This is a genomic window from Streptomyces sp. NPDC006140 (assembly GCF_040628815.1).
Classification (GTDB): Bacteria; Actinomycetota; Actinomycetes; order Streptomycetales; family Streptomycetaceae; genus Streptomyces.
Genome location: NZ_JBEXTS010000015.1, coordinates 1 through 56,550 on the forward strand (window position 1 = coordinate 1; position 56,550 = coordinate 56,550).

Annotated in this window: 51 protein-coding genes and 1 tRNA gene (1 of these 52 only partly in view); 34 read left to right on the plus strand and 18 right to left on the minus strand. The window is 73.0% G+C overall.

Annotated features, from left to right (window positions below; genetic code table 11):
- Positions 1–480 (minus strand): DUF3662 domain-containing protein (locus ABZ386_RS32155; protein WP_358967075.1); only part of this gene is annotated, 480 nt, incomplete at its 3' end.
- A 472-nt stretch (positions 481–952) separates the two neighbouring features.
- Here ABZ386_RS32155 and ABZ386_RS32160 point away from each other — a divergent pair.
- A tRNA-Leu gene (locus ABZ386_RS32160) sits at positions 953–1,036 on the plus strand.
- A 124-nt stretch (positions 1,037–1,160) separates the two neighbouring features.
- Here the strand turns inward: ABZ386_RS32160 and ABZ386_RS32165 are convergent.
- Complete coding sequence (locus ABZ386_RS32165) at positions 1,161–3,608, minus strand: ABC transporter permease (RefSeq protein WP_358967078.1); 2,448 nt, start codon at positions 3,606–3,608, stop codon at positions 1,161–1,163.
- Positions 3,602–4,327 carry an ABC transporter ATP-binding protein gene (locus tag ABZ386_RS32170; protein ID WP_114254156.1) on the minus strand — a complete coding sequence of 242 codons (726 nt, stop codon included), beginning with the start codon at positions 4,325–4,327 and terminating at the stop codon, positions 3,602–3,604. The genes ABZ386_RS32165 and ABZ386_RS32170 overlap by 7 nt, the downstream gene beginning before the upstream one ends.
- A gap of 201 nt (positions 4,328–4,528) precedes the next feature.
- Here ABZ386_RS32170 and ABZ386_RS32175 point away from each other — a divergent pair, with 201 nt between their 5' ends.
- The 4 genes from ABZ386_RS32175 to ABZ386_RS32190 all read left to right on the plus strand — a co-directional run bounded on the left by ABZ386_RS32175 (position 4,529) and on the right by ABZ386_RS32190 (position 8,743).
- Positions 4,529–5,800: a sensor domain-containing protein gene (locus tag ABZ386_RS32175; RefSeq protein ID WP_351340375.1), complete on the plus strand. Its 1,272-nt coding sequence runs from the start codon at positions 4,529–4,531 to the stop codon at positions 5,798–5,800.
- On the plus strand, positions 5,790–6,449 hold the full coding sequence (locus tag ABZ386_RS32180) for a response regulator transcription factor (RefSeq protein WP_355720618.1): 660 nt from the start codon (positions 5,790–5,792) through the stop codon (positions 6,447–6,449). The genes ABZ386_RS32175 and ABZ386_RS32180 overlap by 11 nt, the downstream gene beginning before the upstream one ends.
- Before the next feature lie 86 nt (positions 6,450–6,535).
- The gene (locus ABZ386_RS32185) at positions 6,536–7,291 is read left to right on the plus strand and encodes a ScbR family autoregulator-binding transcription factor (RefSeq protein WP_358967081.1); all 756 of its coding nucleotides are present in this window, start codon (positions 6,536–6,538) and stop codon (positions 7,289–7,291) included.
- Positions 7,292–7,444: 153 nt separating this feature from the next.
- Entirely contained in the window at positions 7,445–8,743 is a 1,299-nt protein-coding gene (locus ABZ386_RS32190; RefSeq protein ID WP_358967083.1) for a cytochrome P450, read from the plus strand.
- Here the strand turns inward: ABZ386_RS32190 and ABZ386_RS32195 are convergent.
- Both ABZ386_RS32195 and ABZ386_RS32200 read right to left on the minus strand, forming a co-directional pair.
- A complete protein-coding gene (locus ABZ386_RS32195) occupies positions 8,736–9,659 on the minus strand; it encodes an NAD-dependent epimerase/dehydratase family protein (protein WP_358967085.1) in 924 nt (307 codons plus the stop codon). The two genes, ABZ386_RS32190 and ABZ386_RS32195, sit on opposite strands and share 8 nt — an antisense overlap.
- On the minus strand, positions 9,656–10,612 hold the full coding sequence (locus tag ABZ386_RS32200) for a ScbA/BarX family gamma-butyrolactone biosynthesis protein (RefSeq protein WP_358967240.1): 957 nt from the start codon (positions 10,610–10,612) through the stop codon (positions 9,656–9,658). The genes ABZ386_RS32195 and ABZ386_RS32200 overlap by 4 nt, the downstream gene beginning before the upstream one ends.
- A 286-nt stretch (positions 10,613–10,898) precedes the next feature.
- On the opposite strand from ABZ386_RS32200, the gene ABZ386_RS32205 reads away from it, so the two are divergent.
- From ABZ386_RS32205 to ABZ386_RS32220, 4 genes are all read left to right on the plus strand, one after another.
- Entirely contained in the window at positions 10,899–11,648 is a 750-nt protein-coding gene (locus ABZ386_RS32205; RefSeq protein ID WP_356503974.1) for a ScbR family autoregulator-binding transcription factor, read from the plus strand.
- A gap of 165 nt (positions 11,649–11,813) precedes the next feature.
- Positions 11,814–13,235 (plus strand): DUF2252 domain-containing protein, encoded by a 1,422-nt coding sequence (locus tag ABZ386_RS32210; RefSeq protein WP_358967088.1) that lies wholly within the window; start codon positions 11,814–11,816, stop codon positions 13,233–13,235.
- Positions 13,236–13,525: 290 nt separating this feature from the next.
- Entirely contained in the window at positions 13,526–14,341 is an 816-nt protein-coding gene (locus tag ABZ386_RS32215) for a hypothetical protein (RefSeq protein ID WP_351340355.1), read from the plus strand.
- Positions 14,342–14,405: 64 nt separating this feature from the next.
- Positions 14,406–14,735, plus strand: coding sequence for a rhodanese-like domain-containing protein (locus ABZ386_RS32220; RefSeq protein ID WP_031118155.1), 330 nt, complete (start codon positions 14,406–14,408; stop codon positions 14,733–14,735).
- A gap of 45 nt (positions 14,736–14,780) precedes the next feature.
- Here ABZ386_RS32220 and ABZ386_RS32225 read toward each other — a convergent pair whose 3' ends face one another.
- On the minus strand, positions 14,781–15,914 hold the full coding sequence (locus ABZ386_RS32225) for an acyl-CoA dehydrogenase family protein (protein ID WP_356668842.1): 1,134 nt from the start codon (positions 15,912–15,914) through the stop codon (positions 14,781–14,783).
- Between the two features lie 380 nt (positions 15,915–16,294).
- On the opposite strand from ABZ386_RS32225, the gene ABZ386_RS32230 reads away from it, so the two are divergent.
- From ABZ386_RS32230 to ABZ386_RS32240, 3 genes are read left to right on the plus strand one after another with little or no spacing between them, the layout of a single operon-like run.
- Positions 16,295–17,158, plus strand: coding sequence for a DUF5819 family protein (locus ABZ386_RS32230; RefSeq protein ID WP_358967091.1), 864 nt, complete (start codon positions 16,295–16,297; stop codon positions 17,156–17,158).
- Positions 17,155–18,369, plus strand: coding sequence for an HTTM domain-containing protein (locus ABZ386_RS32235; protein ID WP_358967094.1), 1,215 nt, complete (start codon positions 17,155–17,157; stop codon positions 18,367–18,369). Before ABZ386_RS32230 ends, ABZ386_RS32235 begins: the two co-directional genes overlap by 4 nt.
- Complete coding sequence (locus tag ABZ386_RS32240) at positions 18,366–19,109, plus strand: TrmH family RNA methyltransferase (protein ID WP_356503968.1); 744 nt, start codon at positions 18,366–18,368, stop codon at positions 19,107–19,109. The genes ABZ386_RS32235 and ABZ386_RS32240 overlap by 4 nt, the downstream gene beginning before the upstream one ends.
- 10 nt (positions 19,110–19,119) lie before the next feature.
- Here the strand turns inward: ABZ386_RS32240 and paaN are convergent, their stop codons facing one another.
- On the minus strand, positions 19,120–20,811 hold the full coding sequence (gene paaN / locus ABZ386_RS32245; RefSeq protein WP_358967097.1) for a phenylacetic acid degradation protein PaaN: 1,692 nt from the start codon (positions 20,809–20,811) through the stop codon (positions 19,120–19,122).
- Positions 20,812–20,971: 160 nt separating this feature from the next.
- On the opposite strand from paaN, the gene ABZ386_RS32250 reads away from it, so the two are divergent.
- From ABZ386_RS32250 to ABZ386_RS32260, 3 genes are all read left to right on the plus strand, one after another.
- Positions 20,972–22,489 carry a 3-hydroxyacyl-CoA dehydrogenase gene (locus tag ABZ386_RS32250; RefSeq protein WP_358967100.1) on the plus strand — a complete coding sequence of 506 codons (1,518 nt, stop codon included), beginning with the start codon at positions 20,972–20,974 and terminating at the stop codon, positions 22,487–22,489.
- Positions 22,486–23,076, plus strand: coding sequence for a TetR/AcrR family transcriptional regulator (locus ABZ386_RS32255; protein ID WP_351340336.1), 591 nt, complete (start codon positions 22,486–22,488; stop codon positions 23,074–23,076). Before ABZ386_RS32250 ends, ABZ386_RS32255 begins: the two co-directional genes overlap by 4 nt.
- An 89-nt stretch (positions 23,077–23,165) precedes the next feature.
- On the plus strand, positions 23,166–23,474 hold the full coding sequence (locus ABZ386_RS32260; protein WP_351340334.1) for a hypothetical protein: 309 nt from the start codon (positions 23,166–23,168) through the stop codon (positions 23,472–23,474).
- A 21-nt stretch (positions 23,475–23,495) separates the two neighbouring features.
- On the opposite strand, the gene ABZ386_RS32265 is transcribed toward ABZ386_RS32260, so the two are convergent.
- Entirely contained in the window at positions 23,496–23,981 is a 486-nt protein-coding gene (locus ABZ386_RS32265; protein WP_351340822.1) for an Lrp/AsnC family transcriptional regulator, read from the minus strand.
- A 187-nt stretch (positions 23,982–24,168) separates the two neighbouring features.
- Between ABZ386_RS32265 and pdhA (ABZ386_RS32270) the strand changes: the two genes are divergently transcribed.
- From pdhA (ABZ386_RS32270) to ABZ386_RS32295, 6 genes are all read left to right on the plus strand, one after another.
- Positions 24,169–25,320, plus strand: coding sequence for a pyruvate dehydrogenase (acetyl-transferring) E1 component subunit alpha (gene pdhA / locus ABZ386_RS32270; RefSeq protein WP_355718534.1), 1,152 nt, complete (start codon positions 24,169–24,171; stop codon positions 25,318–25,320).
- Positions 25,317–26,321 carry an alpha-ketoacid dehydrogenase subunit beta gene (locus tag ABZ386_RS32275; protein WP_351340325.1) on the plus strand — a complete coding sequence of 335 codons (1,005 nt, stop codon included), beginning with the start codon at positions 25,317–25,319 and terminating at the stop codon, positions 26,319–26,321. Before pdhA (ABZ386_RS32270) ends, ABZ386_RS32275 begins: the two co-directional genes overlap by 4 nt.
- On the plus strand, positions 26,321–27,706 hold the full coding sequence (locus ABZ386_RS32280; RefSeq protein WP_358967103.1) for a dihydrolipoamide acetyltransferase family protein: 1,386 nt from the start codon (positions 26,321–26,323) through the stop codon (positions 27,704–27,706). The genes ABZ386_RS32275 and ABZ386_RS32280 overlap by 1 nt, the downstream gene beginning before the upstream one ends.
- Positions 27,707–27,885: 179 nt before the next feature.
- On the plus strand, positions 27,886–28,854 hold the full coding sequence (locus ABZ386_RS32285) for an NTP transferase domain-containing protein (RefSeq protein WP_356503990.1): 969 nt from the start codon (positions 27,886–27,888) through the stop codon (positions 28,852–28,854).
- Positions 28,851–30,221 carry a molybdopterin molybdotransferase MoeA gene (locus ABZ386_RS32290; RefSeq protein ID WP_358967106.1) on the plus strand — a complete coding sequence of 457 codons (1,371 nt, stop codon included), beginning with the start codon at positions 28,851–28,853 and terminating at the stop codon, positions 30,219–30,221. Before ABZ386_RS32285 ends, ABZ386_RS32290 begins: the two co-directional genes overlap by 4 nt.
- Positions 30,218–31,315 (plus strand): potassium channel family protein, encoded by a 1,098-nt coding sequence (locus tag ABZ386_RS32295; RefSeq protein WP_114254177.1) that lies wholly within the window; start codon positions 30,218–30,220, stop codon positions 31,313–31,315. The genes ABZ386_RS32290 and ABZ386_RS32295 overlap by 4 nt, the downstream gene beginning before the upstream one ends.
- Before the next feature lie 114 nt (positions 31,316–31,429).
- Here ABZ386_RS32295 and ABZ386_RS32300 read toward each other — a convergent pair whose 3' ends face one another.
- Positions 31,430–32,278 (minus strand): ABC transporter permease, encoded by an 849-nt coding sequence (locus ABZ386_RS32300; RefSeq protein ID WP_351340317.1) that lies wholly within the window; start codon positions 32,276–32,278, stop codon positions 31,430–31,432.
- Positions 32,275–33,294: an ATP-binding cassette domain-containing protein gene (locus ABZ386_RS32305; RefSeq protein WP_356616004.1), complete on the minus strand. Its 1,020-nt coding sequence runs from the start codon at positions 33,292–33,294 to the stop codon at positions 32,275–32,277. Before ABZ386_RS32305 ends, ABZ386_RS32300 begins: the two co-directional genes overlap by 4 nt.
- A gap of 170 nt (positions 33,295–33,464) precedes the next feature.
- On the opposite strand from ABZ386_RS32305, the gene ABZ386_RS32310 reads away from it, so the two are divergent.
- A complete protein-coding gene (locus ABZ386_RS32310; protein WP_351340311.1) occupies positions 33,465–34,454 on the plus strand; it encodes an NAD(P)H-quinone oxidoreductase in 990 nt (329 codons plus the stop codon).
- Positions 34,455–34,484: 30 nt separating this feature from the next.
- Here the strand turns inward: ABZ386_RS32310 and ABZ386_RS32315 are convergent, their stop codons facing one another.
- Entirely contained in the window at positions 34,485–35,063 is a 579-nt protein-coding gene (locus ABZ386_RS32315; RefSeq protein WP_356671446.1) for a hypothetical protein, read from the minus strand.
- Positions 35,064–35,344: 281 nt separating this feature from the next.
- On the opposite strand from ABZ386_RS32315, the gene ABZ386_RS32320 reads away from it, so the two are divergent.
- On the plus strand, positions 35,345–35,887 hold the full coding sequence (locus tag ABZ386_RS32320) for a bacterial proteasome activator family protein (protein ID WP_031118134.1): 543 nt from the start codon (positions 35,345–35,347) through the stop codon (positions 35,885–35,887).
- A 65-nt stretch (positions 35,888–35,952) separates the two neighbouring features.
- Here the strand turns inward: ABZ386_RS32320 and ABZ386_RS32325 are convergent, their stop codons facing one another.
- Complete coding sequence (locus ABZ386_RS32325; RefSeq protein ID WP_358967109.1) at positions 35,953–37,614, minus strand: protein kinase; 1,662 nt, start codon at positions 37,612–37,614, stop codon at positions 35,953–35,955.
- Between the two features lie 346 nt (positions 37,615–37,960).
- Between ABZ386_RS32325 and ABZ386_RS32330 the strand changes: the two genes are divergently transcribed.
- From ABZ386_RS32330 to ABZ386_RS32355, 6 genes are all read left to right on the plus strand, one after another.
- A complete protein-coding gene (locus ABZ386_RS32330) occupies positions 37,961–39,556 on the plus strand; it encodes a protein kinase (RefSeq protein ID WP_356503950.1) in 1,596 nt (531 codons plus the stop codon).
- A gap of 423 nt (positions 39,557–39,979) precedes the next feature.
- Positions 39,980–41,182: a pyruvate dehydrogenase (acetyl-transferring) E1 component subunit alpha gene (pdhA, locus tag ABZ386_RS32335; protein ID WP_114254184.1), complete on the plus strand. Its 1,203-nt coding sequence runs from the start codon at positions 39,980–39,982 to the stop codon at positions 41,180–41,182.
- 1 nt (position 41,183) lies between these two features.
- A complete protein-coding gene (locus ABZ386_RS32340) occupies positions 41,184–42,161 on the plus strand; it encodes an alpha-ketoacid dehydrogenase subunit beta (protein WP_351340299.1) in 978 nt (325 codons plus the stop codon).
- A gap of 19 nt (positions 42,162–42,180) precedes the next feature.
- A complete protein-coding gene (locus ABZ386_RS32345) occupies positions 42,181–43,599 on the plus strand; it encodes a dihydrolipoamide acetyltransferase family protein (RefSeq protein ID WP_358967242.1) in 1,419 nt (472 codons plus the stop codon).
- A 231-nt stretch (positions 43,600–43,830) separates the two neighbouring features.
- A complete protein-coding gene (locus ABZ386_RS32350) occupies positions 43,831–46,065 on the plus strand; it encodes a glycoside hydrolase domain-containing protein (protein ID WP_358967112.1) in 2,235 nt (744 codons plus the stop codon).
- Between the two features lie 20 nt (positions 46,066–46,085).
- Positions 46,086–46,901, plus strand: coding sequence for a twin-arginine translocation signal domain-containing protein (locus tag ABZ386_RS32355; protein ID WP_351340290.1), 816 nt, complete (start codon positions 46,086–46,088; stop codon positions 46,899–46,901).
- Between the two features lie 94 nt (positions 46,902–46,995).
- On the opposite strand, the gene ABZ386_RS32360 is transcribed toward ABZ386_RS32355, so the two are convergent.
- Positions 46,996–47,895 (minus strand): serine hydrolase, encoded by a 900-nt coding sequence (locus ABZ386_RS32360; RefSeq protein ID WP_351340288.1) that lies wholly within the window; start codon positions 47,893–47,895, stop codon positions 46,996–46,998.
- A gap of 208 nt (positions 47,896–48,103) precedes the next feature.
- Here ABZ386_RS32360 and ABZ386_RS32365 point away from each other — a divergent pair, with 208 nt between their 5' ends.
- Both ABZ386_RS32365 and ABZ386_RS32370 read left to right on the plus strand, forming a co-directional pair.
- Positions 48,104–48,754 carry a GntR family transcriptional regulator gene (locus ABZ386_RS32365; protein ID WP_351340285.1) on the plus strand — a complete coding sequence of 217 codons (651 nt, stop codon included), beginning with the start codon at positions 48,104–48,106 and terminating at the stop codon, positions 48,752–48,754.
- Positions 48,751–50,046, plus strand: a complete 1,296-nt coding sequence (locus tag ABZ386_RS32370; protein WP_351340283.1) for an MFS transporter — start codon at positions 48,751–48,753, stop codon at positions 50,044–50,046. The genes ABZ386_RS32365 and ABZ386_RS32370 overlap by 4 nt, the downstream gene beginning before the upstream one ends.
- Before the next feature lie 9 nt (positions 50,047–50,055).
- Here ABZ386_RS32370 and ABZ386_RS32375 read toward each other — a convergent pair whose 3' ends face one another.
- Together ABZ386_RS32375 and ABZ386_RS32380 are read right to left on the minus strand one after the other, a co-directional pair.
- Complete coding sequence (locus ABZ386_RS32375; protein WP_356615994.1) at positions 50,056–50,799, minus strand: class I SAM-dependent methyltransferase; 744 nt, start codon at positions 50,797–50,799, stop codon at positions 50,056–50,058.
- A 58-nt stretch (positions 50,800–50,857) separates the two neighbouring features.
- Positions 50,858–51,682 carry a maleylpyruvate isomerase family mycothiol-dependent enzyme gene (locus tag ABZ386_RS32380; RefSeq protein ID WP_358967115.1) on the minus strand — a complete coding sequence of 275 codons (825 nt, stop codon included), beginning with the start codon at positions 51,680–51,682 and terminating at the stop codon, positions 50,858–50,860.
- A gap of 193 nt (positions 51,683–51,875) precedes the next feature.
- Here ABZ386_RS32380 and ABZ386_RS32385 point away from each other — a divergent pair, with 193 nt between their 5' ends.
- Positions 51,876–52,676, plus strand: coding sequence for a carbon-nitrogen family hydrolase (locus ABZ386_RS32385; protein ID WP_351340276.1), 801 nt, complete (start codon positions 51,876–51,878; stop codon positions 52,674–52,676).
- Positions 52,677–52,689: 13 nt separating this feature from the next.
- Here ABZ386_RS32385 and ABZ386_RS32390 read toward each other — a convergent pair whose 3' ends face one another.
- Both ABZ386_RS32390 and ABZ386_RS32395 read right to left on the minus strand, forming a co-directional pair.
- Positions 52,690–53,181, minus strand: coding sequence for an LURP-one-related family protein (locus ABZ386_RS32390; RefSeq protein ID WP_351340274.1), 492 nt, complete (start codon positions 53,179–53,181; stop codon positions 52,690–52,692).
- On the minus strand, positions 53,178–54,176 hold the full coding sequence (locus ABZ386_RS32395; protein WP_358967118.1) for a helix-turn-helix domain-containing protein: 999 nt from the start codon (positions 54,174–54,176) through the stop codon (positions 53,178–53,180). The genes ABZ386_RS32390 and ABZ386_RS32395 overlap by 4 nt, the downstream gene beginning before the upstream one ends.
- A 52-nt stretch (positions 54,177–54,228) precedes the next feature.
- Between ABZ386_RS32395 and ABZ386_RS32400 the strand changes: the two genes are divergently transcribed.
- Positions 54,229–54,621 carry a cupin domain-containing protein gene (locus ABZ386_RS32400; RefSeq protein ID WP_358967121.1) on the plus strand — a complete coding sequence of 131 codons (393 nt, stop codon included), beginning with the start codon at positions 54,229–54,231 and terminating at the stop codon, positions 54,619–54,621.
- A gap of 29 nt (positions 54,622–54,650) precedes the next feature.
- Positions 54,651–56,468, plus strand: coding sequence for an NHL domain-containing thioredoxin family protein (locus tag ABZ386_RS32405; protein WP_358967124.1), 1,818 nt, complete (start codon positions 54,651–54,653; stop codon positions 56,466–56,468).
- 12 nt (positions 56,469–56,480) lie between these two features.
- Here ABZ386_RS32405 and ABZ386_RS32410 read toward each other — a convergent pair whose 3' ends face one another.
- Positions 56,481–56,550, minus strand: the 3' end of a protein-coding gene (locus tag ABZ386_RS32410; RefSeq protein ID WP_114254201.1) for a DUF6458 family protein. Its footprint extends 179 nt past the window's final position; only the last 70 of its 249 coding nucleotides appear in the window; its start codon lies off the right edge, out of view; it ends in the stop codon at positions 56,481–56,483.

The following is a 56,550-nucleotide window of genomic DNA, read 5'->3' on the forward strand; positions in this document are numbered from 1 at the left end:
CGGGGCGCCGGCGGGCGCGGCGGCCGGCGGGTAGCCGTAGCCGCCGGGGCGTCCGGCCGGCGGGGCGGCGGGCGCGGCGGCGCCTCCCGGGCCGGCCTGGCTGCTGGAGGAGGCGAGCGTACGGCTGCGCACCCGGTACAGGCCGGTGTCGAGGTCCTCGGCCTTCTCCAGGTGCACCTTGATCGGGCCCATGAAGGTGTAGCGCTGCTGCTTGGCGTAGTCGCGCACCATGCCGGCGAGCTCGTCGCCGAGCTGGCCGGAGTACGGGCTGAGCCGCTCGAAGTCCGGCGTGCTCAGTTCCACGATGAAGTCGTTGGGGACGACCGTCCGGTCGCGGTTCCAGATGGTGGCGTTGTTGTCGCACTCGCGCTGGAGCGCGCCGGCGATCTCCACGGGCTGGACCTCGGACTTGAACACCTTGGCGAAGGTGCCGTTGACCAGACCTTCGAGACGCTGCTCGAACTTCTTCAGGACTCCCATGGGGCACCTCCTCCGTCGCTGCCGTCCTGTGTACTGCCCTGCGGGCCGCTTGCCTGGTACTGCTTACTGATCGTATCCACGCGCCGGTCGATCGGCTGGTTCCCCCTGTCAGCCCGGCCGACGGGTGTCGACGCATGACGAAGTTCCCTGTGGAGCTCCCCTTCGAACTCCGGCGGGAGTACTGCCGCGCGCAACCGCTTCAGGTACCCCTGCCAAGGATCGTAGAGGCGGCCGGAGACCAGTGTCCCGCACCGGACTGTGGACCCCGCCCCCTCCCGGGGAGACAGGGGGTACCGGTACGAGGTTGATACGTGAAGCGGCACGCGTTGATACGTGGCAGGGGCACCGAAGGTTCGGCGGGGGTTCTGCCTGCGGAACAACGGATGTGAACCCACCCCGTCCAGCGTGCTAATGTTCTGGGTGTCGGAAGGCGCCAGGCCCCAAGGGGCAGGGAGCCCAGGACACACCCAATGCGCGGGTGGCGGAATAGGCAGACGCGCTGGATTCAGGTTCCAGTGCCCGCAAGGGCGTGGGGGTTCAACTCCCCCCTCGCGCACCGTCGGAACGGGCGGCATCGATCAGATGCCGCCCGTTCTTCGTGTCTGCGGATGTGATGGTTGTCTCGGTGTTTCGCCGTGTGAGGAAGCTCTCAGGGCTGTCCCTGCGGACTCACTGCGGACTCACTCCCGAAGGCCCGCCAGGTTCGCCGGGCGGCGGCGCAGGGCGAGGGCGGTCGGCACGATCGCCGAGCCCACGGCGAGCAGGGCGCAGGCCGTCGCGGTCGTGCCGAGGGCCTGCCACGGGAAGGCGGGGGCGGGCCGGACCGACAGCAGCGCGAGGGCGCCGGTCAGACCGGCCAGGTTGACGGCGGCGACCAGGAGACCGAGGAGCGCGCCGGCCGCGACGACCGTCAGGGCCTCGGCACCGGCCAGCCGCAGCACCTGCCAGCGGGTGGCCCCGGCCAGCCGCAGCACGGCCAGGTCGCGGGCCCGGTCGGAGGCCCCCATGACCATGGTGTTGGCCACCGAGATGCCCGTGTAGAGAAGGGCGATGCCGAGGACCAGCAACAGGCCGAGGCGGGTCGTGCGGTTGGTCTCGGGGTGGGTGGCCCGGAGCCATGCCTCGCGGGTGAGGACCCGGCCGGGACCCGCGGCCCGGTCGAGGGCGGTGGCCACGGCTGCCGGGTCCGCGCCGTCCTTCAGGGCCACGTCGATCCGGTCGATCGCGGCGCCCGGGGCGTTGCGGGGGGTGACGTAGACGCCGTTGTCCCCCGTGCCGGTGGTCAGCACCGCGGCGATGCGCAGGGTGCGGGGCGTCCCGTCGCCGAGCCAGACGCGTACCCGCTCGCCCACCCGGTGCCGCTGCCACTCCCCGTTGACGATGATCGAGTCGTCGTCCAGGTCGCTGGCCCTGCCCGCGGTGAGCGGGAGGCGGGTGGTGGCCGCCAGGGCGGCGGGGGTCGCGGCGCGGCCCTCGGAGCGGACCAGGGCCACGCCGTCCTCCAGGACGTGGACGGCCGTCGAGGACGTGGGTGAGATGTCCGTGCCCGGTACGGCGCGGAGTCTGCGCAGGGTGGTGTCGTCGAAGCCCGTTCCGGGCGGCGGGGTGAGGACGAAGGTGGCGGTGGTGCGGTCGCCCGCCTCGGTGGCCTTCGCGCGGTTCAGGGTCGCGGTGGTGCCGAGCAGCGAACCCGCCAGGGCGACGGTGACCAGGACGGGGGCCGCGAGCGCGGCGGTACGGCGTACCCCGGTGGCCGTGTTCGCGCGGACCAGCATGCCGACGGTCGTGGGCAGGCAGGTCAGCAGCCGGGTCAGGGGGCGCAGTACGAGGGGTGCGAGCAGGGCGGCCGCGGTGATCAGCAGCATGGGGCGGCTGATGTAGGTCTTGCGGTGGAGGAGGTCGCCGGGGTCGCCGGTCAGGGCGAGGACCAGGGTCACGGCGGCGGTGAGCAGGAGGGCCGTGCCGCACAGCAGTCGGCCCGGGGTGATCCGCCCGCTGTCCTCGCGCAGGGCCTCGGTGGGGGCGGTGCGGCCGGCCCGCCAGGACGCCGCGGTCGCTCCGGCCAGGGCGACGAGCAGGCCGGTCCAGAAGGCCGCGTGGTACGGCCAGGTGTGGTCGCCGATGGTGAACCAGGCCGGGGCGAGGCCCTCGTCGGCGACCCGGGCGGCCAGGCGGGGTGCGAGGTGGGAGCCGAGTGCGCAGCCCGCGGCCGAGGCGAGGGCGCCGACGGTGAGGGCCTCGGCGAGGACGGTGCGGCGGATCTGGCCGGGGGTGGCACCGGTGGTGCGCAGCAGGGCGAACTCCCGGCGCCGCTGGGCGACCGCGAAGGCGAAGGTCGAGGCGACGACGAAGACCGACACGAAGGCGGTGACGCCGCCGGCGGTGCCGAACAGGGCGTTCATCGCGGTGAGCGCCTCGCTGTCCCGGTCGGGGTCGGCGTCGGCGAGGCGGCGCGCGTCACCGGTGAGGACCCGGGCGCTGCCGCCGACCGCCCGCCGTACGGCCGCCGGATCGGCCGTGACGACCAACTGGTGGACGGCGGGCGTCAGTTGGGCGGCGCGGGTGTCGGTGAAGAACACGGCGTTCTCGAAACCGCGCAAGGGGTCCACGGCGTTCTCGAAACCGCGCGGGGTCAAGGTGCCGACGACGCGTACCGTGCCCCGGTCCGTGCGGAGCCGTCGGCCGAGGTGTGACGGGTCGCCGGTGAGGGCGACCTCGTCGGCCGTGCGGGGCGCCCGGCCGGCCGTGAGGTCGTAGGGGGCGAACGCGGCGGTGGACCAGGGGTGGCCCACCAGGCCGGCGGGGCCGCCCTGCACGGGGAACGACCGGTCCTCGACGACCGGGCCCAGCTTCCGCAGCGCGGCGACGGTCGCCGTGGGGAGGGGGCGCGGGTGGGTGAGCCGGGCCGTGCGGTCGCCGATCGGGGTCGGAACGCGCAGGGTGTCCTGGCTCTTGACGACGACCGGCGCGGCGGCGAAGCGTTCGGGGCGGCGCTCCGGGGCGGTCGCGGACGAGGCCAGGGCCAGGCCCGTCACGGTGAGCAGGGCCACGCCCAGCGAGAGGGCGACGAAGCTGCCGGTGAAGCCGGCCCAGCGGGTGCGCAGGGTGCGCAGGGCGACGGTCAGCACGGCACGGCCTCCAGGCGGGTCATGCGCGCGGCGATGGTGTCGGCGCCGGCGCCGGTCAACTCCCCGTTGACCCGGCCGTCGACGAGGAAGAGCACGCGGTCGGCGTACGCGGCGGCGACCGGGTCGTGCGTGACCATGACGACCGTCTGGCCCTCGCGGTCGACCATGCCGCGCAGCAGGCCGAGCACCTCGCGGCCGGTGCGGGTGTCCAGGGCTCCGGTCGGCTCGTCGCCGAACAGCACGTCGGGGCGGGTGATCAACGCGCGGGCCAGGGCGACGCGTTGCTGCTGGCCGCCGGACAACTGCCCGGGCCGGTGCCGGGCCCGCTCGGCGAGGCCCACCTGGGCGAGCGCCTGGCGCACCCGGGCCTTCGCCACGCGGCGGCCGGCCAGGCGCAGGGGCAGGGCCACGTTCTGCTCGGCGGTCAGCGAGGGCAGCAGGTTGAACGCCTGGAAGACGAACCCGACGCGCTCGCGGCGCAGCAGCGTCAGGCGCCGCTCGCTCAGGCCGGTCAGTTCGGTGCCGCCCACGGTGACCGACCCGGAGGTGGGCCGGTCCAGGCCGGCGGCACACTGGAGCAGGGTGGACTTGCCGGAGCCGGAGGGGCCCATGACGGCGGTGAAGGTCCCCGTGCGGAACGCGAGGGAGACGTCGTCGAGTGCGGTCACGGGGCCGTAGGTCCTGGTGACCGAGTCCAGCCGGACGGCGTCGTGTGTCATGGGATCCCCCTGGGGTGTCGGTGTGGCTTCCACCTGGTGTGGATGTGGCTTCACCTGGTGTCGGTGTGGCTTCCACGAAACCGGGTGGGGGTGGGTCGGCGCAGTGCGGCGGGGCCTAGATCTGGGGTAGGGCCAGGCCTACCCCTGGGCCTCCCTCTGGGCCCATGGCCAGGGCTGCGGGGGACTCTTACGGTGATCCCCATGCACCCTCGGAACGTGTGGCAGGCCCTGCGCCGCCCCGGCTATCTGCTGTCGGCGTGGCCTTGGCGGTCGGCCGGCTACCTGCTCACCGGCGCGGTCACCGGCGTCGTCGTGCTCGTCGGGATCGTGGTGTCGGTGGCGGCCGGCGGGGTGCTCGCGCTCGCGCTGGTGGGGCTGCCGCTGCTGCTCGGGACGGCCCTGGCGGGCATCCCCGTGGCGGCGGTGGAGCGGCTCCGGCTGCGGCTGGTCGACAGGGAGCCGGCGTCCGATGCGCACGAGCCGCCCGGGGAGCCGGGGCTGCGGCCCTGGCTGGCGACGCGGCTGCGGGAGCGCGCCACCTGGCGGGAGCTGGGCCACGCGCTGCTGTTCGCGGGGCTGCTGTGGCCGGTCGACGCCCTCGCGTTCGCCGTCTTCCTGCTGGGACCGCTCACCGTGGTGGCGACTCCGCTGCTGCTGGCCGCGAACGGCGAGGCGAAGGTGCTCAAGGTGTGGCTCGTCAGCACCTGGCCGGCCGCCGCCGGCTGCGCCGTGCTGGGGCTGGTCCTGCTGGCCCTGGGCGCCTACCTGCTGGGCGTCGTGGCGGGGGCCCGGGCGGGGCTGGCCCGGCTGCTGGTCGCCCCGCGCGAGGCCGACCTGGGGGCCAGGGTGGTCGAACTGAGCCGGTCCCGGCTGCGGTTGGTGGACGCCTTCGAGGCGGAGCGGCGGCGGATCGAGCGCGATCTGCACGACGGGGCGCAGCAGCGTCTCGTCGCCCTGACGATGACGCTCGGCCTGGCCCGGCTGGACGCCCCGCCCGGCCCGCTCGCCGACCAGCTCGCCAAGGCGCACGAGGAGGCGGGCGCGGCCCTCGCGGAGCTGCGCGAGCTGATCCAGGGCATCCATCCCAAGGTCCTCGCCGACTACGGCCTCGAAGCGGCCGTGGCCGACGCCGCCGACCGGTCGGCCGTGCCCGTCGACATCGACCTGGAGCTGCCCGGGCGGCTCTCCGAAGCGGTCGAGGCGGCGGCGTACTTCGTGGTGTGCGAGGCGCTCGCCAACGTGGGCAAGCACAGCGGGGCGAGCCGGGCCGAGGTGAGCGGCGGTCACCGCGAGGGGCGGCTGTTCCTCCAGATCCGCGACGACGGGCGCGGCGGTGCCCGGGCCGGGGCGGGCAGCGGGCTGACCGGACTCGCCGACCGGGTGTCGGTGCTCGATGGCAGACTCTCCCTGTCCAGCCCGCCCGGCGGGCCGACCCTGCTGTGTGTGGAGATCCCTTGTGAGCCTGCGAGTTGACCGGCCGCTGCGCGTCGTCCTGGCCGAGGACAGCGTGCTGCTGCGGGACGGGCTCGTCGGGCTGCTCGAACGCTGCGGGCACGAGGTCGTCGCGGCCGTGGGGGACGCCGAGGCGCTGGTGGCCGCCGTCGGGGAACACGGGCCCGACGTGGTGGTGACGGACGTGCGGATGCCGCCCGGCTTCCAGGACGAGGGCCTGCACGCGGCCGTGCGGCTGCGCGGGGAGCGGCCCGCGCTGCCCGTCCTGGTCCTCAGCCAGTACGTGCAGCGCCGGTACGCCGCCGAACTGCTGGACTCCGGCGACGGCACGGGCGTCGGCTACCTGCTCAAGGACCGCGTCGGCCAGGTCGAGGAGTTCGTGGCGGCGCTCGGCGAGGTCGCGGACGGCGGCACGGTCGTCGACCCCGAGGTGGTACGGCAGTTGCTGCGCCGCCGCCGCGACCCGCTGGAGCGGCTCACCCCGCGCGAGCGGGAGGTGCTGGCGCTGATCGCGCAGGGCAGGTCGAACGGGGCGATCGCCCGGGAACTGGTCGTCTCCGAGGCGGCCGTGGGCAAGCACGTCTCCGGCATCCTCACCAAGCTGGACCTGCCGCCGGCGGACGACACCCACCGCCGGGTCCTCGCCGTGCTCGCGTATCTGCGGGCGTAGCCCGGGCGGGGCGGCGGGCGCGTTGTGCAAAAACCAGCGAGTTGGTTTCATTGCGTCGCCATCAGAGCCCTGCAGGGGAGCCACGGGTGACCAAACAGGACCGGGCCGTCCGGACCCGCCTCGCGCTGATCCGGTCGGCGGCCGAACAGTTCGAGGCACGGGGGTACGTCCGGGCCAGTCTCGCGGAGATCAGCGCGGGGGCCGGCGTCAGCTCCGGCGCGCTGCACTTCCACTTCGCGAACAAGGCCGCCGTGGCGGAGGCCGTCGAGGACGCCGCCGCCCTGGCCCTGCGCCGGATCGGGCGCCGGGGCCGCGGCGCGGACGGGTGCGCCCTGCAGCGCCTGGTCGACGTCACCCACCAGGTCGCCCGGCTGCTGTGCGCCGACGTCGTGGTGCGGGCCGGGTTACGCCTCAACGCCGAGGCGGTCGCCGGGCGGGTGCGCGACCTGCGCCGGGAGTGGCGGGAGTGCGTGCACGAGCTGCTGGCCGAGGCGGAGCGGCGGGGCGAACTCGCCGCCGGTGTGCCGCTGCACCGCACCAGCGGCGTCGTCCTCGCCGCGACGACCGGCATCGAGGTGCTGGGCCGGGAGGACCAAGGGTGGCTCGCGCGGCCCTCGTTGACCGACCTGTGGCAGCTGCTCCTGCCGTGCGTGGCGGCGCCGCACCTGGCCGGAGCGCTGGACCCGGCGGGCAGCGATCCGGAGGGCAGCGAACCGGAGGGCAGCGATCCGGAGGGCCGTGACCCGGCGGGCGGCGACCCGGCGGGTGTGGACGTCGAGGCGGGGCCGGCTGCGGACGGGGACCTGGAGGAGACCGGTACGGCGGGGCTCGCGTTGCGGTAGCGGCGCTGCTCCGGCCCGCCTTCCGGTGCCGACAGCCCCCTTTGTTGGCTGGCAGTGTGTGAAGCAATGGCCAAAACAAACCGGATGCCAAGTTTTCTCCTCGCCCGGATCGCACCATGGTCTCCCAGCCTCTGGACCAAGGAGCGATGAGTCATGGCACAGCAGGCCTGCCCCTTCCTGGCGGTCGACCCGTCCGGCCAGGACCTCTACGACGAGATATCCCGGATCCGTGCCCAGGGCCCGGCCGTGGAGGTGGAACTCCCCGGCGGCGTCAGGGCGTGGTGGATCAACGGCCTGGAGCTGAACAAGCGGCTCCTGGCCGGTCCCGAGACGAGCAAGGACGCCTACCAGCACTGGCCGGCCTGGATCAACGGGGACATCTCCCGCACCTGGCCGCTCGCCATCTGGGTCTCCGTGCGCAACATGGTCACCGCCTACGGCACCGACCACAGCCGGCTGCGCAAACCGATGGCCGCGGCCTTCACCAAGCGCCGCGTCGACGCCCTCCTGCCGCGCGTCCAGGAGATCGTCGACCGCGCCCTGGACGGCCTGGAACAGGTCCCGGAGGGCGAAGTCGTCGAACTTCGGGCGGCGTTCGCGGCGCCGGTGCCGCACGAGGTGGTGTGCGAACTCTTCGGCGTACCGCACGGCGAGGACGGTCCGCGGGCCGCGCTCTACCGCATCATCAACGGCTTCTTCGACACGGCGATCTCCCTGGAGGACGCCCAGGCCAACGCCGTCGAGCTCTACGCCACGCTGACCGCGTTCCTCCAGGACAAGCGCGCGCACCCGGCCGACGACCTGACGACCGCGCTCATCGCCGCCCGCGACGCAGGCCACCTCAGTGAACAGGAGTTGATGGACAATCTGATCCTGCTGCTCACGGCGGGCTTCGAGACGACCGTCAACCTCATAGACAACACCGTGCACAGCCTGCTCGCCCACCCGGAGCAGCTCGAACTCGTCCGCTCCGGGCAGGTGTCCTGGGAGGACGCCATCGAGGAGTCGCTGCGCTACGAGGCGCCGGGCGCCATGTCGGGCCTGCGCTACGCCGTCGAGGACATCGAGATCGAGCCGGGCCTCACGATCCCGAAGGGCGACCCGGTGGTCGTGTCCTTCGCCGGTGCCGGACGCGACCCCGAGCGGCACGGCCCGGACGCCGACCGGTTCGACGTCACCCGCGCCGGCAGGAGCGACCACATCTCCTTCGGCCACGGCGTCCACCACTGCCTGGGCCGGCCCCTGGCCATGGCCGAGGCGACGGCGGCCCTGACGTCCCTGTTCGACCGTTTCCCGCGGCTGGCCCTGGCCGATCCGTCCCGTCCGCCGAGGCGGCTCCGGTCGATCATCTCCACGGGGCACGAGTCGTTGCCCGTGCTGCTGCACGGCCGGGACACGGGCCCGGGCCCGGAGGAGGCGGAGGCGGAGTCGGAGGCGCAGGCGATCAGGTAGCCGGCAGCTCGCGCAGGAACGAGCGGTACCAGGGGGCCGCGCGCCTGAATCCGGCGGCGAAGCCCTCACCGGGGGAGCAGTCGAGGTCCTTCCAGAAGGCGTCGTCCACGAACCAGTGGTCGACGGTGAGCATGCCGAGGTGATGGAGGGCGAGCGGCGACCCGGCGGCCCGGTCCAGGGCGGTGGCCACGTCCACCGCCGCACCGCCGCCGGGCTCCCCCAGGTGCTCGCGCACGGCCCCGAGCAGCTCCGGAACCGTCACCGGCTCGGGGTGGCCGACGTGGTGCGCGCCGCCGGCGTGCGCCGGGGACAGCGCCGCGGCCACGGCCGCGCGGCCCAGGGTGTCGACGTCGATCATCGACTGGAGCGCCGTGCAGCCGGTCACGGTCGCCGACAACTCCCGCAGCAGCCGGACCAGTCCGGGGACGACCCACCGGTCGCCCTCGCCGTACACCAGGTGCGGCCGCAGCACCAGGCCGCCCGCGCCGAGGACGTGCTGTTCGGCGGCGGCCCGGGTGCGGCTGGTGGCCGACGCGGGCGCGATCGGCACTTCGTCGGGGCGTACGCCGCGGAAGGGTCCCCGGCCGTAGACGGCGGCCGTGCTCACGTACACGATCCGGCGCACCCCGGCGCGCACGGCCTCCTCGACCAGGGCCCTGGTGCCCCGGTCGTTGACGGCCTCGACGGTCTCGGCGTCGCCGCCGATCCTGGTGGCGCAGTGCACCAGGACGTCGGTGTCCGCGCAGGCGCCGCGCAGGGAGGCCGGGTCGGACAGGTCGCCGTGGACGGTGTCGCTCCCGGTCCCCGCGCGCCGGGACAGCGTCCGCACCCGGACGCCGGGACGGCTACGGGCCGCGGCGACCGCGCGGCTGCCGACGAATCCGCTCGCGCCGGTGATCAGAAAGGTGACCGTCACGACGGGGACCGTACCTCCGCCGTCCGCGCGGAGGTCAGCGTGGCGGTGAAGACGGTCTCGCCGTCCTGCCGTCCCGACACGCGTACGGTCACTTCCTCCGGGTCCTCGTCGAGCAGCTCCGTCTCCAGCAGGCACGGGCTGTGCAGTTCGGCGTACCGGGCGAAGTCGGCCGTCATCGTGCGGGGCAGGAAGGGGCGTTGACCGGACGCGGCGGCCGCGGCCTGGCGGGCCGCCTCGAACAGGACCATGCCGGGGACGTGGTCGTTGGGCCGGGGGAAGAGGACCGGGTGGCCGGTGTCCACGCGCAGCAGCCAGACGCCGGGGCGGTCGGCGGGGGCGAGGACGACGTCCTCGGCGCGGGAGCGGCCGGCGAGTTCCGGCGCGATGCCCGGCAGCAGCGGAACAGGGGTGCCCACTTCGGCCAACTGCCGTCCGCGCAGGCGGCGGTAGGCGAGCGGGGAGGTGCAGCCGGTGCTGCCCGTGCCCCGCGCGACGAAGCGCCCGGCGCGGCGGAACTCCATCGTGGTCCGCATGCTCGCCAGGCCGCGGCCGCGGCGGCGGATCTCGGAGCACACGACGTCGATCTCGACCGGTTCGGCCGCGTCCGACAGCAGCAGCGCGGACGGGTCGGTGGAGACCGTCAGGTCCCACATGACGAAGTGGGTGTCGGCCGGGGCGCCGAACTCGGCGTGCGCGAGCACCATCGAGGCCTGCCGCAACGTTTCGCCCACGACCATCGGGTCCTGGTGGCGGTCGTCCACGGGGCCGAAGAAGGGGTGGGCGGCCGGCCAGTGCGCGGTGAAACGGAAGCGGGTGTCGGAGATTCTGCTCCACCGGGTGGGGAAGACGTCCGTGTCGGTGGTGCGGTGGGCGAGTTCCTTGGTGACGGTGGTGGTGATGTCTGTGGTTATGCCTGTGGTGGCGGATGCAGATGCCGGTGCGGGTGCTGTGATGACCGGCGTGTGGGGTGTGGGGTGTTGTGGCGCGTTCTCGACGGCCGCAACGGTTCTGTTTGCCGGACGGCCCTCTCGTCCGGTCTGATCGTCCGTGAGTGCGCTTAAAGGTCCTGTCTGCGGCATGAGAATCCCCAGGATCGGCTGCCTGGCTGCGGTCGGCGTCTGACTAAGATACGGACGAGCCGGTTTTTTTCAAAGGGTGGGCCAGGCTGCCGGGACAGGCTCTCGCGCCCTCGCTGCACAGCGACTTCACAGGGATCGACGGAGATCAGGGAGGCACCCGATGGCGCGACAGGAGCGCGCGATCCGCACCCGGCGGACCATCCTGGAGGCGGCGGCGGCCGTCTTCGACGAACGCGGCTACACCTCGGCGACCATCGGGGAGATCCTGGACCGGGCCGGCGTCACCAAGGGCGCGCTGTACTTCCACTTCGGCTCCAAGGAGGAGCTCGCGGTCGGGGTGTTCGAGGAACAGCTCGCGATCACGCTCCCGCCGCAGTCCAGCAAGCTCCAGGAACTCGTCGACTCCGGCCTGGTACTGGCCCGGCGGCTGCGGTCCGAGCCGCTGGTGCGGGCCAGTGTGGGGCTCGCCCTCGACCAGGGGGCCATGGACCTCGACCGTACGGCGGCCTTCCGCATGTGGTTCGACCAGAACGTGCAGCGGCTCGCGGAGGCGAAGGCGCGGGGCGAACTGCTGCCGCATGTCGACGTGGCGGAGACGGCGGAGCTGCTGGTGGGCAGCTTCTCGGGGGTGCAGCTGCTCTCCCAGCTGCGCTGCCAGCGGCAGGATCTGGAGCGCCGTGTCGTCGTGATGTTCGAACACTTCCTGCCGAGCATCACGGTTCCCGCGGTCCTGGCCCGCCTCGACATCTCGGTGGACCGGGCCGAGCGGGTGCTCGCCCAGGGGCGCATCGAGCCGGGACGGGCGGACGAGGGTCGGGCAGAGCCGGGACGGGTGGGGCAGGGTCGGGCAGAGCCGGGACGGGCGGAGCAGGGGCCGGTCGTGCCGGCGCAGGCTTCGTCGGGGGCGTGAGGGCCGGCCTCCTCGCGGGCCGGGGCTTCCGGGGCGAAGCGGCCCTTGCGCTGACACCGGTTGTCCACAGGTGTGGAGTTGTCCACAGGGTCTGACGCGTTTCGGCCGCCGGTTGTACGGTCGGCACGAGTTGATGTTCGTGCGCGTGCGGGGGAGGCGGTCGGTATGACCAGGGCTGAGGACGAGACCGGGAACGGGACGGGGCGTCGGCTGCCCCGGGTGCGGGGCTTCGCCGAGTGGCCGGTCGAGGGCTCGCCCAAGGAGGAGGGCAAGGCCCTGCGCAGGCGCATCCCGCGCCACGCGCACGCCACGCTCGACCTGGACGCGTCCCGGCCCGACGCGGTGAGCGCCGTCGAGGAGTCGGGCCGCGGCCGACTGCCCGAGCTCACGCCGATCCGGGTCGGCCGCATGGCCGCCACCCCCTTCGCGTTCCTGCGCGGCGCCGCGGGACTCATGGCCTACGACCTGGCGCGCACGCCCATGACCCGGATCCGGGCCCAGATCTGCGGCGACGCCCATGCGGCCAATTTCGGCCTGTACGGCGACGCGCGCGGCGGCCTCGTCATCGATCTGAACGACTTCGACGAGACGGTGCACGGCCCCTGGGAATGGGACCTCAAGCGCCTCGCGGCCTCCCTGGTGCTCGCGGGCCGGGAGGCGGGAGCCGACGAGGACCGGTGCCGCAAGGCGGCGTACGACGCGGTGGGCGCCTACCGCCGCACCATGCGGCTGCTGGCCAAACTGCCGGTGCTGGACGCGTGGAACGCCATCGCGGACGAGGAACTCGTCTCCCACACGGACGCCCATGACCTGCTCGGCACGCTGGAGCGGGTCTCCGAGAAGGCCCGCCACAACACCAGCGGGCGCTTCGCGGCCAAGTCGACCGAGGCCGTCGAGGGCGGCGGGCGCCGCTTCGTCGACGCCCCGCCGGTGCTGCGGCGCGTCCCGGACGAGGAGGCCGCGGCGGTCGCGGCGTCCCTGGAGGAGTACGTCGGCACGCTGCCCGAGGACCGCCTCCCCCTCCTCGCCCGGCACGCGGTGCACGACGTGGCGTTCCGCGTCGTCGGCACCGGCAGCGTCGGCACCCGGTCCTACGTCGTGCTGCTCCTGGACCACCGGGGTGAGCCGCTGGTGCTCCAGGTCAAGGAGGCGCGGGCGTCGGCGCTGGTGCCGCATCTGGTGACCGTCGGTTTCGAGGCGCCGGAGGCCGGCCACGAGGGGCGGCGGGTCGTGCTCGGCCAGAAGCGGATGCAGGTCGTCAGCGACATGCTGCTGGGCTGGACGACGGTCGACGGGCGCCCCTTCCAGGTCCGCCAGTTCCGCAACCGCAAGGGCAGCGTCGATCCGGCCGCCCTGGCCGCCGACCAGATAGACGACTACGGCCGGATGACCGGCGCCCTCCTGGCCCGGGCCCACTCCCACAGCGCCGACCCCCGCCTCGTCGCGGGGTACTGCGGCAAGAGCGAGGAACTGGACGAGGCGATGGCGACGTTCGCCGTGGCCTACGCGGACCGCACCGAGGCGGACCACGCGGAACTGGTGGCGGGCGTACGGGCGGGGAAGCTCGCGGCGGAACTGGGGGTGTAGCGGGGCGGGACGCGCGTCCGGCCCAGCCGGGGGTGGTGGTGCCGCTCGGGCCGGGATGGCGGGCGGGTCGGCACCGTGTGCGGGTCGGCGCGGGATGGTTTGCGGGTAGGCACGGTTGGTGGGTCGGCGCGGGATGGTGTGCGGGTCGGCACCGTTGGTGGGCCGGCGCGGTGGGTCGGGTGGCGCTCGGCTGTGCCGGTCCGGGTGCGTCCCGTCGCGGGGCGGAGGGGGCTGGGCTCACCGGAGGGCAGGGGCACGGGGACGGTCCGCCCGTGGCCTACGCTGGTCGGGTGACGACCCCCGAAGCTGAGCAGGACGGTGGCGACGCCGCCCGCCCCGAGGCACGGCTGGAGCGGGCCGTGCGGGCCGCCGAGCAGGCGCTGATCGAGTACGAGATCGCCGTGGAGACCTTCCGCGTCGAGGTCGAGAACTTCTCCCGGCTGCACGAGCAGAAGCTCGGCCCGCTGTACGCCCGGCTCGAGGAGCTGGACGCCCGGATCCTGGAGGCCAGGGCCGCCCGCAGCGGCGACCCCGAGGACCGGCGCCGGGCGGAGGAGGCCAGGTCCCGGCTCGCGCCGATCCCCGGCGTCGAGGAGCTGCTGCACGGCTGGATGGACGACAGCGGCCTGTTCCCCGAGGCCGTGGCGATGCTCACGGACCAGGCGGTCCGGCCCCCGCAGCGGGTCCGCCCCAGCGAAGAGGCCCGCAAGCTCTACCGCGACCTGGCCCGCAAGGCCCACCCGGACCTGGCCCAGGAGGAGAGGGAGCGCGAGCGGCGCGAGGAGTTCATCACCCGCGTCAACGCCGCCTACGCCCGGGGCGACGAGGCGGAGCTGCGCGAACTCGCCGAGGAGTGGGCCAAGGGGCCCGAGCTGAAGCGGGGCCCGAGCCGCGCCGAGGAGCTGTACGCCCGCCTCGAGTGGCTCGCCCAGCGCAAGGAGCTGCTCGCCCTGCTCGCCCGTGAGCTGGAGGAGAGCGCGATAGGCCACATGCTCCAGCTGGCCCCGGACGACCCGGACCGTCTCCTGGACGAGATCGGGCAGGGGCTGCTCAGCCAGCTCGCCGACCGCGAGAGGGAGCTGGCCGCGCTGCTCGGTGAGGGCTGAGCCGCGTCCCGGCCGTCCCACCGGGCGTTCCGGTAGCGTCGGACACATGAGTTTTGGAGCTGGTGTGCCCACGGTCGCGGTCGCGGACCTCAAGGACGGCGACTTCCTGCTGGACGTCCGCGAGGACGACGAGTGGAAGGCCGGTCACGCCGAAGGCGCGCTGCACATCCCCATCAGCGAGTTCGTCGCCCGGTTCGGCGAGCTGACCGAGGCCGCCCCGCAGGACGGCCGGGTGCATGTGATCTGCCGCTCCGGCGGCCGGTCCGCGCAGGTCACGATGTACCTGGCCCAGCAGGGCATCGACGCGGTGAACGTCGACGGCGGCATGCAGGTGTGGGAGGCGGCGGGCCGTCCCGTCGTGACGGACGACGGGCAGCCCGGGTTCGTCCTCTAGCGCCGGGCGCCCGGCGCCTGGTTACCGGCGCTCGCGCCCGGGCGGTCAGGTCAGGGGATGGGCGGCCAGCAGGTCGCCCAGGGTCTCCTCGTGGGCCGCCGCCGGGCCGAGCGACAGTTCCAGGTGCTTGGCCCAGGCGTGATAGCGGTGCAGCGGGTAGTCGACGTCGGCGCCGAACCCGCCGTGCAGATGCTGCGCGGTCTGCACGACCCGGCGTACGCCCTCCGCCGCCCAGATCTTGGCGACGGCGACGTCCCCGGCGGCGGGCAGCGCGCCCGGTGCCCCCGAGGCGATCCGCCACGCCGCCTGCCACAGCGTGGCCTCCATCGCGCGCAGGTCGATGTACCGGTCGGCGGCCTGCACGGCGACGGCCTGGAACGTCGCGAGGGGGAAGCCGAACTGCTCCCGCTTGCTGGTGTACTCCCCGGTCATCCGCAGCACGCGCTCCCCGAGCCCGAGCGCCAGCGCGCACGTCCCGGTGGCCAGCAGGTCCCGCAGCCACTCCCAGGCCCCGTCGGCGTCGATCACGTCCCGGGCGGCGAGGCGCGCCGACTCCAGCCGCAGCTCGGCGAGCCGTTCGCCGCTGGTGGAGAACTGCTCGGCGAGGACGACGCCCTGGTGCCCGCGCGGAACCAGGGCCAGCACGCTCCGGCCGGTCCCGGTGTGCGCGGGGACGACCGTGACGTCGGCGTCGTACGCCCACGGCACCGCCGTCTGCACACCGTCCAGCACCCAGTCCCTGTCCTCCCGCCGCGCCGTCACGGCCAGCTCGGCCGGGTCGTGGCCGGTGCGGCCGTGCGCGGCGACGGTCAGCACGGTCTCGCCCCGGCCGGCCCGGGCGAGGAGGGCCGCCTTCGCCTCGTCACCGCCGTAGGCCTGTACGGCCGCCGCTGCCGCGCTGCTCTCCAGCAGCGGCACCCTGGCCAGCACCCGGGCCGACTCCCGCAGCACCAGGCAGAGCGCGACGGCGTCCAGGCCGGCCCCGCCGTACTCGGTGTCGAGCAGCAGGCTCAGCAGGTCCGCGTCGGCGAGCCGGGCCCACAGGGCGTGGTCGTACGTCTCGGCGACGGCGCCCCGGGTGAGGGCCGGGCTCGGCACGGCGTCGGGGGCGACCCCGGCGAACACGCCCTGCGCCGCCTCGGCCGCCGCCTGCTGCTCCTCGGTGAAGGTGAAGTCCACGGTGCCTGTCCTCCCGGCGGTCCCGATGAGCTGACGGGGCGTCAAGATAGAACAGGTTCTAGAAGAAGGGAATGGGTGTACGGGCGGGCGCCGTAGGGTGTCACTCCTGCGGGCCATCCGCCGGGTCCCCTGTGGATAACCTGCGGGGGTCCCCTGTGGACCAGAGGGATCGCGCTCCCGGGCGGTCGCGGGCGCCGTACGGTCGGCTCTCGCGGTGTGGCGAGGGCCATGGTCCGGACCGGCGTAAGGGGCTGTGCCCGGGTGGGCGGCCTGAGTACCGTGCCGGTGCCGACGCGCGCGGCGCTGACGCGGGCGGTACGACGCCCCGCGGCCGGGCGGGCGGAACGACGGACCGTGATCGGGAACGGGGCGGAAGCGGAATGGACGCGTACGACAAGGGCTCGGACGCCCGGCACGGGCCGGGCGCGCCCACCGAGCCGGGCGCGCCCACCGAGCCGGTTCCGCCTGCTGAGCCGGTTCCGCCCGCTGAGCCCGGCCCAGCTTTGGAGCGTCCTCCCGCCGAGTCCGGCCGACCCCTGGAGCCTCCGCCCACCGAGCCCGGCCCACCCCTGGAACCGGGCCCCCGCACCGGCGTCGCCGCGCTTTCCCTCCGCTACCAGGTCGTCGTCGCCATGGCGCTGGCGGTCGTCGCGGTCGGGGTCTGTGTGCATCTGGGGATGATGTTCCTGCACGTCGCGCCGCCGAACACGGTCACCAGGGAACACGGCAGGGCCGTGGACGACTGGGTCTATCCGGAGTTCGAGCAGAACTGGAAGCTCTTCGCGCCGAACCCGCTGCAGCAGAACATCTCGGTCCAGGTCCGTGCCCAGGTCCGCGGGCCGGACGGCATGACGCTGACGACCGGCTGGTACGACCTGTCCGCCGAGGACGGCCGGGCGATCGACGGCAATCTGCTGCCCAGCCACACCCAGCAGAACGAGCTGCGCCGCGCCTGGGACTTCTTCGTCGCGACGCACGACGGCGAGAACCGCCCGGTGGGCCTGCGGGGCGCGCTCTCCGAGACGTATCTGCGCCGGATCGCGGTGCTGCGCCTGGACCGCGACGACGCGGTGCGGGCGTCGACCGGGGGCGGCGGCGCTCTCGAACGGGTGCAGGTCCGCTCCCGCACCAGCAACGTGCCCCCGCCCGAGTGGAGCCGCGAGAAAGTCTCCACGACGCCGTCCTACCGCGAGCTGCCGTGGTGGAAGGTGCCGCAGGACGAGGCCGAGGGGGGTGTGCGGTGAACCGCTTCTCCCTGTGCGTCTCGCGCGGGATCGCCCGTGTCACCGAGGCCGCCCTCGGCCCGTACCAGACCGCCGTCGTCCGCATCGGCTTCAGCGCGACCTGGCTGCTGTTCCTGCTGCGCGAGCTGCCGCACCGCCATGAGCTCTACGGCCCCGACGGCCCGTGGAGCTGGAACCTCGCCGAGCAGCTGATCGGCACGAACGGCGCCTTCACCACGCTGATGTGGTCCGACGGCCGGATCTGGTTCGAGAGCGTCTACGCGCTCGCGGTCCTGGCCAGTGCGCTGCTGATGCTGGGCTGGCGCACCCGCACCATGTCGGTGCTGTTCATGGTCGGCGTGCTGTCGCTGCAGAACCGCAGCGTCTTCATGGGCGACGGCGGCGACAACGTGCTGCACCTGATGTCGATCTACCTGGTGTTCACGCGCTGCGCCCAGGTGTGGTCGCTGGACGCCCGGCGGGCCTCGCGGGCCGGGGCGGCACGCGCGCGTGGCGAGCGGGTCACGGACCGGACCGGGCCGGTCCTGTGGGGCGTGCTCGGGTTCGTGCTGGTCGCGGCGACCCTGGCCGGCCGGATGCGGGGCGAGTCGCTGATACCGGCGCTGCTGTGGACCGTGTGGGTCGGGCAGGCCCTGTGGTGGCTGGCCGGGCGTCGCGCGAGGTCCGGCGAGACGCGGGTCCTGCTCGACGTCGTCGCGAACATCGTGCACAACGGCGCCCTGCTCGTGATCATGGCGGAGGCGTGCCTGATCTACGCCACGGCCGGCTGGTACAAGATCCAGGGCTCCCGCTGGCAGGACGGCACCGCGGTCTACTACCCGCTCCACCTGGAGTACTTCTCGCCCTGGCCCGCGCTCGCCGACCTGCTGTCCGCCAGCGGCACGCTGGTGATGCTCATGACCTACGGGACCGTCCTCGTGCAGGTCGCCTTCCCGTTCACCCTGTTCAACCGGCGGGCGAAGAACGTCCTGCTGGCCGTGATGATCACCGAGCACGCCGTGATCGCCGTCGTGCTGGGCCTGCCGTTCTTCTCACTGGCGATGATCGCCGCGGACGCGGTGTTCCTGCCGACGACCTTCCTGCGCCGCCTCGGCGGCCGGGCGGCACGCGCGCGTGACCGCCTCCTCCGGCGCGACCGGCGGCGGCCCCCGGTCCGCGAGCAGGAGGCCCACGAGAGCCCCGAGACCACGCACGTAGGCTTCGGGACATGACCGACCCCGTCACCGCCTGGCACCGGCTCGCCGGCGACACCGTCCTGCTCGACGGCTTCCACGCCCTCAAGCACGCGCTGCGGTTCGGCGCCGAGGTGCCGGTGGCGGTCGCCGCGGACCGGACGGCCGCACTCGCCCTCGCCGAGGAACTGGCGCCCGACGTACGTGAGACCCTGGCCGCGCTGCTGACGGAGGTTTCGCACGAGACGTACGCCTCGCTCGTGCCGCGCCCGCACCCGACGGCCGTGGCCGCCCTGGCGGTGCGCCCGTCCCGGGCGACCAACCTGGAGAAGCTGGCGCACACGCCGCGCACGGCCCCGGTCGTGGTCCTGGACAACCCGCGCAACCTGGGCAACGCGGGGGCGGTGATCCGCCTGGCCGCCGGCTTCGGGGCGACGGGAGTGGTGACGACCGGGACGGTCGACCCCTGGCATCCCACCGTCGTACGCGGCGGGGCCGGGCTGCACTTCGCGACGGCGGTGGAACGGCTGGAGGTGCCCGACCTGCCGCCCGGCCCGCTGTTCGCCCTCGACCCGGAGGGCGACGACATCCGGGGCGTCAAGCTCCCGGACGACGCCGTCCTCGCGTTCGGCTCCGAACGCACGGGCCTGTCGACCGCACTACGCGCGCGTGCGGACCACTTGCTGTCCCTGCCGATGCGCCCCCAGGTCAGCAGCTACAACCTGGCGACGAGCGTGGCGATGACGCTCTACCACTGGAGTTGCGGAGCGCCCCGTTAGGGGCGGTCCCTCAGGCCTCCCTGCGCACCTCGACCACCCGGAACCGGTTGGCGACGAACGCCCCGTCGCACAGCGCCGCGCTGGCCGCCGGGTTGCCGCCCGACCCGTGGAAGTCGGAGAAGGCGGCCGTCTGGTTCACGTACACCCCGCCCGTCAGGTTCAGCGACAACTGCGCCGCCTCCTCCAGGCACACCTCCTGCACGGCCCGCTCGACCTCGGCGTCGGTGGTGTACGCGCCCACCGTCATCGCGCCCTTCTCGCGGATGGTGCGGCCCAGCAGTTCCACCGCGTCCGTCACCGAGTCGACCGCGACGGCGAAGGACACCGGCCCGAAGCACTCGCTCATGTACGCGGCCTCGGCGTCCGGCTTGGCCCCGTCCAGCTTCACGATCACCGGCGTACGGACGACCGCTCCCGGGAAGTCCGGGTTGGTGACCTCCCGGGACGCCAGGGCGACTTCGCCGAGCCCCGCCGCCTTCTCCAGCCGGGCCTTCACGTCCGGGTTGACGATCGCGCCCAGCAGGGCGTTCGCCCGGGCGTCGTCGCCCAGCAGTCCGTCCACCGCCTTGGCGAGATCCGCGACGACCTCGTCGTACGACTTGGGGCCCTGGTCCGTGGAGATGCCCTCCCGGGGGACGAGCAGGTTCTGCGGGGTCGTGCACATCTGGCCGCTGTACAGGGACAGCGAGAACGCCAGGTTGGAGAGCATGCCCTTGTAGTCGGACGTGGAGTGGACGACGACCGTGTTGACGCCGGCCTTCTCCGTGTAGACCTGCGCCTGGCGGGCGTTGGCCTCCAGCCAGTCGCCGAACGTGGTCGAGCCCGTGTAGTCGATGATGCGGATCTCGGGGCGCAGCGCGAGCGTCTTGGCGATGCCCTCGCCGGGGCGCTCGGCGGCCAGCGCCACCAGGTTCGGGTCGAAGCCGGTCTCGGCGAGCACCTCGCGCGCGACCTGCACCGTGAGCGCGAGGGGCAGCACCGCGCGCGGGTGGGGCTTGACCAGGACCGCGTTGCCGGTGGCGAGGGAGGCGAACAGGCCCGGGTAGCCGTTCCACGTCGGGAAGGTGTTGCAGCCGATCACCAGGCCGATGCCGCGCGGGACCGGCGTGAACTGCTTGGTCATGGCCAGCGGGTCGCGCTTGCCCTGCGGCTTGGTCCACTCGGCGTTGTCCGGCGTGCGCACCTGCTCCACGTACGCGTAGGCCACCGCCTCCAGGCCGCGGTCCTGCGCGTGCGGCCCGCCCGCCTGGAACGCCATCATGAACGCCTGGCCGGAGGTGTGCATGACCGCGTGCGCGAACTCGTGCGTCCGGTCGCTGATGCGCTTGAGGATCTCCAGGCAGACCACCGCGCGCTGCTCGGCGCCCGCGTCACGCCAGGCCCGCTGTCCGGCCTTCATGGCGGGCAGCAGCACGTCGAGGTCCGCGTGCGGATACGTCACGCCCAGGTCGATGCCGTACGGGGAGGTCTCGCCGCCCACCCAGTCGTCCGTCCCGGGCTGGCCGAGGTCGAGGCGGCTGCCGAGCAGGGCGTCGAAGGCGGCCTTGCCCGCCGCCGCGTCCAGGCTGCCGTTCTCCCCGTAGGCCTTGGGGTGCTCGGGGTGCGGGGACCAGTACGCGCGCGTGCGGATCGCTTCCAGCGCCTGGTCGAGGGTGGACCGGTGCCGGGCGATCAGCTCGTGCGCCGAGAGTGCGGCGGTCATGGGTGACCAACTCCTCGTCTCAAGAACTCCTCGTCGAGTTCATGACCTGGGCAGAAACCTGGGCAGGAACACTCGGACAGAGCTAGAGTAACCGAACGATCGGTCGGTTCAAGGGGGTCCGCCGCATCTGTGGAAAACCCCGTGCGGGAGGATCGCGCACATGACAGCACTGGACCTCAGCAGCCCCGTGGCCGTCGTCGGCACCGGCACCATGGGTCAGGGGATCGCCCAGGTCGCGCTGGTCGCGGGCCATCCCGTACGGCTGTACGACGCCCTCCCCGGGCGGGCGCGGGAGGCGGCCGACGCGATCGGGGCCCGCCTGGACCGGCTCGTCGAGAAGGAGCGGCTCACCGCCGCCGACCGGGACGCCGCCCGCGCCCGCCTGCTGCCCGCCGAGACCCTCGCCGAGCTGGCCGACTGCACCCTGGTCGTCGAAGCCGTCCTGGAGCGGCTGGACGTCAAGCAGGAGCTGTTCCGCGAGCTGGAGGACATCGTCGACGACGACTGCCTGCTCGCCACCAACACCTCCTCCCTGTCCGTCACCGCCATCGGCGGCGCCCTGCGCGTGCCCGGCCGCTTCGTCGGTCTGCACTTCTTCAACCCGGCCCCGCTGCTGCCGCTGGTCGAGGTCGTCTCCGGGTTCGCCACCGACGTCACGTACGCCACGCGCGCGTACGAGACCGCCCGCGCCTGGGGCAAGACGCCCGTCGCCTGCGCGGACACCCCCGGCTTCATCGTCAACCGCATCGCCCGGCCCTTCTACGCCGAGGCCTTCGCCGTGTACGAGGCGCAGGGCGCCGACCCGGCCACCATCGACGCCGTGCTGCGCGAGTCGGGCGGCTTCCGGATGGGCGCGTTCGAGCTGACCGACCTGATCGGCCAGGACGTCAACGAGTCCGTCACGCGGTCGGTCTGGGAGTCCTTCTTCCAGGACGTGCGCTTCACTCCGTCCCTCGCCCAGCGCCGCCTGGTCGAGTCCGGCCGGCTGGGCCGCAAGACGGGGCAGGGCTGGTACGACCACGGGGAGGGCGCCGAGCGCCCCGAGCCGGACACCGCCGAGCGGCGGCAGCCGCCCGCGTACGTCGTCGCCGAGGGCGACCTGGGGCCGGCCTCCGAGCTGCTGGCGATGATCCGCGAGGCGGGCGTCCAGGTCCGCGAGGAGGACGAGGACAACGGCACCCGCCTGGTGCTGCCGAGCGGCGGCCAGCTGGTCCTCGCCGACGGGCAGACCTCCGTGGAGTTCCGGGACGTCGTCTACTTCGACCTCGCCCTGGACTACCGCGCGGCGACCCGGATCGCCCTGTCCGCCTCCCAGGACACGGCCCCGCAGACCCTCGCCGAAGCGATCGGCCTGTTCCAGGCGCTCGGCAAGAAGGTCACCGTCATCGGCGACGTGCCCGGCATGATCGTCGCCCGCACGGTCGCCCGGATCATCGACCTCGCGCACGACGCCGTCGCCAAGGGCGTCGCCACCGAGGAGGACATCGACACCGCGATGCGCCTCGGCGTCAACTACCCCCTGGGCCCCTTCGAGTGGAGCCGCAGGCTCGGCCGCTCCTGGGCGTACGCCCTCCTGGACGACCTGCACCTGCGCGACCCCTCGGGGCGCTACGCGCCCTCCCTCGCGCTGTACCGCCATGCCCACGCCTCCGACAAGCGGGAGGGCACCGCCTCATGACCACCGCCAAGCGCGACACCTACACCCCGGACACGCTGCTGTCCGTCGCCGTCCGGGTGTTCAACGAGCGCGGCTACGACGGCACCTCCATGGAGCACCTCTCCAAGGCGGCCGGCATCTCCAAGTCGTCGATCTACCACCACGTCACCGGCAAGGAGGAGCTGCTGCGCCGGGCCGTGAGCCGGGCCCTGGACGGCCTCTTCGGGATCCTCGACGAGGAGCACGCGCGCGCGGGGCGCGCCGCCGAGCGCCTGGAGTACGTCGTGCGGCGCATGGTCGAGGTGCTCATAGCCGAGCTGCCCTACGTGACGCTGCTGCTGCGGGTGCGCGGCAACACCGACACCGAGCGGTGGGCCCTGGAGCGGCGCCGCGACTTCGACCACCGGGTCGCCGACCTGCTGAAGGCCGCGGCGGCGGACGGGGACGTGCGGGGCGACATAGAGGTCCGGCTGGTGACCCGGCTGGTCTTCGGGATGATCAACTCGATCGTGGAGTGGTACCGCCCGGACGGGCGGGGCATGGGCGAGCGCGAGGTGGCCGACGCGGTGGTGCAGCTGGCGTTCGGGGGGCTGCGCAAGGCCGGGTGACACCGGCCCGCGGCGTGAGTACGCACGCGTGGGCGAGGTGAGTACACGTCCCGATGGCCCGGCCGCCCGGCGGTGATGGAGTGGGGCGCATGCCCGACGATGACCTGTCGTCCCCTTCCGCCGCCCACCGCACGTGGTGGCGGGCGCCCCTCGTGGCCACCCTGCTCGGCCTGCCGCTCCTGGCGCTGGAGTACAGCTGGTTCGTCTCCCAGGACGGACCCGGCGCCTTCGGGGGCGTGCTCTACTGGGCGGCCGGCCTGCTGGCGCTGTCCTGGCTGCTGCCGCACCGCCGGTCCCTGCGCGGGGCGCGGATGGCCGTGGCCGGCACCGGTATCGGCTGCGCGCTGGTCCCGCTGCTGCTCGCCGTGCTGATGGGCCTCGCGATGGCCTCGGGCTGACGGACGGGTCCCCGGGCCGGTTCAGCTCTGCGGCTCCAGGTCCTCCTCCTCGAACACCAGCAGCGTGCGCGTGCTCAGCACCTCCGGGATCGCCTGGAGCCGGGTCAGCACCAGCTCGCGCAGCGACCGGTTGTCGGACACGTGCACCAGCAGCAGCACGTCGAAGTCCCCGCCCACCAGGGCGATGTGGGAGGCGCCGGGCAGCTGTCTGAGCTGCTCGCGGACCGTGCGCCAGGAGTTCTGGACGATCTTCAGGGTGATGTACGCGGACGTCCCCTGCCCGGCCCTCTCGTGGTTGACGCGGGCGCCGAAGCCGCGGATGACGCCGTCCTCGACGAGCCGGTTGATGCGGGCGTAGGCGTTCGCGCGCGAGACGTGGACCCGCTCGGCGACCGACCGTATCGAGGCGCGGCCGTCCGCCTGGAGCATGCGCAGGATGTCCTGGTCGATGGCGTCCAGGGGCCGCGCCGGCGGCAGCGCACCGCTGTCCTCCGGGCTCTCGGCCATTTGTTCAGCTGCCACCCGCGCCCGCCTCCCTGCCATGGACGTCCTGCGTCCATCTCAGGCTGTGGAGAACCGTTTGTCCACAGCCTGAGGTCACCCGTAGCCAAAATGTGCCGACGACCGAACAATCGGTAGGTGAGGCGCGTCACAGCCGACGTGCCTCTCGAAGCTCCCACGAGGAGGTGCCGTCATGACGGTCATGGAGCAGCGGGGCGCGTACCGGCCGACCCCGCCGCCCGCCTGGCAGCCGCGCATGGATCCCGCGCCGCTGCTGCCCGACGCCGAGCCGTACCGCGTCCTCGGCACCGAGGCGGCCGCGCAGGCCGACCCGGAGCTGCTTCGGCGGCTCTACGCGGAGCTGGTGAAGGGCCGCCGCTACAACGCGCAGGCCACCGCGCTCACCAAGCAGGGCCGTCTCGCGGTCTACCCCTCCACCACCGGCCAGGAGGCCTGCGAGGTCGCCGCCGCGCTGGTCCTCAAGGAGCAGGACTGGCTCTTCCCGAGCTACCGCGACACCCTCGCCGTGGTGGCCCGCGGGGTGGACCCCGTCGAGGCGCTGACCCTGCTGCGCGGCGACTGGCACACCGGCTACGACCCCTACGAGCACCGCGTCGCGCCCCTGTGCACGCCGCTCGCCACGCAGCTGCCGCACGCCGTGGGCCTCGCGCACGCCGCCCGTCTCAAGGGCGACGACGTCGTCGCGCTGGCCATGGTCGGCGACGGCGGCACCAGCGAGGGCGACTTCCACGAGGCGCTGAACTTCGCCGCCGTCTGGCAGGCCCCGGTCGTCTTCCTGGTGCAGAACAACGGCTTCGCGATCTCCGTCCCGCTCGCCAAGCAGACCGCGGCGCCGTCGCTGGCCCACAAGGCCGTCGGCTACGGCATGCCCGGCCGCCTGGTCGACGGCAACGACGCCGCCGCCGTGCACGAGGTGCTCTCCGACGCCGTACAGCACGCGCGTGAGGGCGGCGGCCCCACCCTCGTCGAGGCCATCACCTACCGCGTCGACGCCCACACCAACGCCGACGACGCGACCCGCTACCGCGCTGACACCGAGGTCGAGACCTGGCGCGCGCACGACCCGATCCAGCTGCTGGAGCGGGAGCTGACCGCGCGCGGCCTGCTCGACGAGGCCGGCATCGAGGCCGCCCGGCAGGACGCCGAGACCATGGCGGCGGCCCTGCGCGAGCGCATGAACCAGGACCCGGCCCTGGACCCCATGGACCTGTTCACCCACGTCTACGCCGAGCCCACCCCGCAACTGCGCGAGCAGCAGGCCCGGCTGCGGGCCGAGCTGGAGGCCGAGGCCGACGCCGAGCCCGAGGGGGGCACGCACCGATGACCACCGTCGCCGTCAAGCCGGCCACCATGGCGCAGGCCCTCACGCGCGCGCTGCGCGACGCCATGGCCGCCGACCCCGCCGTGCACGTCATGGGCGAGGACGTCGGCACCCTCGGCGGCGTCTTCCGCGTCACCGACGGACTCGCCAAGGAGTTCGGCGAGGACCGCTGCACGGACACCCCGCTGGCCGAGGCGGGCATCCTCGGCACCGCCGTCGGCATGGCCATGTACGGACTGCGCCCGGTCGTGGAGATGCAGTTCGACGCGTTCGCCTACCCGGCGTTCGAACAGCTCATCTCGCACGTCTCCCGGATGCGCAACCGCACCCGCGGCGCCATGCCCCTGCCGATCACCATCCGCGTCCCCTACGGCGGCGGCATCGGCGGCGTCGAGCACCACAGCGACTCCTCCGAGGCGTACTACATGGCGACCCCGGGGCTCCATGTCGTCACGCCCGCGACCGTCGCCGACGCCTACGGGCTGCTGCGCGCCGCCATCGCCTCCGACGACCCGGTCGTCTTCCTGGAACCGAAGCGGCTGTACTGGTCGAAGGACGTCTGGAACCCCGAGGGGCCGACGCCCGTTGAGCCGATAGGCCGCGCGGTGGTGCGGCGCTCGGGCCGGAGCGCCACGCTCATCACGTACGGGCCGTCCGTACCCGTCTGCCTGGAGGCGGCCGAGGCGGCCCGGGCCGAGGGCTGGGACCTCGAAGTCGTCGACCTGCGCTCCCTGGTGCCGTTCGACGACGAGACGGTGTGCGCCTCGGTGCGGCGGACGGGACGCGCGGTCGTCGTCCACGAGTCGGGCTCCTTCGGGGGCCCGGGCGGGGAGATCGCGGCCCGGGTCACGGAGCGCTGCTTCCACCACCTGGAGGCGCCGGTGCTGCGCGTGGCCGGGTTCGACGTCCCGTACCCGCCGCCGATGCTGGAGCGCCACCACCTGCCCGGTGTAGACCGGATCCTGGACGCCGTGGGGCGCCTGCAGTGGGAGGCCGAGAGCTGATGGCACAGGTGCTGGAGTTCAAGCTGCCCGACCTCGGTGAGGGGCTCACCGAGGCGGAGATCGTCCGCTGGCTCGTCGAGGTCGGCGACGTCGTCGCCGTCGACCAGCCGGTCGTCGAGGTCGAGACGGCCAAGGCGATGGTCGAGGTGCCCTGCCCCTACGGCGGCGTGGTCACGGCCCGCTTCGGCGAGGAGGGCACCGAACTGCCCGTCGGGGCACCGCTGATCACGGTCGCGGTGGGGGAGCGGCCGCCGTCCGGCGACGGCACGGCGGGAGCCGGGAACGAGGGCTCGGGCAACGTCCTCGTCGGGTACGGCACGTCGCAGGCGCCCGCGCGGCGACGGCGGGTGCGGCCGGACCGGCCGATGACGGGGGCGGCCCATGGCCAGGGTGCCGCCGTCCCGACGGCGGTGAACGGCCGGGCCGGTGACGCCGAGGCGGAGGACGGCCCGGTCCCCGTGATCTCGCCCCTGGTCCGCCGGCTGGCCCGGCAGAACGGCATCGACCTGCGGGAGCTGACCGGCTCCGGCCCCGACGGGCTGATCCTGCGGGCGGACGTGGAGTACGCCCTGCGCGCCGCCGCCCCGGCGGGCGCGGCGGCCCCCACGGCTGAGCCGCACGCCCGTGTGCCGCAGGTGACGAGCCCGTCCCTCGCCCAGGCCACCGCACCACGGCCCTCCGCCACCGCGGCCCCCGGCGAGACCCGCATCCCCCTCAAGGGCGTCCGCGGCGCCGTCGCCGAGAAGCTGGCCCGCAGCCGCCGGGAGATCCCGGACGCCACCTGCTGGGTGGACGCCGACGCCACGGAGCTGATGCGGGCGCGCACGGCCATGAACGCGGCCGGCGGACCGAAGATCTCCCTCCTGGCCCTGCTGGCCCGGATCTGCACGGCTGCCCTCGCCCGCTTCCCGGAACTCAACGCCACGGTGGACGCGGAGGCCAGGGAGGTCGTCCGCTTCGACCACGTACACCTGGGCTTCGCGGCGCAGACCGACCGGGGACTCGTCGTCCCGGTCGTACGGGACGCGCACGCCCGCGACGCCGAGTCGCTGACCGCGGAGTTCGCCCGGCTGACCGAGGCGGGCCGCGCCGGGACGCTGACGCCGGCGGACCTCACCGGCGGGACCTTCACGCTGAACAACTACGGGGTCTTCGGCGTCGACGGCTCCACGCCGATCATCAACCACCCCGAGGCCGCCATGCTCGGCGTCGGCCGCATCGTCCCCAAGCCCTGGGTGCACGAGGGCGAGCTGGCGGTGCGCCAGGTCGTCCAGCTCTCCCTCACGTTCGACCACCGGGTGTGCGACGGCGGCGTGGCGGGCGGCTTCCTGCGCTACGTGGCGGACTGCGTGGAGCAACCGGCGGTGCTGCTGCGGACGCTGTGATTCCTGTTCCCGGCCTGAGCAGGCGCCCTTGATCGTGCCGGTTCCCCCGCGTTCCCTGTGATCGCGGGGGCACGCATACTCGGGGGGTGACCGCCTACGAGCCCCCCGGACGACCCGGTGCCGGCACCGGCCCCGCGCAGCGGGCGGACCCCGCCGCGGACCCCGCCGCGTACGACGCCGTGCACGACGTCGCGTACGACGCCGTCGTGCTCGCCGGAGGTGCCGCCCGGCGTCTCGGCGGCGCCGACAAACCCGGTGTGCGCGTGGGCGGGCGGGCCCTGCTCGACCGTGTGCTCGCCGCGTGCGGCGGCGCCCGCACCACCGTCGTGGTCGCCGCGCCCCGGCCGACCGTACGCCCCGTGACCTGGGCCCGGGAGGACCCGCCCGGCGGCGGTCCGCTCGCCGCGCTCGGCGCCGGGCTGGGGCCCATCACCGCGGAGCACGTCGTGGTGCTCTCCGCCGACCTGCCGTTCCTCCAGGAGCGGACCGTCGGGCGGCTGCTGGACACGCTCCGCACGAGCGGGGCCGACGGCGTGCTGCTGACCGACCCCGACGGCCGCGACCAGCCGCTCGTGGCCGCGTACCGCACGCGCCGCCTGCACGAGACGCTGGAACTCCTCGCCGGGAGACACGGCGGTCTGGACGGCCTCCCGCTGCGGCGCCTCGTCGCCGAGCTGGATCTCACCCGCGTCCTGGATCCCGTCGCGTCGTTCGACTGCGACACCTGGGACGACATCGCCACCGCCAGGGCACGCATCAGGGAGCATGGTCACGTGTTGGATGAATGGATTTCCGCCGTCAAGGACGAACTGGGGATCGACCTCGACGTCGACACCCGCGCCCTGCTCGACCTCGCCCGCGACGCCGCCCACGGTGTGGCCAGGCCCGCGGCGCCGCTGACCACCTTCCTCGTCGGCTACGCGGCCGCGCGGGCCGGCTCAGGCCCCGAGGCGGTCGCGGAGGCGTCCCGCAAGGCCGCGGCCCTCGCGGCCCGCTGGGCGGAGGAGAACACCTCGAAGACCCAGTCCGCCGGCTCCGCTCAGCCCGCCGCCCCGGCCCAGGCCGACGCCTCGGTCCAGGCCCCCGCTTCGGACCAGGCCGACGTCGCCCCCGATGCCACGCCCGACACCCGCCCGGACGCCGGATGACCCCGCACGGCACCCGCGCCGGTGAGGACGCCGAGGACCTCGACGTCGAGGAGGTGCTCGCCCTCGTGAGGAACAGCAACAGCACCCCTCCGCCCGACCCCGCCGCCCGAGGCGAGACGGACGGCACCCGCACACCGCACCGGCCGGACACCCGCCACCACGCCACCCCCTGGCCCGAGGCCCGTGCCCACGCCGAACGCGCCGCCCGGAGCGCCGCCCGGGCCGCCCGCCGCGCCCCCGTCACCGTGCCTCTCGACGCCGCCCTCGGCCTCACCCTGGCCGCCCCGCTCGACGCCCTCACCGACCTCCCCTCCTTCGACACCTCCGCGATGGACGGCTGGGCGGTCGTCGGACCCGCCCCCTGGGCCGTACGGGACGAGGGCGTCCTGGCCGGGCACGCCACCCCAGCGCCCCTCACCGACGGCGAGGCCGTCCCGATCGCCACCGGCGCCCGCATCCCCCCGGACACCACCGCCGTCCTGCGCAGCGAGCACGGCCGCACCGACGACAAGGGCCGCCTGCACGCCACCCGGGACGTCGTCCCCGGCCAGGACATCCGCCCGCGCGGCCAGGAGTGCCGCAGCGGCGATCAGCTCCTCCCCGCCGGCACCCTCGTCACCCCGGCCGTCCTCGGACTCGCCGCTGCGGCCGGATACGACACGGTCACCGCCGTCCCCCGCCCCCGCGCCGCCCTCCTGGTCCTCGGCGACGAACTGCTCACCGAAGGACGCCCGCACGACGGCCTGATCCGGGACGCGCTCGGCCCGATGCTGCCGCCCTGGCTGCGCGCGCTCGGAGCCGAGGTCACCGCCGTACGACGGATCCGTGACGACGCCGACGCCCTGCACGAGGCGATCGCCACGGCCGACGCCGACGTCATCGTCACCACCGGCGGCACCGCCGCGGGCCCGGTCGACCACCTCCACCCCACCCTGCGCCGGATCGGCGCCGAACTCCTCGTGGACGGCGTCAAGGTGCGCCCGGGCCACCCCATGCTGCTGGCCCGTACCGGCGAGACCCAGCACCTCGTCGGCCTGCCGGGCAACCCGCTCGCCGCGGTCTCCGGGCTGCTGACCCTCGCCGAGCCGCTGCTGCGGACCCTCGCGGCCCGCCCGGCCCCGGAGCCGTACACCCTGCCGCTCCGGGACGCCGTGCAGGGGCACCCCCACGACACCCGGCTCGTTCCCGTAGTGCTGCGCGGAGACCAGGCCGTGCCGCTGCACTACAACGGCCCGGCCATGCTCCGCGGCATCGCGGCGGCCGACGCGCTGGCCGTCGTGCCACCGGGGGGTACACGTCCCGGGCAGGAGGCGGAACTGCTCGACCTGCCCTGGGCGTCCGCAGGAATCGGGGTGTGTTTCACGTGAAACTTCCGGGCCAGGACGCGATCGCCCGCCAGGCGGACGAGCATTTGGTGACCCATAGGGTGAAGCTCCCGAGGAAAGTGGTGGAACATCCGATCCGCCAGGTCGTCAAGCGGCTCTCCATGGCATTGGTGGTCCTCGTCGTGACCGCGCTGATCGTCTACGCCGACCGCGACGGCTACAACGACAACGCGGGTGGCGGCCTCACCCTCCTCGACGCCTTCTACTACGCGACCGTCACCCTCTCCACCACCGGCTACGGTGACATCACCCCCGCCGGCGACGCCGCCCGGCTCACGAACATCCTCGTCATCACGCCCCTGCGCGTGCTGTTCCTGATCATCCTGGTCGGTACCACCCTCGAGGCCCTCACCGAACGCACCCGGGAGGAGTGGCGACTGACCCGCTGGAGGTCCACGTTGCGTGATCACACCGTCGTCATCGGCTTCGGCACGAAGGGCAGGTCGGCGATCCGGACCGTCTGCGCGACGGGTCTGAAGAAGGAGCAGGTCGTCGTGGTCGACCCGAGCTCCAAGGTGATCGATGCCGCGACCGCCGAGGGTTACACGGGCATCGTCGGGGACGCGACCCGCAGCGAGGTGCTCAAGCGGGCCGAGGTCCACAAGGCGCGGCAGATCATCATCGCGACCCAGCGTGACGACACGGCGGTCCTGGTGACGCTGACGGCCCGGCAGCTCAACCGCGGGGCGAAGATCGTCGCCACGGTGCGGGAGGAGGAGAACGCGCCGCTGGTCAAGCAGTCGGGCGCCGACGCCGTCATCACCAGCGCCAGCGCCGCCGGCCGGCTGCTCGGACTGTCCGTGCTCAGCCCCTCGGCCGGCATGGTGATGGAGGACCTCATCCAGCAGGGCAGCGGGCTCGACATCGTCGAACGGCCGGTCGTCAAGGCCGAGGTGGGCAAGACGCCGCGGGAGGTCGCCGACCTGGTGGTGAGCGTCATACGGGGGCACCGCGTGCTCGGCTACGACGATCCGGCCGTCGGGCGGCTGGAGTTGACCGACCGGCTCATCACGATCGTGCGGAAGACACCGGCCACCCAGGTCACCCCCGACATCCGCCCGATGTCCCGCGACTGACCGGCACGACAGCGGACAGCCGGCCGGCCGCACCGGATGGGTGCGTCGGCGCCGATCCGGACGCGCCGGCCGCCCGCGCTCACCCGCGCGTGACGGCCGGTCAGAACCCCAGCACTACTTCCGGTTGTACAGCCGCATCGTGACCGGCCCGAAGACCAGCACGAACAGCCCGGCCCACCCCAGCGACCACGCGACCTCGGCGGCCGGCCAGTCGCCGCCCATCAGTCCGCGCACCGCCGACGCCAGGTGCGTGATGGGGCTGTTGTTGACGAACGCCTGGAGCCAGCCCGGCATGGTCTTCGGGTCGACGAACACGTTCGACAGGAACGTGAGCGGGAAGATCACCATCATGCTGACGCCCATCACCGACTTCTCGGTGCGCAGCATCAGCCCGAACATCGTCCAGATCCACGAGAACGCGAACGAGAACAGCACCAGCAGGGCGATCCCGGCGAGCACGCCGGCGATCCCGCCGTCCGGCCGGTAGCCCAGGATGAGGCCGACCGTGAGCATCACCACGGACGCGATCGTGTACCGCAGGGCGTCACCGAGCAGATAGCCGACCATCGTCGACGGCCGCCAGATCGGCAGGCTGCGGAACCGGTCGAAGACGCCCTTCTCGATGTCGGTGTTCACCGAGACGCCCGTGTACATCGTGATCATCACGACCGACATGACGAGGATGCCCGGCAGCAGGAACTGGATGTACTCCTTCGGCGAGCCGGCCAGCGCCCCGCCGAACAGGTACGTGTACATCAGCACCATCATGATCGGGAACGCCGTGACGTCGAAGAGCTGCTCCGGCACGTGCTTGATCTTCAGGATCGCCCGCCAGCCGAAGGTCATGGAGGCCGACCAGGCGCTGGGCCGCGGCGGCCGGTCCTTGGCGATGAGCAGCGCGGCGAGGGACTCGGCGCTGACGGGGGCGAGTTCCTTGCTCTCGGTGGTCGTCGCGGTGCTCATGCCGCCACCTCGTCCTTCGGGTCGTCAAAGCGGTCGGAGGAGTCGTGCGTGTCGTGTCCGGTGAGGGCGAGGAACACCTCGTCCAGGCTGGGCTGGCCCAGCGAGAAGTTGTCGACGGTGATCCCGGCCCGGGCCAGCTCGCTCAGCGCCCGGGCGGCCTGCTCGGCGGCGGAGTCGTCGCTCGCCGCCGTGCCGAGCCGGGCGGTCAGGGCCACCGGGTCGGGCTCCGGCTGCACCTGGGCGTCCAGGGCCCGGCGCAGCAGGTCGGCCGCCTGGTCGCGCCGGTCGGGATCCCGGAGCCGCAGGTGGACGGACCCGGCTCCGACGGACGACTTCAGCTCGCCCTTGGTGCCCTCGGCGATCACCCGGCCGCGGTCGATGACGGCGATCCGGGACGCCAGCTGGTCGGCCTCGTCCAGGTACTGCGTGGTCAGCAGCACGGTGGTGCCCTGGGCGACCACGGCCCGCACGATGTCCCACACCTGGTTGCGGCTGCGCGGGTCAAGGCCGGTCGTCGGCTCGTCGAGGAACAGCAGGTCGGGGGTGTTGAGGATGGACGCGGCGATGTCGATCCGGCGCCGCATGCCGCCCGAGTAGTGCTTGACCTGCTTCCCGGCCGCCTCCGTCAGCCCGAAGGCCTCCAGGAGCTGGCCGGCACGCTCGCGGGCGGCCTTCTTGTGGTGGCCGAGCAGCCGGCCCAGCAGGACCAGGTTCTCGGTGCCGGTGAGGTCCTCGTCCACCGACGCGTACTGGCCGGTGAGGCTCACCCGGCCGCGCACCTCGTCGGCCTCGCGGACGATGTCGTGGCCGAAGACATGGGCCTCGCCGCCGTCCGGCCGCAGGAGCGTGGCGAGCATCTTCACGGTGGTGGTCTTGCCGGCGCCGTTCGGGCCGAGGACGCCGTAGACCGTGCCCGCGGGCACGGACAGGTCGACTCCGTCGACGGCCCGCGTCTCACCGAACGTCTTCACCAGGCCCGCGGTCTCGATCGCCAGGCCGGACGACTGCGTGCTCATGCTTCGGGTCCTTCCGAGTACGTGGGCTACGCATGGGGAGACCTTTACCGTCACCCAAACTCATCGGTCGCGCACACGGGTTTTCACCGGGACCGGACCAATGGTGTAGACGGAGCCGTTCCGGAGACGGAGCGGACTCCGTCCGGGGACCGAGGGGTAGCGTCCCTCTCATGTATGCGATCACGATTCCCGAACCCGGTGGGCCCGAGGCGCTGGTCTGGGACGAGGTCCCGGATCCCGTGCCCGGCGAGGGCGAGGTCCTGGTCGAGGTGGCGGCCGGGGCCGTCAACCGGGCCGACCTCCTCCAGCGGCAGGGCTTCTACGACCCGCCGCCCGGTGCCTCCCCCTACCCCGGCCTGGAGTGCTCCGGGCGGATCGCCGAGATCGGCCCCGGCGTCTCCGGCTGGAACGTCGGCGACGAGGTGTGCGCGCTGCTCGCCGGCGGCGGTTACGCCGAGAAGGTGGTCGTCCCGGCCGGACAGCTGCTGCCCGTGCCGGACGGCGTCGAGCTGAAGCACGCCGCGGCCCTGCCCGAGGTGGTCTGCACCGTCTGGTCGAACGTCTTCATGATCGCCCACCTGCGCCCCGGCGAGACGCTCCTGGTGCACGGCGGCTCCAGCGGCATCGGCACCATGGCCATCCAGCTGGCCAAGGCCGTCGGCGCCCGGGTCGCCGTCACGGCCGGCACGAAGGAGAAGCTGGACCGGTGCGCGGAGCTGGGCGCCGACATCCTGGTCAACTACCGCGAGCAGGACTTCGTCGAGGAGGTCAGGAAGGCCACGGACGGCGCCGGTGCCGACGTCATCCTCGACAACATGGGCGCGAAGTACCTGGAGCGCAACGTCAAGGCCCTCGCCGTCAACGGCCGGCTCGCGATCATCGGCATGCAGGGCGGCGTCAAGGGCGAGCTGAACATCGGCGCCCTGCTCGCCAAGCGCGCCGCCGTCACCGCGGCGTCCCTGCGCGCCCGGCCGCTGGAGGAGAAGGCGGCCATCGTCGCGGCCGTGCGCGAACACGTCTGGCCCCTGTTCCCCGGCGGCCGTCTCCGCCCGGTCGTCGACCGCGAACTCCCGATGCCGGAGGCGGCCGCCGCCCACCGGGTCGTGGAGGAGAGCGGCCACATCGGCAAGGTGCTGCTGATCGCCCCGCAGGGGGCCTGACCGCCGGCGCCGAGCCCGGGCCCGGCCGCCTCAGATCCGCCGCAGCCGCAGCGCGACGAACGCGAGGCCCAGCCCCAGCCCGATCAGCACCAGCCCGCTGCCCAGCGGCAGGATCCGCAGCACCGGCCCGACCGGGCGCTCGGTGGTCGCGGCCTCCCGTACGGGCTGCTCCGCCGGAGCGGAGGGCTCCGGGGCGGCCTCCCGGGACGCCTCGGGTACGGCGGTGGTGGCGTCGGCGTCCGGCTCCCCGGTGTCCGCCGGCCGCCCGGGCCGCTGCCGCCCCTCACCCGCCCGGCTCCCGGCCCGCGAGGGCTCGCCGGGCCGGGACGGCGCGGAGAGGGCCGACGGGGCGGACGGCGCGGACGGGGCGGATGGCGCGGAGAGGCCCGACGGGGCGGACAGGGCCGATGGGGCGGAGAGGGCCGAAGGGGCGGTCGGAGTGGGCGGAGCGGCGGCGACCGCCCCGGGCCTCGCCCCGGGCCCGGTCTGTTCGTCGTACGAGAGGACGGCACCGTGGGCCGGGACGGAGCCGTACGGTGAGACGACCGCACCCGCCCCCAGGGCGAGCGCCAGTCCCGCCGCCCGCAGTGCGCGCTGCCATGGAGTCACGGGGGTGACCCCCTCCCGCCGTGCCCGGTAGGGCAGATCGGCAAGTTCGGTCAGATAGAGGCCATCAGCCTCACATCGCCCCGGACGTCCGGCATTCCGGGTTCGGCCGACGGGTGGAACCGCCGCACCGTCCGCCCGCCTGCTCCTTTTCACCCGCGAGGGGGAACCGCCCGCCGGGGAGCAACCCGGGGCCAGGGCAACACGTCTCTCCCAGCACGGTGGATCAGCCTCCCGTGGGGGCACCACGGAGGTGAGGTGCAGGCGTGCGAGAGAATGGCGGCATGGAGATGCCGAGGAACGAAAGGTCGCCGGAGAACCCGCAGATCCTGGTCGTGGGCCAGGACGGCATGGCGCTCGGCGGCGGCAGCGGAGACGAGGAGTCCCGCGAGACCCCGGTCACGGAACAGGTGGAGCAGCCCGCCAAGGTCATGCGGATCGGCAGCATGATCAAGCAGCTTCTGGAGGAAGTGCGCGCGGCTCCCCTGGACGAGGCCAGCCGGGTCCGGCTCAAGGAGATCCACGCCAGCTCGGTGAAGGAGCTGGAGGACGGTCTGGCGCCCGAGCTGGTCGAGGAGCTGGAGCGGCTCTCCCTGCCGTTCACGGACGAGGCGACCCCGAGCGACGCGGAGCTGCGCATCGCCCAGGCCCAGCTGGTCGGCTGGCTGGAGGGGCTGTTCCACGGCATCCAGACCACGCTGTTCGCCCAGCAGATGGCGGCCCGCGCCCAGCTGGAGCAGATGCGCCGCGCCCTCCCGCCGGGCGTCGGCCACGACGGCCTCGACGAGCAGCACCCGGGCGGCCGCTCGGGCGGCCCGTACCTGTAGGCCTCCCAGGGACGACAAGGGGCCCGGCGGCCGAAGCCGCCGGGCCCTTCCTCATGTCCGGGCCGTCAGGACGGCGGGTTGCCCGTCGAGACGCCGAGCTCGATCTCGGGCATGTTCTTCGGGTCGACGTCGGTGTCGGCGGACGGGAACTGGTTCATGACCGTGCCGTCGCCGTACGTGTTCTCGTCGACGTCCGTGATCTTCACCTGCCAGCCGGCCGCCTGCAGGCAGGCCTTGACCGACGTGATGTCCTTGAACTTGAAGTTCGGGATCCGGATCTTCTCGGGGTCGTTGTAGGACTCCTGCGGCTCCGTGCACTCCTCCGTGTCGATCGTCTTGGAGGTGTCCGGGCCCCGGTAGCCGGGCTTCTTGTCCGCGGAAGCCGGCGCCGACGCCGACGCGGACGCGCTCGCGTCGCCGCCCCCGCCCGTGTTCTCCTCGCCGCCGCCGTTCAGCAGGAGCGCCGTGACCAGGCCGCCGACCGCGATGACGGACACGATGACCGAGCCGATGATCACCGGCCGGTTGCTCCGGCCGCCGCCCGAGGAGCCGGGCGAGGTCGGGGGCGTGAGGTTGTACGGCGGCGGGGTCGAGGAGCCCGGCTGCGGGGAGTAGCCGGCCGGGGACGGCGTCTGGTAGCCGCCCTGCTGCGGATAGCCGTAGGCCGGGGACGGCGCCGAGGGGGCGGGTGTGCCGTACGGGTTCGGCGGCGGGGTCGGCTGGTACGGCGTCTGGACCTGGCCCGAGGGCGGCGGGGTCGCCTGGTCGACCGGCGGGAAGACGGCCGAGCCGACGCCCGCGCCGCTCGGGGTCTGCGCGCCCGGGACGATGCTGGGCGGCGCGGCCTGGAAGGAGGCCGCCACGCGCAGGCACTCGTCGCGCATGGCCTCGGCGCTCGGGAAGCGCTCGTTCGGGTTCTTCTTCAGGGCGCGGGCGATCAGCGCGTCCACGGCCGGGGGCAGCGCGCGGTTCACCGAGGACGGGACCGGCGGCTCCTCCTGGACGTGCGCATACGCTATGGCCAGCGGCGAGTCCGCGTCGAAGGGCAGCCGCCCGGTGACCAGTTGGAACAGCATGATGCCGACCGAGTACAGGTCGGAGCGGGCGTCCACACCACGGCCGAGGGCCTGTTCCGGCGAGAGGTACTGCGGGGTGCCGACGACCATGCCGGTCTGCGTCATCGACGTCACACCGGACTGCATGGCGCGGGCGATGCCGAAGTCCATGACCTTGACCACGCCGCGCTTGGTCATCATCACGTTGCCCGGCTTGATGTCGCGGTGGACCAGGCCCATCTCGTGGCTGATCTCCAGCGCGGCCAGCACGTCGGCGGTGATCTTCAGCGCCTTGTCGGCGGGCATCGCGCCCTGCTGCCGGACGTCCTCGTCGAGGACCGAGCCGAGCGGGCGGCCCTCGACGTACTCCATGACGATGTACGGCGTCGTCATGCCGTCGAGGGTGTCCTCGCCGGTGTCGAAGACCGAGACGATGTTGGTGTGCGTGAGCTTGGCCACGGCCTGGGCCTCGCGGCGGAACCGCTCGCGGAAGGCCTGTTCCCGTCCGAGATCCGTGTGAAGTGTCTTGATCGCGACCTGTCGGTCGAGCACGCTGTCGTAGGCGAGGTGCACCGAGGCCATGCCGCCCTGGCCGAGGAGGTCACGCAGCCGATAGCGGCCACTGGCGAGCGCCCGCCCCGTGTGCTGGCCCTGTGCGCCGTCCTGGCTCATGTTCCCTGTCCCCCGTAGCCCCTGAAGGCGCCGCCGACTGGTGTGTGTCCGTCGTTGATCCAAACCGCCATTCCCGGCCAAGTCTGCCCCAGGGCACTGACACGTCAAGCGCGGTGCCCGTTCCGTGACCGTACGCGAAGGAAGCGTCGCGGAAGCGTTACAGGGGGCGTACGGCCGGTGCACAGAATTTGCACGACAGTACGGAGTAAAGGTTTCATGGCCCGTCCGTCCCGTGCCGGTCCTGGCACCCGTCTCGGACCGGAGGCTTGCGCGGAGGCTGTAGCGTGGCCGACGGAGACCGTAACAACACCGCGCGCACCGCGGGCAGAAACGACGGCGAGGACTGATGGCACAGCAGCAGCGCGCTCAGGGCCCGTCCGACCCCGAGGCGACTGGCGGCGGCATGTCGGACGCGCCGGAGTCCTGGGGCAACGGCGGGCTGGTCGGGGACGGCCGGTACCGGCTGACCCACAGACTCGGCCGGGGCGGCATGGCCGAGGTGTTCGCAGCCGAGGACGTCCGCCTCGGACGCACCGTCGCCGTCAAGCTGCTCCGCTCCGACCTCGCCGAGGACCCGGTGTCCAAGGCGCGCTTCACGCGCGAGGCCCAGTCGGTGGCCGGCCTCAACCACCACGCGATCGTCGCCGTGTACGACTCCGGCGAGGACTTCGTGGGCGGCCAGTCCGTGCCGTACATCGTCATGGAGCTGGTCGAGGGCCGCACCATCCGCGACCTGCTGCTGAACGCCGAGGCGCCCGGCCCCGAGCAGGCGCTGATCATCGTCTCGGGCGTCCTGGAGGCGCTCGCCTACTCGCACCAGCACGGCATCGTGCACCGCGACATCAAGCCGGCCAACGTCATCATCACGCACAACGGCGCCGTGAAGGTGATGGACTTCGGCATCGCCCGCGCCCTGCACGGCGCGTCCACGACGATGACGCAGACCGGCATGGTCATGGGCACCCCGCAGTACCTCTCCCCCGAGCAGGCCCTCGGCAAGGCCGTCGACCACCGCTCCGACCTGTACGCCACCGGCTGCCTGCTCTACGAGCTGCTCGCGCTGCGCCCGCCGTTCACCGGCGAGACCCCGCTGTCGGTGGTCTACCAGCACGTCCAGGACATCCCGACGCCGCCGTCCGAGGCCTCCGACGCCTGCCCGCCGGAGCTGGACGGCCTGGCCATGCGCGCGCTCGCCAAGGAGCCCGACGACCGTTTCCAGACGGCCGAGGAGATGCGCGGACTGGTCCAGTACGCGCTGCAGATGCTCTACGACCAGGGCGGCCACACCGGCACCTGGAACACCGGCCCGGTCGACATGCACGAGGGCCGGCACACCCCGTCGGGCGGCTTCGCCGGCACGGCCGTCATGGGCCACCCCGGGGACGCCTCCGGCACCACGCAGATCCCCTCGCCGATCCTGCCCTCCGGCTACGGCGGCGGGGACGACGGCGGCTTCGAGGGCAACGGCAACAAGGGCAGCGGCCGGGGCAAGCTGTGGATCCTCGCCGTGCTCGCGGTGATCGCCATCGCCGCGGGTGTCGCCCTGGCCCTGCAGAACACCGGTGACAACAAGGACGACCCGAGCAAGAAGCAGTCGCCGACCTCCTCGCAGACGACCGAGGAGAAGACGCCCAGCGAGACGCCGAGCGACGAGGTCACCGACGAGCCGACCGACACGTCCACGGACGACGGCACCGGCACCGGGAACGGCAACGGCAACTGGACGCCGTCGTACACCCCGTCCTACACGCCGTCGCAGAGCGCCCCCGAGTCGCCCACCGGCGAGCCGACGGGCCAGCCCACCTCCCAGGAGCCGACCGGCGAGCCGACCGACCAGGAGCCCACGGACCCGGGCAGCACGCCGACGGGCGACACGGGCGGCACCGACGCCGGCACCACGACCGGTGTGGTCGGCGGCCCGGGCGGCGAGGGCGGCGGCTGACAGCCGGAGAAACACGTGATCCACGCGCGCGTGGGGCCCGGAGACGGGGCCCACGCGCGCGTGCCGTTTGGGCACGCCGACAAAAGAAGTCTTCCCGTGACCTGGGTCACCGGGTTAACGTGCGGTAGCTCCGGCCTCCTGCAAGGCTGTGACCTGGGCCCCTTCGACGCCTCCCCGATTTACTTGGATATCCAAGCAAAATCGCAGGTCAGGAGGGGTTTCACAGAAATGTGGCGCACTGGGTAACGTGCTTTCTGCAGGGCGCTCGCCGGGGCACCTGTCACGCCCGTTCCCGGCCGAGTGGCACCCACCCCGTGTCCCGTGGGCCGAGAACAGGTGAGCCGCTCCCCCGAGCTCAGAAGAGCAGGGGGGACCCCCAGGCCTACCGGCAACCCCGGGAGCCGGACCGACGGAGGAGCACACGTGACCGTGGAGAGCACTGCCGCGCGCACACCGCGACGCAGCGCCGGAAGCAAGGCCGGCACCACCGGCACCAAGCGCACCACCCGCACCACCGCCAAGAAGGACGCCGGGGCCAAGGGCACCGAGCCCCAGCTCGTGCAGCTGCTGACGCCCGAGGGCAAGCGGGTCAAGAACGCCGAGTTCGACAAGTACGTCGCCGGTGTCACCCCGGAAGAGCTCCGCGGCCTCTACCGCGACATGGTGCTCACCCGCCGCTTCGACGCCGAGGCGACCTCCCTGCAGCGCCAGGGCGAGCTGGGCCTGTGGGCCTCGCTGCTCGGCCAGGAGGCCGCCCAGATCGGCTCCGGCCGGGCCCTGCGCGACGACGACTACGTCTTCCCCACCTACCGCGAACACGGCGTCGCCTGGTGCCGCGGGGTGGACCCGACCAACCTGCTGGGCATGTTCCGCGGCGTGAACAACGGCGGCTGGGACCCGAACGGCAACAACTTCCACCTCTACACGATCGTCATCGGCTCCCAGACGCTGCACGCCACCGGCTACGCCATGGGCGTCGCCAAGGACGGCGCGGACAGCGCGGTGATCGCCTACTTCGGCGACGGCGCCTCCAGCCAGGGCGACGTGGCCGAGTCGTTCACCTTCTCCGCGGTCTACAACGCCCCCGTCGTGTTCTTCTGCCAGAACAACCAGTGGGCCATCTCCGAACCCACCGAGAAGCAGTCCCGCGTGCCGATCTACCAGCGCGCCCAGGGCTTCGGCTTCCCGGGCGTCCGGGTCGACGGCAACGACGTGCTCGGCTGCCTCGCGGTCACCCGGTGGGCCCTGGAGCGGGCCCGCGCCGGCGAGGGCCCGACCCTCGTCGAGGCGTTCACCTACCGCATGGGCGCCCACACCACCTCCGACGACCCGACCCGCTACCGGGGCGACGAGGAGCGCCAGGCCTGGGAGGCCAAGGACCCGATCCTGCGCCTTCGCCGCTATCTGGAGGCCTCAAACCACGCGGACGAGGGATTCTTCGCGGAACTGGAGGCCGAGTCCGAGGCGTTGGGCAAACGAGTGCGCGAGGCGGTCCGTGCCATGCCGGACCCGGACCACTTCGCCATCTTCGAGAACGTCTACGCGGACGGACACGCGCTCGTCGACGAGGAGCGCGCCCAGTTCGCCGCGTACCAGGCGTCGTTCGCCGACGAGGGGGGCAACTGAAATGGCTGAGAAGCTGGCTTTGGCCAAGGCGATCAACGAGTCGCTGCGTCGCGCCCTGGAGTCCGACGACAAGGTCCTGATCATGGGCGAGGACGTCGGCAAGCTCGGCGGTGTGTTCCGTGTGACGGACGGGCTGCAGAAGGACTTCGGCGAGAGCCGCGTCATCGACACCCCGCTCGCCGAGTCGGGCATCGTCGGCACGGCGATCGGCCTGGCCCTGCGCGGCTACCGCCCCGTGGTGGAGATCCAGTTCGACGGCTTCGTCTTCCCGGCGTACGACCAGATCGTCACGCAGCTCGCGAAGATGCACGCCCGCTCGCTCGGCAAGGTCAAGCTCCCGGTCGTCGTGCGCATCCCCTACGGCGGCGGCATCGGCGCGGTGGAGCACCACTCCGAGTCGCCCGAGTCGCTCTTCGCGCACGTGGCGGGCCTGAAGATCGTCAGCCCGTCGAACGCGTCGGACGCGTACTGGATGATGCAGCAGGCCATCCAGAGCGACGACCCGGTGATCTTCTTCGAGCCCAAGCGCCGCTACTGGGACAAGGGCGAGGTCAACACGGAGGCGATCCCGGGCCCGCTGCACAAGGCCCAGGTGGTCCGCGAGGGCACCGACCTGACCCTCGCCGCCTACGGCCCGATGGTGAAGCTCTGCCAGGAGGTCGCGGACGCGGCCGCCGAGGAGGGCAAGAGCCTGGAGGTCCTGGACCTGCGCTCGGTCTCCCCCCTCGACTTCGACTCGATCCAGGCCTCGGTCGAGAAGACCCGCCGCCTGGTCGTCGTCCACGAGGCGCCGGTGTTCTTCGGCTCGGGCGCGGAGATCGCCGCCCGGATCACGGAGCGCTGCTTCTACCACCTGGAGGCCCCGGTGCTCCGCGTCGGCGGCTACCACGCGCCGTACCCGCCGGCCCGCCTGGAGGAGGAGTACCTGCCGAACCTGGACCGGGTGCTGGATGCCGTCGACCGCTCGCTGGCGTACTGAGGAGAGGGTCGTGACGACGATGACGGAAGCGTCCGTGCGCGAGTTCAAGATGCCCGACGTGGGCGAGGGGCTCACGGAGGCGGAGATCCTCAAGTGGTACGTCCAGCCCGGTGACACGGTCACGGACGGCCAGGTGGTGTGCGAGGTGGAGACGGCGAAGGCGGCCGTCGAGCTGCCCATCCCGTACGACGGCGTCGTCCGGGAGCTGCACTTCCCCGAGGGCACCACGGTCGACGTGGGCACGGCGATCATCGCGGTGGACGTGAGCGGCGGGGCCGCGCCGGCCGAGCCACGGCCGGAAGCCGCCCGGGCCGCCGAGGAGCCCAAGGCGGAAGGTTCCGGCTCCGGCCGCCAGCCGGTCCTGGTCGGCTACGGCGTGGCGACCTCGTCCACGCGCCGCCGCCCCCGCAAGGGCCCGGAGGTCCCGGTCCAGCAGGCCTCGACGGCGATCCAGACGGAGCTGAACGGCCACGCGCCGGTGGCCCCGGCCGCCCCTGCCCCGACCGCCCAGGCCGCCCCGGTCACCGCCGGGCGTCCGCTGGCCAAGCCCCCGGTCCGCAAGCTGGCCAAGGACCTGGGCATCGACCTGGCGGCGGTCGTCCCGACCGGCCCGGACGGCATCATCACCCGCGAGGACGTGCACGCGGCGGTGGCCGCCGCCGAGCCGAAGACCCCCGAGCCGTCGGCGGCGCCCGCGGCGCCCGCCCCGGCCGCCGCCCCGGCCTCGTACGACACCGCGCGCGAGACCCGCGTCCCGATCAAGGGCGTCCGCAAGGCGACGGCGGCGGCGATGGTCGGCTCGGCGTTCACCGCGCCGCACGTCACGGAGTTCGTGACGGTCGACGTGACGCGCACGCTGAAGCTGGTCGAGGAGCTGAAGCAGGACAAGGAGTTCGCGGGCCTGCGCGTGAACCCCCTCCTGCTGATCGCCAAGGCGCTGCTCGTCGCGATCAAGCGGAACCCGGACATCAACGCGTCCTGGGACGAGGCGGCCCAGGAGATCGTGGTCAAGCACTACGTGAACCTGGGCATCGCGGCGGCGACCCCGCGCGGTCTGATCGTGCCGAACATCAAGGACGCCCACGCCAAGACGCTGCCGCAGCTGGCCGAGTCGCTGGGCGAGCTGGTGTCCACGGCGCGGGAGGGCAAGACGTCCCCGGCGGCCATGCAGGGCGGCACGGTGACGATCACCAACGTCGGCGTCTTCGGCGTCGACACGGGCACGCCGATCCTCAACCCGGGCGAGTCCGCGATCCTCGCGGTCGGCGCGATCAAGCTCCAGCCGTGGGTCCACAAGGGCAAGGTGAAGCCCCGTCAGGTCACCACCCTGGCCCTCTCCTTCGACCACCGCCTGGTCGACGGCGAGCTGGGCTCGAAGGTCCTGGCCGACGTGGCGGCGATCCTGGAGCAGCCGAAGCGGCTGATCACCTGGGCGTGAGCCGACCGCCCGCGGCCCCCTGCCCCACCCGGGGCGGGGGGCCGCTCGGCGTGTGACCACGAGGGTGAACCTGAGGGGCGCCGACGCGCACAAGAAGCGCCTGGAACTTGCCCAGGTACCTCACAGTAAGCGGTTTAGCCGGACATACGATCACTCTCACCAAGAGATCGACCACTGCCCGGCGTCCAGGGGGGAACCCGGGCACTCCCTCGAAGGTGAGCCAAACCCCCCATGCGCGACGCGATGGTGCTCAAAGCCCAGAGGTTCGTGAACTCCGTCTACGGCAGCCGTATCGGCACCACCGTGGAGGAGACCGGCGAGACCGACTGGGCCACCCTCTACGCACTGACCCGTGCCCTGCAGTACGAGCTGGGCATCACGGCACTGTCCGACAGCTTCGGCCCCACCACACTCTCCACGCTGACCGCCAAGTACCCCAAGCTCAACGCGGACACCGTCCCCTCGCCCGACTTCTGCCGCATCATCCAGGCCGGCCTGTACTGCAAGGGCTACGACGGCAGCGACCTCGACGGCACGTACGGGGAGCGGACCCAGGCGGCCGTCACGAAGCTGAAGACGGACATGGGCGTTCAACGGGCCTTCCCCGGCGCGGATCTGACGCCCAAGGTGTTCAAGGCGCTGCTGACGATGGACGCGTACGTCCTCGGCCCCTCGGGCACCTCGCAGGTCCGCGAGGTCCAGCAGTGGCTCAACGGCCGCTACCTCCAGCGGCAGGACTTCTTCGTCATCGCCTGCGACGGCCGCGTCTCCCGGGACACCACCCGGGCCTTGGTCTTCGGCGTCCAGTACGAGGTCGGCATGGCGGACGGCACCGCCAACGGCAACTTCGGGCCCGGCACCCAGTCGGCCCTGAAGTCGCACCCGGTGAAGCAGGGCGACAAGGGCGTCTACGTCCAGCTGTTCTCCGCCGGGATGGTCGTCAACCGGCGGCCCGTCGCCCTCACCGACACCTTCGACTCCTACCTCGCCTCGGCCGTCCGGGCCTTCCAGACCTTCGTCGCGCTCCCGGCCACGGGAGAGGGCGACTTCTCCACCTTCGCCGCCCTCCTGGCGTCCTACGGCGACCAGTCCCGCCCGGGCCGGGCCTGCGACACCATCGCGATGGTCACCCCGGCGCGGGCGGCCACGCTCAAGGCGGCGGGCATCACGTACGTCGGCCGCTACCTCACCAACCCGAGCGCCAAGTCCCTGCCGGAGAAGGCCATCCAGCCGGGCGAGCTGGCCACCATCGCCCAGCAGGGCCTGCGCTGCTTCCCGATCTACCAGACCGTCAACAACGACGCCGCCGACTTCGACTACGTCGCCGGGCGCACCGCCGGGTACGCGGCGGTCAACGCGGCCCGGGACCACGGTTTCAAGCGGGGCACGCGGATCTTCTTCGCCGTCGACTTCGACGCGATCGACGCCGAGATCACCGCGAACGTCCTGCCGCACTTCAAGGGCATCAAGGAGGCGATGGCGGACTCCGGGAACCCGTACGAGATCGGGGTCTACGGCTCCCGCAACGTCTGCGCGCGGGTCGGTGCGGCCGGCTACTCCACCGCGAGCTTCGTCGCCGACATGTCCTCGGGCTTCGAGGGCAACGCCGGGTACCCGCTGCCGAACGACTGGGCCTACGACCAGTTCGTCATCCGCACCCTCGGCTCGGGCGACGGGCAGCTGGAGGTCGACGTCGACAGCGCCTCGGGGCGGGACACCGGGCAGGGCTCGTTCGACCGGCCGCGGCCCGCCGTCCCGGACGTCGCCTTCGACACCCGCCAGGTGCCGGCGCTGCGGGCCGACCTCGCGCGCTACATGCAGTCGATCGGACGACCCGACATGGGCGGCGTCGGCGATGACGCCAAGCTCTACACCAACGCCCAGGCCGTCGAGGCGATCCAGGACCAGGACGCGCTGATCACCCAGCTGTCGAACACGTACAAGATGCGCAAGGCGCTGATCCAGACGGCCGTCTACTGGGCCCTGCGCGACTACAGCCTCGCCGACCAGGCCACCGACCAGCAGGTGGCCGACCACCATCTGTCGGGCTCCGGCTCGGTCCGCGACTCGCACACCGGCATCGGCGAGATCAGCGCCGCCGACGCCATCCAGGCCTGGAACCACTGCATCGGCTGGGGTTTCGCCACCGGCGACCACCGCGACCCGGCGAAGGACGCCGACCTGTGGGCCGTGTGGCAGCAGCTGAGCAAGGACAACGGGTTCAGTGTGCGCACCGCGGCCCTGGTCCACCTGTGGGGCACCCGGGGCAGGCCCGGCGGTCAACTGCCCCCCGGCGACCGCGTCACCACCCCGCGGTCCATGCGTCTCGACCTCGTCGAGTTCGAGATCACCGAACTCCTGCGCCGCTACCGGGCCTGGGACCCCGACGTGGAGTCCCAGACGCACCAGAGCCTGGCCGTCTACCAGATCTTCGAGAAGTACAACAGCATCGCCCGCAACGCGTGAAACTCCGGAATGAGATCCCGTTGAAGCTGAGTCTCCCCCGTATCCCCCGCAGCGGTCCCCGGCCCGGTGCCGGGCACCGACGCGTCCTGTCCCGCCGTGCCCTGCTCGGCCGTATCGCCGCGATCGGCGGCGCCGTGGGCGTCGCCGCCCTGCCCGTCTCCCACTTCCTCTCCCAGGCGTACGCCGACGCGAACAACCCCATCCCGGGCAGCGTGCGGGACGCCCTGCGCAGCGCGCAGGACCGGACCCGGCGCGTGCTGGCCGGTTCGCGCTCCCACAACGGCTGGCAGATGGAGAACGTCGCCGACGACGGCGGCACCGTCTACACCCGCCCCGTCCCCGGCACCCCGCTCAAGGGCGTCGCCGTGCGCATGGGCGACGTGGAGACCGTCCTCGTCCATCTGCTGCGCCGGTTCCACTACGAGGTCGACACCCTGCGCCGGGGCGACGTCGTCGGCTGGCACGACCCGTCCGACGTCGCCAGGGCCCGGCCGGAGTCCAACCTGGCGTCCGGCACGGCGGTGCGGATCCGGCCGGGCTCCTACCCGCGCGGCGTCCGGGGTGGCTTCTTCCCGCAGCAGGAGGTCGTGATCCGCGACATCCTCGCCGAACTCGACGGCGTGGTCCGCTGGGGCGGCGACGACCGTACGCCCGACGAGTCCCTGTTCTCCATCGACGTACGGCCGGGAGACAAGCGGCTGGCCGAGGTCGCGGCGCGGATCCGCGGCTGGCAGCTGGAGCCGGGAGTCGGTGCCGGTTCCCCCGTGAATGTGCTGGCCGGCGCCCGGCGCAAGGCGGCCCGGGCGCTGGAGCGCCGCCAGCGGACGGCGGTGTAAGGCTTCAGGACGCGCGCGCCAGGACGCGCGAAGGGGGCTCGCCACTGGCTGCGGCGAGCCCCCTTTCCTGTGCCCGGTCGCTGCCGGGACGGTGCTACTTGGCGAAGCCGTAGTTCAGCAGCTTCGTCGCGTCCGCCTTCCGCGTGGGACCGTCGGTCGAGGACAGGACCGTGCCGATGACCGTCTTGCCGTTGCGGGTGGCGGCGAAGACCAGGCAGTACCCGGCCTCCGGGCCGGAGCCGGTCTTCACACCGATGGCGCCGGTGTAGCTGCTGAGCAGCGGGTTGGTGTTCTCCCACGGGGCCATCGTCCGCGTGCCGCCGGACTTGGTGGTCGTCTTCGCCGTGTACTTCTTCGTCTTGACGACCGTGCGGAACGTGGAGTTCTTCATCGCCGCGCTGGCGAGCTTCGTCAGGTCGCGCGGCGTGGAGTAGTTGGCGCCCTTGCCGATGCCGTCGAACGAGTCGAAGTGGGTGTTCTTCAGGCCCAGGTCCTTGGCGGTGGTGTTCATCTTGCCGATGAACGACTTCACGCGCGCCGCGCGCGTCGAGCCCGAGCCGAACTTGTCGGCGAGGGCGTACGCCGCGTCGCAGCCGGACGGCAGCATCAGCCCGTACAGCAGCTGGCGGACGGTGACCTTGTCGCCGACGATCAGCTTGGCGTTGGACGCCCAGTTGTTGTCGACGATGTAGTCGCTGTACGCCTTCTGGACCGTGACCTTGCTGTCCAGGTTGAGGTTCGACTGCTTCAGCACCACCAGGGCGGTCATGATCTTGGTGGTGGAGCCGGTGGAGCGGCGCGTGTCGGCCGCCTTGGTGTAGAGCGACTTGCCGGTCGCGTTGTTCATCACGTAGCCGCCCTTGGCGGCGATCGTGGGCGCCGTGGCGGCCTGCGCCGGCGCGATGGTGAGGGCTCCGCTAGCGAGCATGGCGCCGGTGGTCACGGTGACGGCCGCGGCTCTCCGGAGACGGGTGCCCTGAATGCCGGTTATCAAGTGAAGTACCCCGATTGCGTTGAATGCCCCATCAGTGCGGCCGAGTTGAGGACGAGGGGAAAGGGGCCGCACGTGTCTGACTTGTAACTAGCACACCTGGTTGTGCCCTTGCCGGGCGGGGCCCCTGCTTTGCCACAGATGTGTGACATTCGAGTCCGCATACTGGACGTATCCCTCCATGGGTACCTGTTGTATCTATGCTGTCGGCATGACCCTGGCCGTGAAGCAACCGCCCGCCGCCGACCGCGTCTACAGCCACGTCAAACAGGGCGTCCTGGAGCGCCGCTACGAGGGCGGGACCCTCCTCACCGAGGGCGAACTGGCCGAGGCCGTCGGGGTCTCGCGCACGCCCGTGCGGGAGGCGCTGCTCCGGCTGGAGGCCGAGGGGCTGATCCGGCTCTACCCGAAGAAGGGCGCCCTCGTCCTGCCGGTCTCCGCGCAGGAGATCGCCGACGTCGTCGAGACCCGGCTGCTCGTCGAGGAGCACGCGGCGCGCAAGGCCGTCCCCGCGCCCCCCGGGCTCATCGAGCGCCTGGAGGAGCTGCTGGCCCGGCAGAAGAAGCAGGCCGCCGCCGGAGACCTCGCCGGGGCCGCCGTCACCGACCGCTGCTTCCACGCCGAGATCGTCCGCAGCGGCGGCAACGAGATCCTCTCCCGCCTCTACGACCAGCTGCGCGACCGCCAACTGCGCATGGGCGTCGCCGTCATGCACTCCCACCCCGACCGGATCGCCAAGACCCTCGCCGAGCACGAGGAGATCCTCGACGCGCTGCGCGCCGGGGACGCGGAGGCGGCCGTCGGGCTCGTCCACCGGCACATCGGCTGGTTCTCCCACCTGGCCCGGGGGGAGGTCCGATGAGCTCCACCACGCTGCCGGACGATCCGCCGGGCGGCCGGCGGGCCCTGGCCGTCTGGGGCATCGGCGTCTCGGTCTACTTCGTCGCGGTCATCTTCCGCACGTCCCTGGGCGTCGCGGGCCTCGACGCGGCCGACCGCTTCCACGTCAACGCCTCCGCCCTCTCCACCTTCTCCATCCTCCAGTTGCTGGTCTACGCGGGCATGCAGATACCCGTCGGCCTGCTCGTCGACCGGCTCGGCACCAAGAAGGTGCTCGCGCTCGGCGCGGTGCTGTTCACGGCCGGGCAACTGGGCTTCGCGTTCTCCCCGTCGTACGGCATGGCGCTCGCCTCCCGGGCGCTGCTCGGCTGCGGTGACGCGCTGACGTTCATCAGCGTGCTGCGGCTCGGCAGCCGGTGGTTCCCCGCCCGGCGCGGGCCGCTCGTCGCCCAGTTCGCGGGGCTGGTCGGCATGGCGGGCAACCTGGTCTCCACGCTCGTCCTCGCGCGGCTCCTGCACGGCATCGGCTGGACACCGGCGTTCGCCGGCAGCGCGCTCGCCGGGGCCGTCGTCTTCGTGCTGGTGCTGCTGTTCCTGAAGGACCACCCCGAGGGCCACGAGCCGGAGCCCCTCCCGCACCAAGGCGCGGCCTACGTGCGGCGGCAGATCGCCGCCTCCTGGCGGGAGCCGGGGACCCGGCTGGGCCTCTGGGTGCACTTCACGACCCAGTTCCCGGCCATGGTGTTCCTGCTGCTGTGGGGCCTGCCGTTCCTGGTCGAGGCGCAGGGCCTGTCCCGGGCCACGGCGGGTGAACTCCTCACGCTCGTCGTGCTCTCCAACATGGTCGTCGGCCTGGTCTACGGCCAGATCGTCGCCCGGCACCACGGGGCCCGGCTGCCGCTCGCGCTCGGCACGGTCGGCACGACGGCGGCCCTGTGGGCGGCGACGCTCGCCTACCCCGGCGCGCACGCCCCGATGTGGCTGCTGATCGCGCTGTGCACGGTGCTCGGGGCGTGCGGGCCCGCGTCGATGATCGGCTTCGACTTCGCCCGCCCGGCGAACCCGCCCGAGCGGCAGGGCACGGCCTCCGGCATCACCAACATGGGCGGCTTCGTCGCCTCCATGACCACGCTGTTCGCCGTCGGGGTGCTGCTGGACGCCACCGGCGACGACTATTCCGTGGCCTTCTCGGCGGTGTTCGTGCTCCAGGCGCTCGGTGTCAGCCAGATCCTGCGGCTGCGCGGGCGGGCGGCCCGGCGGGAGCGGGAGCGGCTGGTGGCGAGCCGGGTGGAGACGGTGCACGTGCCGGCGTAGCCGCCCCGGTCAGCGGGCCACCGGTACGAGGGTGAGGTACGCGAGCCCGAGGACGCCCCGGTAGGTGTGCCAGGCGGCCCGGTGGCGGTCGGCGCGCTGCCGGGTCTCCTCCGCCAGGGGATGACCGGGGTGCTCGGCGAGCCACACCTCGGTGTCCGCGAGGTACGCCGACTCGAACTCCTCCCACTCGTCGAGGCTCGCGGTCTCCGTCCACTCCGGCCTGAACCCCGCGTCGACCGCCAGGTCCACGAGGCCGGCGAGGTCGGGATGGTCGGTGGCGGCGGCGTCGGGCCACATGCGGGACAGTTCGGCCGGGGTGGGGGTGCGCTGCCAGAACCCTTCGCCGAGCAGGACACGGCCGTGGTCGGAGACGAGGCGGCGCAGTTCGGCGAGGGCAGCGGGCAGCTCGCCGCCGAGGGCCTGGCTCGCGCCGACGCACAGGACGAGGTCGGCGGGGCCGTGGGCGGTGCCGGTGGCGGACTCCTCGACGAACCGGACCCGGTCGGCGAGCCCACGCGCCTCGGCGGCCCGTCGGCCCCGGGCCAGGTCTTCGCCGTCGAGGTCGATCCCCGTGCCGGTCGCCTGCGGCGCGGCCGCCAGGACGCGCAGCATCAGCTCGCCCCAGCCGCAGCCGATGTCCAGGACGGTCGCGGGCGCGTTGCCGGCGAGCCGCCGCACAAGCCGGTCCGCCCGGGCCTCGGCCAGGGGGCCGTGGAAGGTGAGCCGGGTGCGGGAGCGGTGGGGTGGGGTCATGGCAGGGGACGGTACGGCGGGGGGCGGGGGCCCTGCACGGGATTTTCCCGGAAGCCGCCTACTGCGTGACCGTGAAGTTCCTCAGGATCGCCGACGTCAGGTCCGGGTCGCCCTCCAGTTTCAGGCGGTCGGAGACCGACTCGGGGGTCACGCGGCCGCAGGACAGGCGGACGTACGTCTCCCAGTCGAGGGTGAGGGTCGCGGCGGGGCCGAGCGCGGGGGCCGTCTCCAGGGTGCCGCGGCCCTGGATGTCGACGCGGATCGTGCGCAGGAACTCGATGGGGCCGTGGACGTCGAAGACGATGGCCGAGCTGCGCGGCGCCTGCGCGTCCTCCGCCACCACGCGCGGGAGTTCGCCGAGCAGCACGTCGCGGGCGACGTGCGCGCCGGGGGAGTCGAGGTTGCCGGGGCGGCCGAGGGCCGTGCGCAGGTCCTGCTCGTGCACCCACACGTCGAAGGCGTGCCGCCGCATCGACTCCTCGAGGGTGAGCTCCTTGCCCAGCGGGCCCCGCACCTTGGCGCCCGGGTCACGCGAGTCGTTCCGCAGCTGGCGGTTGCGGCGGATGATCACGTACTCCAACTCGGAGGTCATCTCCGGCGCCGTGTGGTGGCGGCGGACGTCGACCTGCATCTCCATGTAGCGCTGGTGGTCGTTCGTGACGTGGAAGAGGTCGCGCGGGAGCGTGTGGATCGGGCGGGGGTCGCCCAGCATCTCGCAGTCCAGGCCTATGACGTGCGACACCACGTCCCGCACCGACCAGCCGGGGCACGGCGTGCGCCGGTTCCAGTCGGCCTCCGCGAGCGGCTGGAGCAGCTCGGATATCGCTTCGATGGAGTGGGTCCAGGCGTCGGCGTAGGGCTGGAGGGTGGGATGCAGACTCACGGAACGGGACCCCTCGGCGGTCGGTGCACGGGCAGGTGGTGGCGGCGTTGCCAGTGGGAGGTGGCGGCTGTCGGCGGGTGTCTTGCCAGCTAAGTTACGCTGCTGTGAGGCACCCCGGCAGTGCTTTCGTGTGACGATCGTAGGCCCGTGGGGAACCCCATGTGGACGGGTCGAATGCCAGGACGGTGGTAGTGTGCGCGCCTCTGTGATCCAGATCGCCGTAGACGAGGGCGAATCGGTCGAATCGCGTCGTCGGCGGGTCGCCTCGATGGTCCGGGAGCAGGCGGGTGCCGATCTCGTCGTCCTGCCGGAGCTGTGGACCACGGGCGCCTTCGCCTACGAGGAGTTCGGGCGCGAGGCCGAGCCGCTCGAAGGGCCGACGTACGAGGCGATGGCGAAGGCCGCGAGCGACGCGGGCGTGTGGCTGCACGCGGGCTCCATCCCCGAGCGTGACCCGGACGGGCCGCTGTACAACACCTCCCTCGTCTTCTCCCCCTCCGGCGACCTCGCCGCCGCCTACCGCAAGATCCACCGGTTCGGCTTCGACAAGGGCGAGGCCGTGCTGATGGGCGCGGGCAGCGAGCTGGTGACGGTGCGTCTGCCGGAGACCACCCTGGGGCTGGGCACCTGTTACGACCTCCGTTTCCCCGAACTCTTCCGCGGGCTCGTCGACGCCGGGGCCGAGACGCTGGTGGTCCCGGCGGGCTGGCCGGAGCGCCGCCGGTCCCACTGGACGCTGCTCGCCCAGGCACGGGCGGTGGAGAACCAGTCGTTCCTCCTCGCCTGCGCAACGGCCGGCACGCACGCCGGAGTTCCCCAGGCCGGCCGCTCGATCGTGGTCGACCCGTGGGGCGAGGTGCTGGCCGAGGCGGGCGCCGGCGAGGAGGTCCTGACGGTGGAGTTCGACCCGGGGAAGGTCGCCACCACGCGGGAGCAGTTCCCGGCGCTGAAGGACCGGGTACTGGGGCTCCAGCCCCCGCGCAGGCAGCCGTGACGCCGTAGGAACCTCAGTCCTCCCGTTCCTTCTCCGCCAGGTGGATCACGCACACCGCCACCGCGATGAGCAGCGCCGGATCCGCGTCCTCGCGGACGACGTCCACGCCGTAGGTGTCCCGGACGGTCAGCCACCGCCGGGAGATCACCGCCAGCAGCTCCCCGTCGTACTCGACGGCGAACTCCCGGTCGAGGATCTTGCCGCTGACGTCGAGTTCGCTGCCGTCGGCCAGGGACACCCGGTAGTGGTTGCGCAGCAGGGACAGCCGTTTGCGGCGGATCGTGGCCAGCGGTTCCCCGGCCCGCTGGAGCACCATCGTGTCGCGCAGGGCGAGCATCTTCTGGTGGATGTCGACGAGGACGTGCCCCTGGGGATCCTTCAGCTCCCAGGTGTCCCGCAGCCGCAGGGCCTTGCCGTCGACGAGGAACACCTTGGAGCCGCGGTCGTCCTCGATCCAGTAGTCGTCACCGAAGCCGAGGAGCCGGTCGTACACGAGGAATCTCATGAGACCAGGGCTTCCCCGCCGCCGGTTCCGAAACGCCGGCGATAGGCCGACGGGCTGAGCCCGGTCGCCCGCCGCAGCCGGGCCCGCAGGTTGGCGGCCGTCCCGAGCCCGCTGCGGGCCGCCACCACGTCCAGCCGCTCCTCGCCCCGCTCGATCAGCCGGCAGGCCAGCGCCACCCGCTCGCCCGTGAGCCAGGCCAGCGGGGTCGTCCCGAGCTGGGCGCGGAAGCGGCGGTGCAGCGTGGCGGGGCTGACCCGCGCGCGTGCGGCCAGGTCCGCCACCGTCAGCGGCTCGCCCAGCCGCTCCTGGGCCCACGCCAGCAGCGGGCCCAGGGACTCGTCCCGCACCTGGGGGACCGGCCGTTCCACGAACTGCCGCTGCCCGCCGTCGCGGTGGGAGGCGAACACGAGCCGCCGGGAGACGTGGTTGGCGATCTCGGCGCCGTGGTCGCGGCGCCAGACGTACAGCCCGAGATCGAGCGCGGCCGCGCTGCCCGCGGCGGTGAGGACGTCGCCCTCGTCGACGTACAGCACGTCCGGCTCCAGCAGCACCTTCGGATGCAGCCGCCGGAAGGAGTCCGCCCAGCGCCAGTGGGTCGCCGCCCGCCGCCCGTCCAGCAGCCCGGCCTCGGCGAGGGCGAAGGTGCCGGTGCAGAAGCTCATGACCCGGGCGCCACGCGCGTGTGCCCGGCGGATGGCGTCGAGCACGTCGGGGCCGCGCGGTACGACATTGTCCGGCCGGCCCGGCACGACCAGCGTGTCCGCCTCCGCCACGGCGTCCAGGCCCCGCACGCCGGTGAGCGTGAAGAAGCCGTGGTTCATCCGGATGTCGGGCGCGGGCGCGCACAGCGTCACCTCGTACAACGGCCCCGGCAGCCCCAGCTCGGGCCGCGGCAGCCCGAACAGCTCCGTGGCCACGCCCACTTCGAACGGGTTGGTGCCCTCGTCCACGATCACGGCGACCCGGTGCGGGCGCTGCGAGGATCCTTGCGACATGTGCGATTCCTAGCACTCGCACGACCTGTACGGCACCCCGCAGGATCACCTCATGACCAAGGAACCCATCTCCCTCGCCGACGCCCTGACCTCCTTCTCCGAGCAGTGGAGCCCCCGCGTCGTCACCGCCGTCAACGACTACGACGTCCGCGTCGCGAAGGTCGAGGGCGAGCACCTCTGGCACGCCCACGACCACACCGACGAGTTCTTCCTCGTCCTCGACGGCGAACTGCACCTCGGCCTGCGCGAGCCGGCCGGGGAGCGCACGGTCGTGCTCCCCAAGGGCAGCGTCTTCACGGTTCCGCGCGGCACCGAGCACAAGCCGTACGCCCCCGTCCCGACGGCGATCCTCATGTTCGAGCCCACCGGCACCCTCACGGTCGGCGACCGCCACGACGAGGTCCCGGACCATGTGGACGCCACGACGGGGCACGCCCTGCGGTGACTGTCAGTGCCGGATGACACCCTGGACGCATGAACCACTCCGCACCCCGACGCGCCCGCGTCCGCGCCCCCGAGCTGACCGGCAAGGGCGGCTGGCTGAACACGGGCGGGCAGCGGTACACCCTCGCCGACCTGCGGGGGCGTATCGTCATCCTGGATTTCTGGACGTTCTGCTGCATCAACTGCCTGCATGTCCTGGACGAGCTGCGCGCGCTGGAGGAGAAGCACCGGGACACGGTCGTGGTGATCGGGGTGCACTCGCCGAAGTTCGTCCACGAGGCGGAGCACCAGGCGGTCGTCGACGCCGTGGAGCGGTACGGGGTGGAGCACCCGGTGCTCGACGACCCCGAGCTGGCCACCTGGAAGCAGTACGCCGTGCGGGCCTGGCCGACGCTGGTGGTGATCGACCCCGAGGGGTACGTCGTCGCGCAGCACGCCGGTGAGGGGCATGTGCACGCCATCGAGCGGCTGGTCGGGGAGCTGGAGGACGAGCACGCGGCGAAGGGCACGCTGCGGCGCGGGGACGGGCCGTACGTGGCGTTGGAGCCGGAGCCGACGGTGCTCCGCTTCCCGGGCAAGGCGCTGCTGCTGCCGTCCGGGACCTTCCTGGTGAGCGACACGACCCGGCACCAGCTGGTGGAGCTCGCCGAGGACGGGGAGAGCGTCGTGCGGCGAATCGGCTCCGGGGCGCGCGGCTTCGCCGACGGATCCGCCGGGACGGCCGCCTTCAACGAACCGCAGGGGCTCGCCCTCCTCGACGACGGCTCGGTGGCGGTAGCCGACACCGTCAACCACGCGCTGCGGCGGCTGGACCTCACCACCGGCGAGGTCAGCACCCTCGCGGGCACGGGCCGGCAGTGGTGGCAGGGCTCACCCACCTCGGGCCCGGCCCGCGAGGTCGACCTGTCCTCCCCGTGGGACGTGGCCTGGTGGCAGGGCCGGGTGTGGATCGCCATGGCCGGCGTGCACCAGCTGTGGGCGTACGACCCGGAGGACGGGACGGTGGCCGTCACGGCCGGGACGACCAACGAGGGGCTGGTCGACGGGCCGGGCACCGAGGCCTGGTTCGCGCAGCCCTCCGGCCTCGCCGCCACCCCCGACCGGCTCTGGCTCGCCGACTCCGAGACGTCGGCCCTGCGCTGGGTGGAGCCCGACGGCTCCGTCCACACGGCCGTCGGCACCGGCCTGTTCGACTTCGGCCACCGGGACGGCCCCGCCGGGCAGGCCCTGCTCCAGCACCCGCTGGGCGTCACGGCCCTGCCGGACGGCTCCGTCGCGGTCAGCGACACCTACAACCACGCCCTGCGCCGCTACGACCCGGCGACGGGCGAGGTCACCACCCTGGCCACGGACCTGCGCGAGCCCAGCGACGCGGTGCTCGTCGGCGACGACATCGTGGTCGTGGAGTCGGCCCGGCACCGGCTGACCCGGGTGCGACTGCCGGAGCAGGCGGTGCAGGTGCCGGAGGTCGCCCACCGCACGCAGCGCGAGGCCACCGAAGTCGCTCCGGGGCGGCTCCGGTTGGACGTCGTCTTCCAGGCCCCGGCGGGCCAGAAGCTCGACACCAGGTACGGCCCCTCGACCCGGCTGCTCGTCTCGGCCACCCCGCCGGAGCTGCTGCGCAGCGGCGAGGGCGCGGGAACCGAGCTGTCCCGCGCCCTCGAACTCGACCCCTCCGTGCCGGGAGGTGTGCTGCATGTCTCCGCGATGGCCGCCTCCTGTGACGACGACCCCGACAACGCGTACCCGGCCTGTCACGTCCACCAGCAGGACTGGGGCGTGCCGGTCCGTCTCACCGAGTCGGGGACGGACCGGCTGCCCCTGGTCCTTGCCGGGATGGACACCTGATCCGGGCGGGGCTCACACCCCGTACCCGTCGCTGTAGCCGTCGCGCGTGCGGTGCCGTCCGTCGTCCACGACCGGCGTCGTC

Coding starts and splice junctions, on each gene's coding strand:
- ABZ386_RS32170 (WP_114254156.1), bottom strand. CDS start 4,327: ATGACACACGACGCCGTCCGGCTGGACTCGGTCACCAGGACCTACGGC.
- ABZ386_RS32175 (WP_351340375.1), top strand. CDS start 4,529: ATGCACCCTCGGAACGTGTGGCAGGCCCTGCGCCGCCCCGGCTATCTG.
- ABZ386_RS32190 (WP_358967083.1), top strand. CDS start 7,445: ATGGCACAGCAGGCCTGCCCCTTCCTGGCGGTCGACCCGTCCGGCCAG.
- ABZ386_RS32205 (WP_356503974.1), top strand. CDS start 10,899: ATGGCGCGACAGGAGCGCGCGATCCGCACCCGGCGGACCATCCTGGAG.
- ABZ386_RS32210 (WP_358967088.1), top strand. CDS start 11,814: ATGACCAGGGCTGAGGACGAGACCGGGAACGGGACGGGGCGTCGGCTG.
- ABZ386_RS32230 (WP_358967091.1), top strand. CDS start 16,295: ATGGACGCGTACGACAAGGGCTCGGACGCCCGGCACGGGCCGGGCGCG.
- ABZ386_RS32240 (WP_356503968.1), top strand. CDS start 18,366: ATGACCGACCCCGTCACCGCCTGGCACCGGCTCGCCGGCGACACCGTC.
- paaN (WP_358967097.1), bottom strand. CDS start 20,811: ATGACCGCCGCACTCTCGGCGCACGAGCTGATCGCCCGGCACCGGTCC.
- ABZ386_RS32250 (WP_358967100.1), top strand. CDS start 20,972: ATGACAGCACTGGACCTCAGCAGCCCCGTGGCCGTCGTCGGCACCGGC.
- ABZ386_RS32255 (WP_351340336.1), top strand. CDS start 22,486: ATGACCACCGCCAAGCGCGACACCTACACCCCGGACACGCTGCTGTCC.
- ABZ386_RS32260 (WP_351340334.1), top strand. CDS start 23,166: ATGCCCGACGATGACCTGTCGTCCCCTTCCGCCGCCCACCGCACGTGG.
- ABZ386_RS32265 (WP_351340822.1), bottom strand. CDS start 23,981: ATGGCCGAGAGCCCGGAGGACAGCGGTGCGCTGCCGCCGGCGCGGCCC.
- pdhA (WP_355718534.1), top strand. CDS start 24,169: ATGACGGTCATGGAGCAGCGGGGCGCGTACCGGCCGACCCCGCCGCCC.
- ABZ386_RS32275 (WP_351340325.1), top strand. CDS start 25,317: ATGACCACCGTCGCCGTCAAGCCGGCCACCATGGCGCAGGCCCTCACG.
- ABZ386_RS32280 (WP_358967103.1), top strand. CDS start 26,321: ATGGCACAGGTGCTGGAGTTCAAGCTGCCCGACCTCGGTGAGGGGCTC.
- ABZ386_RS32290 (WP_358967106.1), top strand. CDS start 28,851: ATGACCCCGCACGGCACCCGCGCCGGTGAGGACGCCGAGGACCTCGAC.
- ABZ386_RS32300 (WP_351340317.1), bottom strand. CDS start 32,278: ATGAGCACCGCGACGACCACCGAGAGCAAGGAACTCGCCCCCGTCAGC.
- ABZ386_RS32305 (WP_356616004.1), bottom strand. CDS start 33,294: ATGAGCACGCAGTCGTCCGGCCTGGCGATCGAGACCGCGGGCCTGGTG.
- ABZ386_RS32310 (WP_351340311.1), top strand. CDS start 33,465: ATGTATGCGATCACGATTCCCGAACCCGGTGGGCCCGAGGCGCTGGTC.
- ABZ386_RS32320 (WP_031118134.1), top strand. CDS start 35,345: ATGGAGATGCCGAGGAACGAAAGGTCGCCGGAGAACCCGCAGATCCTG.
- ABZ386_RS32325 (WP_358967109.1), bottom strand. CDS start 37,614: ATGAGCCAGGACGGCGCACAGGGCCAGCACACGGGGCGGGCGCTCGCC.
- ABZ386_RS32330 (WP_356503950.1), top strand. CDS start 37,961: ATGGCACAGCAGCAGCGCGCTCAGGGCCCGTCCGACCCCGAGGCGACT.
- ABZ386_RS32340 (WP_351340299.1), top strand. CDS start 41,184: ATGGCTGAGAAGCTGGCTTTGGCCAAGGCGATCAACGAGTCGCTGCGT.
- ABZ386_RS32345 (WP_358967242.1), top strand. CDS start 42,181: ATGACGGAAGCGTCCGTGCGCGAGTTCAAGATGCCCGACGTGGGCGAG.
- ABZ386_RS32350 (WP_358967112.1), top strand. CDS start 43,831: ATGCGCGACGCGATGGTGCTCAAAGCCCAGAGGTTCGTGAACTCCGTC.
- ABZ386_RS32365 (WP_351340285.1), top strand. CDS start 48,104: ATGACCCTGGCCGTGAAGCAACCGCCCGCCGCCGACCGCGTCTACAGC.
- ABZ386_RS32370 (WP_351340283.1), top strand. CDS start 48,751: ATGAGCTCCACCACGCTGCCGGACGATCCGCCGGGCGGCCGGCGGGCC.
- ABZ386_RS32375 (WP_356615994.1), bottom strand. CDS start 50,799: ATGACCCCACCCCACCGCTCCCGCACCCGGCTCACCTTCCACGGCCCC.
- ABZ386_RS32390 (WP_351340274.1), bottom strand. CDS start 53,181: ATGAGATTCCTCGTGTACGACCGGCTCCTCGGCTTCGGTGACGACTAC.
- ABZ386_RS32395 (WP_358967118.1), bottom strand. CDS start 54,176: ATGTCGCAAGGATCCTCGCAGCGCCCGCACCGGGTCGCCGTGATCGTG.
- ABZ386_RS32400 (WP_358967121.1), top strand. CDS start 54,229: ATGACCAAGGAACCCATCTCCCTCGCCGACGCCCTGACCTCCTTCTCC.
- ABZ386_RS32405 (WP_358967124.1), top strand. CDS start 54,651: ATGAACCACTCCGCACCCCGACGCGCCCGCGTCCGCGCCCCCGAGCTG.